At 57.8% G+C, this 57,671-nt stretch carries 51 protein-coding genes (2 of these 51 cut by a window edge); 29 read left to right on the top strand and 22 right to left on the bottom strand.

Annotation, left to right across the window (positions count from 1 at the left end; translation table 11 throughout):
- Both HU718_RS15180 and HU718_RS15185 read left to right on the top strand, forming a co-directional pair.
- Positions 1-772 carry the 3' portion of an efflux RND transporter periplasmic adaptor subunit gene (locus tag HU718_RS15180; RefSeq protein ID WP_186615183.1) on the top strand. 338 nt of this gene lie to the left of the window's left edge, so 772 of the gene's 1,110 nt are visible here — the last part of the coding sequence; the start codon falls outside the window, past its left edge; it ends in the stop codon at positions 770-772.
- Positions 769-3,858, top strand: coding sequence for an efflux RND transporter permease subunit (locus HU718_RS15185; protein WP_186615181.1), 3,090 nt, complete (start codon positions 769-771; stop codon positions 3,856-3,858). The genes HU718_RS15180 and HU718_RS15185 overlap by 4 nt, the downstream gene beginning before the upstream one ends.
- A 51-nt stretch (positions 3,859-3,909) precedes the next feature.
- Here the strand turns inward: HU718_RS15185 and HU718_RS15190 are convergent, their stop codons facing one another.
- Complete coding sequence (locus HU718_RS15190) at positions 3,910-4,824, bottom strand: LysR family transcriptional regulator (protein ID WP_186615179.1); 915 nt, start codon at positions 4,822-4,824, stop codon at positions 3,910-3,912.
- A gap of 214 nt (positions 4,825-5,038) precedes the next feature.
- Here HU718_RS15190 and HU718_RS15195 point away from each other — a divergent pair, with 214 nt between their 5' ends.
- The 3 genes from HU718_RS15195 (at position 5,039) to HU718_RS29830 (ending at position 7,190) form a co-directional block, all read left to right on the top strand.
- A complete protein-coding gene (locus HU718_RS15195; RefSeq protein WP_186615177.1) occupies positions 5,039-6,370 on the top strand; it encodes a nucleobase:cation symporter-2 family protein in 1,332 nt (443 codons plus the stop codon).
- A 31-nt stretch (positions 6,371-6,401) separates the two neighbouring features.
- The gene (locus tag HU718_RS15200; RefSeq protein ID WP_186615175.1) at positions 6,402-6,911 is read left to right on the top strand and encodes a nucleoside deaminase; all 510 of its coding nucleotides are present in this window, start codon (positions 6,402-6,404) and stop codon (positions 6,909-6,911) included.
- 147 nt (positions 6,912-7,058) lie between these two features.
- Positions 7,059-7,190 carry a hypothetical protein gene (locus HU718_RS29830; protein ID WP_086936038.1) on the top strand — a complete coding sequence of 44 codons (132 nt, stop codon included), beginning with the start codon at positions 7,059-7,061 and terminating at the stop codon, positions 7,188-7,190.
- 97 nt (positions 7,191-7,287) lie between these two features.
- On the opposite strand, the gene HU718_RS15205 is transcribed toward HU718_RS29830, so the two are convergent.
- From HU718_RS15205 to HU718_RS15220, 4 genes are all read right to left on the bottom strand, one after another.
- Positions 7,288-7,683 carry a hypothetical protein gene (locus tag HU718_RS15205; RefSeq protein WP_108224599.1) on the bottom strand — a complete coding sequence of 132 codons (396 nt, stop codon included), beginning with the start codon at positions 7,681-7,683 and terminating at the stop codon, positions 7,288-7,290.
- A gap of 223 nt (positions 7,684-7,906) precedes the next feature.
- Complete coding sequence (locus HU718_RS15210) at positions 7,907-10,375, bottom strand: fimbria/pilus outer membrane usher protein (protein ID WP_437180864.1); 2,469 nt, start codon at positions 10,373-10,375, stop codon at positions 7,907-7,909.
- Positions 10,376-10,572: 197 nt separating this feature from the next.
- Positions 10,573-11,322: a fimbrial biogenesis chaperone gene (locus tag HU718_RS15215; protein WP_186615259.1), complete on the bottom strand. Its 750-nt coding sequence runs from the start codon at positions 11,320-11,322 to the stop codon at positions 10,573-10,575.
- Positions 11,323-11,390: 68 nt separating this feature from the next.
- A complete protein-coding gene (locus HU718_RS15220) occupies positions 11,391-11,993 on the bottom strand; it encodes a fimbrial protein (RefSeq protein WP_150706678.1) in 603 nt (200 codons plus the stop codon).
- A gap of 319 nt (positions 11,994-12,312) precedes the next feature.
- Between HU718_RS15220 and HU718_RS15225 the strand changes: the two genes are divergently transcribed.
- The 6 genes from HU718_RS15225 (at position 12,313) to HU718_RS15250 (ending at position 21,051) form a co-directional block, all read left to right on the top strand.
- On the top strand, positions 12,313-13,533 hold the full coding sequence (locus HU718_RS15225) for an EAL domain-containing response regulator (RefSeq protein ID WP_169841572.1): 1,221 nt from the start codon (positions 12,313-12,315) through the stop codon (positions 13,531-13,533).
- 174 nt (positions 13,534-13,707) lie between these two features.
- Positions 13,708-14,415, top strand: a complete 708-nt coding sequence (locus tag HU718_RS15230) for a response regulator transcription factor (RefSeq protein ID WP_077572904.1) — start codon at positions 13,708-13,710, stop codon at positions 14,413-14,415.
- Between the two features lie 7 nt (positions 14,416-14,422).
- Entirely contained in the window at positions 14,423-18,055 is a 3,633-nt protein-coding gene (locus tag HU718_RS15235; protein WP_186615171.1) for a transporter substrate-binding domain-containing protein, read from the top strand.
- A 104-nt stretch (positions 18,056-18,159) separates the two neighbouring features.
- Positions 18,160-18,537 carry a type 1 fimbrial protein gene (locus tag HU718_RS15240; protein ID WP_099494433.1) on the top strand — a complete coding sequence of 126 codons (378 nt, stop codon included), beginning with the start codon at positions 18,160-18,162 and terminating at the stop codon, positions 18,535-18,537.
- Between the two features lie 309 nt (positions 18,538-18,846).
- Entirely contained in the window at positions 18,847-19,308 is a 462-nt protein-coding gene (locus HU718_RS15245) for a hypothetical protein (RefSeq protein WP_150706680.1), read from the top strand.
- Between the two features lie 114 nt (positions 19,309-19,422).
- The gene (locus HU718_RS15250) at positions 19,423-21,051 is read left to right on the top strand and encodes a methyl-accepting chemotaxis protein (RefSeq protein WP_186615169.1); all 1,629 of its coding nucleotides are present in this window, start codon (positions 19,423-19,425) and stop codon (positions 21,049-21,051) included.
- Positions 21,052-21,125: 74 nt separating this feature from the next.
- Here HU718_RS15250 and HU718_RS15255 read toward each other — a convergent pair whose 3' ends face one another.
- The gene (locus HU718_RS15255; protein ID WP_108224603.1) at positions 21,126-21,665 is read right to left on the bottom strand and encodes a hypothetical protein; all 540 of its coding nucleotides are present in this window, start codon (positions 21,663-21,665) and stop codon (positions 21,126-21,128) included.
- 323 nt (positions 21,666-21,988) lie between these two features.
- On the opposite strand from HU718_RS15255, the gene HU718_RS15260 reads away from it, so the two are divergent.
- Positions 21,989-22,945, top strand: a complete 957-nt coding sequence (locus HU718_RS15260) for a fimbrial protein (RefSeq protein WP_077572898.1) — start codon at positions 21,989-21,991, stop codon at positions 22,943-22,945.
- A 212-nt stretch (positions 22,946-23,157) separates the two neighbouring features.
- Here the strand turns inward: HU718_RS15260 and HU718_RS15265 are convergent, their stop codons facing one another.
- The 3 genes from HU718_RS15265 to HU718_RS15275 are packed head-to-tail and all read right to left on the bottom strand — an operon-like array spanning position 23,158 to position 25,940.
- A complete protein-coding gene (locus HU718_RS15265) occupies positions 23,158-24,159 on the bottom strand; it encodes an NAD(P)H-quinone oxidoreductase (RefSeq protein ID WP_186615167.1) in 1,002 nt (333 codons plus the stop codon).
- On the bottom strand, positions 24,160-24,492 hold the full coding sequence (locus tag HU718_RS15270; protein WP_034154073.1) for a carboxymuconolactone decarboxylase family protein: 333 nt from the start codon (positions 24,490-24,492) through the stop codon (positions 24,160-24,162).
- Positions 24,493-24,503: 11 nt separating this feature from the next.
- Positions 24,504-25,940: an NAD-dependent succinate-semialdehyde dehydrogenase gene (locus HU718_RS15275; protein ID WP_186615165.1), complete on the bottom strand. Its 1,437-nt coding sequence runs from the start codon at positions 25,938-25,940 to the stop codon at positions 24,504-24,506.
- 221 nt (positions 25,941-26,161) lie between these two features.
- Between HU718_RS15275 and HU718_RS15280 the strand changes: the two genes are divergently transcribed.
- Positions 26,162-27,088, top strand: coding sequence for a LysR family transcriptional regulator (locus tag HU718_RS15280; RefSeq protein WP_186615163.1), 927 nt, complete (start codon positions 26,162-26,164; stop codon positions 27,086-27,088).
- A 77-nt stretch (positions 27,089-27,165) separates the two neighbouring features.
- Here HU718_RS15280 and HU718_RS15285 read toward each other — a convergent pair whose 3' ends face one another.
- The 6 genes from HU718_RS15285 to HU718_RS15310 form a co-directional block, all read right to left on the bottom strand.
- A complete protein-coding gene (locus HU718_RS15285) occupies positions 27,166-27,417 on the bottom strand; it encodes a DUF2790 domain-containing protein (RefSeq protein ID WP_186615161.1) in 252 nt (83 codons plus the stop codon).
- A 255-nt stretch (positions 27,418-27,672) separates the two neighbouring features.
- Positions 27,673-28,794 carry an SMP-30/gluconolactonase/LRE family protein gene (locus tag HU718_RS15290; RefSeq protein WP_186615159.1) on the bottom strand — a complete coding sequence of 374 codons (1,122 nt, stop codon included), beginning with the start codon at positions 28,792-28,794 and terminating at the stop codon, positions 27,673-27,675.
- Positions 28,795-28,917: 123 nt separating this feature from the next.
- A complete protein-coding gene (locus HU718_RS15295; protein ID WP_186615157.1) occupies positions 28,918-29,946 on the bottom strand; it encodes a transketolase family protein in 1,029 nt (342 codons plus the stop codon).
- A complete protein-coding gene (locus tag HU718_RS15300; protein ID WP_186615155.1) occupies positions 29,943-30,791 on the bottom strand; it encodes a transketolase in 849 nt (282 codons plus the stop codon). The genes HU718_RS15295 and HU718_RS15300 overlap by 4 nt, the downstream gene beginning before the upstream one ends.
- A 17-nt stretch (positions 30,792-30,808) precedes the next feature.
- The gene (locus tag HU718_RS15305) at positions 30,809-32,107 is read right to left on the bottom strand and encodes an MFS transporter (RefSeq protein ID WP_016984522.1); all 1,299 of its coding nucleotides are present in this window, start codon (positions 32,105-32,107) and stop codon (positions 30,809-30,811) included.
- A 100-nt stretch (positions 32,108-32,207) separates the two neighbouring features.
- Positions 32,208-32,957 (bottom strand): SDR family NAD(P)-dependent oxidoreductase, encoded by a 750-nt coding sequence (locus HU718_RS15310; RefSeq protein WP_122843954.1) that lies wholly within the window; start codon positions 32,955-32,957, stop codon positions 32,208-32,210.
- Between the two features lie 198 nt (positions 32,958-33,155).
- Between HU718_RS15310 and HU718_RS15315 the strand changes: the two genes are divergently transcribed.
- Positions 33,156-34,070, top strand: coding sequence for a LysR substrate-binding domain-containing protein (locus tag HU718_RS15315; protein ID WP_016984524.1), 915 nt, complete (start codon positions 33,156-33,158; stop codon positions 34,068-34,070).
- 38 nt (positions 34,071-34,108) lie between these two features.
- On the opposite strand, the gene HU718_RS15320 is transcribed toward HU718_RS15315, so the two are convergent.
- On the bottom strand, positions 34,109-34,711 hold the full coding sequence (locus tag HU718_RS15320; protein WP_180697804.1) for an XRE family transcriptional regulator: 603 nt from the start codon (positions 34,709-34,711) through the stop codon (positions 34,109-34,111).
- A 158-nt stretch (positions 34,712-34,869) separates the two neighbouring features.
- Between HU718_RS15320 and HU718_RS15325 the strand changes: the two genes are divergently transcribed.
- Positions 34,870-35,565: a B3/B4 domain-containing protein gene (locus HU718_RS15325; RefSeq protein ID WP_186615153.1), complete on the top strand. Its 696-nt coding sequence runs from the start codon at positions 34,870-34,872 to the stop codon at positions 35,563-35,565.
- 101 nt (positions 35,566-35,666) lie between these two features.
- Here the strand turns inward: HU718_RS15325 and HU718_RS15330 are convergent, their stop codons facing one another.
- Complete coding sequence (locus HU718_RS15330; protein ID WP_186615151.1) at positions 35,667-36,800, bottom strand: pyridoxal-phosphate-dependent aminotransferase family protein; 1,134 nt, start codon at positions 36,798-36,800, stop codon at positions 35,667-35,669.
- Between the two features lie 127 nt (positions 36,801-36,927).
- Between HU718_RS15330 and HU718_RS15335 the strand changes: the two genes are divergently transcribed.
- On the top strand, positions 36,928-37,539 hold the full coding sequence (locus HU718_RS15335; RefSeq protein WP_186615149.1) for a dTMP kinase: 612 nt from the start codon (positions 36,928-36,930) through the stop codon (positions 37,537-37,539).
- Between the two features lie 85 nt (positions 37,540-37,624).
- Positions 37,625-38,740 (top strand): aromatic ring-hydroxylating dioxygenase subunit alpha, encoded by a 1,116-nt coding sequence (locus HU718_RS15340; RefSeq protein ID WP_186615147.1) that lies wholly within the window; start codon positions 37,625-37,627, stop codon positions 38,738-38,740.
- A 42-nt stretch (positions 38,741-38,782) separates the two neighbouring features.
- On the opposite strand, the gene HU718_RS15345 is transcribed toward HU718_RS15340, so the two are convergent.
- Positions 38,783-40,126, bottom strand: a complete 1,344-nt coding sequence (locus HU718_RS15345; protein ID WP_186615145.1) for an MFS transporter — start codon at positions 40,124-40,126, stop codon at positions 38,783-38,785.
- Between the two features lie 279 nt (positions 40,127-40,405).
- On the opposite strand from HU718_RS15345, the gene yddG reads away from it, so the two are divergent.
- The 3 genes from yddG (at position 40,406) to HU718_RS15360 (ending at position 42,950) form a co-directional block, all read left to right on the top strand.
- Positions 40,406-41,344, top strand: a complete 939-nt coding sequence (gene yddG / locus HU718_RS15350) for an aromatic amino acid DMT transporter YddG (RefSeq protein WP_186615143.1) — start codon at positions 40,406-40,408, stop codon at positions 41,342-41,344.
- A 91-nt stretch (positions 41,345-41,435) separates the two neighbouring features.
- Positions 41,436-42,368, top strand: coding sequence for a phospholipase C/P1 nuclease family protein (locus tag HU718_RS15355; protein WP_186615141.1), 933 nt, complete (start codon positions 41,436-41,438; stop codon positions 42,366-42,368).
- A gap of 18 nt (positions 42,369-42,386) precedes the next feature.
- Entirely contained in the window at positions 42,387-42,950 is a 564-nt protein-coding gene (locus HU718_RS15360; protein ID WP_186615139.1) for a hypothetical protein, read from the top strand.
- An 8-nt stretch (positions 42,951-42,958) separates the two neighbouring features.
- Here the strand turns inward: HU718_RS15360 and HU718_RS15365 are convergent, their stop codons facing one another.
- From HU718_RS15365 to HU718_RS15380, 4 genes are all read right to left on the bottom strand, one after another.
- Entirely contained in the window at positions 42,959-44,110 is a 1,152-nt protein-coding gene (locus tag HU718_RS15365) for an MFS transporter (protein WP_186615137.1), read from the bottom strand.
- A gap of 141 nt (positions 44,111-44,251) precedes the next feature.
- Positions 44,252-45,487 (bottom strand): aromatic ring-hydroxylating oxygenase subunit alpha, encoded by a 1,236-nt coding sequence (locus HU718_RS15370; RefSeq protein ID WP_150729206.1) that lies wholly within the window; start codon positions 45,485-45,487, stop codon positions 44,252-44,254.
- A 94-nt stretch (positions 45,488-45,581) separates the two neighbouring features.
- Positions 45,582-46,943 carry an MmgE/PrpD family protein gene (locus HU718_RS15375; RefSeq protein ID WP_186615135.1) on the bottom strand — a complete coding sequence of 454 codons (1,362 nt, stop codon included), beginning with the start codon at positions 46,941-46,943 and terminating at the stop codon, positions 45,582-45,584.
- A gap of 141 nt (positions 46,944-47,084) precedes the next feature.
- Positions 47,085-48,044, bottom strand: a complete 960-nt coding sequence (locus HU718_RS15380) for a LysR family transcriptional regulator (RefSeq protein WP_007913217.1) — start codon at positions 48,042-48,044, stop codon at positions 47,085-47,087.
- A 367-nt stretch (positions 48,045-48,411) separates the two neighbouring features.
- Between HU718_RS15380 and HU718_RS15385 the strand changes: the two genes are divergently transcribed.
- The 9 genes from HU718_RS15385 to HU718_RS15425 all read left to right on the top strand — a co-directional run.
- Positions 48,412-49,446 (top strand): quaternary amine ABC transporter ATP-binding protein, encoded by a 1,035-nt coding sequence (locus HU718_RS15385; RefSeq protein ID WP_186615133.1) that lies wholly within the window; start codon positions 48,412-48,414, stop codon positions 49,444-49,446.
- A 50-nt stretch (positions 49,447-49,496) separates the two neighbouring features.
- Positions 49,497-50,450 (top strand): glycine betaine/L-proline ABC transporter permease ProW, encoded by a 954-nt coding sequence (gene proW, locus HU718_RS15390; RefSeq protein ID WP_186615131.1) that lies wholly within the window; start codon positions 49,497-49,499, stop codon positions 50,448-50,450.
- A 43-nt stretch (positions 50,451-50,493) separates the two neighbouring features.
- Positions 50,494-51,516, top strand: coding sequence for a glycine betaine/L-proline ABC transporter substrate-binding protein ProX (proX, locus tag HU718_RS15395; RefSeq protein WP_186615129.1), 1,023 nt, complete (start codon positions 50,494-50,496; stop codon positions 51,514-51,516).
- 87 nt (positions 51,517-51,603) lie between these two features.
- Complete coding sequence (locus tag HU718_RS15400; RefSeq protein ID WP_186615127.1) at positions 51,604-52,662, top strand: GlxA family transcriptional regulator; 1,059 nt, start codon at positions 51,604-51,606, stop codon at positions 52,660-52,662.
- Between the two features lie 126 nt (positions 52,663-52,788).
- Positions 52,789-54,105, top strand: a complete 1,317-nt coding sequence (locus HU718_RS15405) for an NAD(P)/FAD-dependent oxidoreductase (RefSeq protein ID WP_186615125.1) — start codon at positions 52,789-52,791, stop codon at positions 54,103-54,105.
- A gap of 132 nt (positions 54,106-54,237) precedes the next feature.
- Positions 54,238-55,140, top strand: a complete 903-nt coding sequence (locus tag HU718_RS15410; protein WP_186615123.1) for a dihydrodipicolinate synthase family protein — start codon at positions 54,238-54,240, stop codon at positions 55,138-55,140.
- A gap of 1 nt (position 55,141) precedes the next feature.
- Positions 55,142-56,632, top strand: coding sequence for an aldehyde dehydrogenase (locus tag HU718_RS15415; protein WP_186615121.1), 1,491 nt, complete (start codon positions 55,142-55,144; stop codon positions 56,630-56,632).
- Positions 56,633-56,836: 204 nt separating this feature from the next.
- Positions 56,837-57,085, top strand: a complete 249-nt coding sequence (locus HU718_RS15420; RefSeq protein WP_186615119.1) for a hypothetical protein — start codon at positions 56,837-56,839, stop codon at positions 57,083-57,085.
- A 63-nt stretch (positions 57,086-57,148) separates the two neighbouring features.
- Positions 57,149-57,671: the 5' portion of a ZIP family metal transporter gene (locus tag HU718_RS15425; protein WP_186615117.1), read on the top strand. Its footprint extends 407 nt past the window's final position; only the first 523 of its 930 coding nucleotides appear in the window; it begins with the start codon at positions 57,149-57,151; the stop codon falls past the right edge of the window.

Below are 57,671 nucleotides of genomic sequence, written 5' to 3' on the forward strand. Positions count from 1 at the left end.
CAGCGCCAAACAGACAGCCGACGACGAGGCTCGCTATCGCAAACTGGTCGGCGTTGGCGCCATTTCGGCATCAGCTTACGACCAGTACAGAGCCGCTGCGGAGACTGCAAAGGCGCAGCTCAACGCCGCGCAAGCGCAAGCGGACGTAGCGCGCAATGCTTCAGGTTATGCGTTGCTGGTTGCTGATGCGGACGGCGTGGTGGTGGAAACCCTTGCCGAACCTGGACAAGTCGTCAGCCCGGGACAACAGGTGGTGCGCTTGGCGCGCGCAGGTCAACGTGAAGCCATCGTGCATCTGCCCGAAACGTTGCGTCCGGCAGCAGGATCCACCGCGCGAGCCAGCCTCTATGGGGTGAATTCTGCGGCGGTGACGGCAAAACTGCGGCTGCTTTCGGACTCGGCAGACCGCACCACGCGCACGTTCGAGGCGCGCTATGTGCTCGAAGGTGCGCTGGCCAATGCGCCAATCGGTGCGACCGTAACCCTCAGCATTGCCGAAGGCGCCACCCAGACACAGGCGTTACAAGTCCCCATCGGCGCCGTTTACGACCCGGGCAAAGGCCCCGGTGTTTGGGTGATCGCCGGAACACCGGCAACAGTGACCTGGCGAGCGGTTCAGGTGCTGGGGTTGAGCGATGATTCGGCGCGTATCGCTGGTGACCTCACTGCCGGTGAGCAGGTTGTAGCGTTGGGCGCCCATCTGCTGCGCGATGGCGAAGCGGTGCGATTACCGCAACAGAGCGAAGCCAGCGTTGCCGGGAGTCGTCCATGAGCCACGGGCGATTCAACCTTTCGGCCATCGCCGTGCGCGAGCGGGCGATCACGGTGTTTCTGATTTTTCTGATTGCCGTTGCAGGGACGTTGTCGTTCTTTCAGTTGGGACGTGCGGAGGATCCACCGTTCACGGTCAAGCAGTTGACCGTGATTACCGCGTGGCCGGGCGCGACGGCGCAAGAGATGCAGGATCAGGTCGCCGAACCCCTTGAAAAGCGCCTGCAAGAACTCAAGTGGTACGACCGCTCGGAAACCTACACACGCCCTGGACTGGCGTTCACGATGGTGTCGTTGCTCGATAGCACGCCGCCGTCGCAAGTGCAGGAAGAGTTCTATCAAGCGCGCAAGAAACTCGACGATGAAGCCATCAGGTTGCCGGCCGGTGTGATCGGGCCGATGGTCAACGATGAGTTTTCCGACGTAACTTTCGCGCTGTTCGCCTTGAAAGCCAAAGGCGAGCCACAGCGCTTGCTGGTGCGTGATGCGGAAGCCATGCGCCAGCGTCTGCTGCATGTGCCTGGGGTGAAGAAGGTCAACATCATTGGTGAGCAAGCCGAGCGCATCTACGTTTCGTTCTCCCATGACCGCTTGGCGACCCTCGGCTTGTCGCCGCAAGACATTTTCGCTGCGCTGAACAGTCAGAACGTGCTGACGCCCGCCGGCTCCATCGAAACCAATGGGCCGCAGGTGTTTCTGCGTCTCGACGGTGCCTTCGACAAGGTGCAGAAAATTCGCGACACGCCGGTCTTCGTGCAGGGGCGCACACTCAAGCTCTCTGATGTGGCGACGGTCGAACGCGGTTATGAAGATCCGGCGACTTTTTTTGTGCGTAATAACGGTGAAGACGCGCTGCTGCTGGGTGTGGTGATGCGCGAGGGCTGGAACGGTCTGGATCTGGGCAAGGCGCTGGATGCCGAGACCGCGCGGATTAATGCGGAAATACCACTGGGCATGACCCTCGCCAAAGTCACCGACCAGGCAGTCAATATCGACTCGGCGGTCGGCGAGTTCATGGTCAAGTTTTTTGTCGCGCTGCTGGTGGTCATGCTCGTTTGCTTTCTGAGTATGGGCTGGCGGGTCGGGGTGGTGGTCGCCGCGGCTGTGCCGTTGACCCTGGCGATCGTGTTTGTCGTGATGGCGGCCACCGGCAAAAACTTCGATCGCATTACCCTCGGCTCATTGATCCTCGCGCTCGGGCTGTTGGTCGATGACGCGATCATCGCCATTGAAATGATGGTGGTGAAAATGGAGGAGGGCTACGACCGCATCAAAGCGTCCGCGTATGCCTGGAGCCATACGGCGGCGCCGATGCTGTCCGGTACGCTGGTGACCGCAATCGGTTTCTTGCCGAACGGTTTTGCCCAGTCCACTGCCGGCGAGTACACCAGCAACATGTTCTGGATTGTCGGCATCGCGCTGATCGCGTCCTGGGTCGTCGCGGTGGCGTTCACCCCGTATCTGGGCGTGAAATTGTTGCCGGACATCAAGAAGGTCGAAGGTGGCCACGCAGCGATCTACAACACGCCGAATTACAACCGCTTTCGCCGGCTGCTGACTGCCGTGATTGCGCGTAAATGGTTGGTGGCGGGCACGGTGGTCGCGCTGTTTTTCGTCGCCGTGCCAGGCATGGGGCTGGTGAAGAAACAGTTCTTTCCGACCTCCGACCGTCCCGAGGTGATGATCGAGGTGCAAATGCCCTATGGGACTTCGATCGAGCAGACCAGCGCCACGGCCGCCAAGGTTGAGGCCTGGTTGCACAAGCAGGACGAGGCAAAAATCGTCACGGCCTATATCGGCCAAGGTGCGCCGCGTTTCTTCCTGGCGATGGCGCCGGAATTACCCGATCCCTCGTTTGCGAAAATTGTCGTGCTCACGGACAGTCAGGAAGCGCGCGAAACCCTCAAGTTGCACTTGCGCGAAGCGGTGGCTGAAGGCCTCGCGCCGGAAGCCCGTGTGCGGGCCACGCAAATTGTCTTTGGTCCTTATTCGCCGTTTCCGGTTGCCTACCGGGTGATGGGGCCTGAGCCGGCGAAGTTGCGCGATATCGCCGAGCAAGTCCGCGGCGTGATGCAAGACAGCCCGATGATGAGAACGGTGAACACCGATTGGGGGCCGCTGACCCCGACCTTGCATTTCAGTCTCGATCAGGACCGTCTGCAGGCAGTGGGGCTGACCTCCAATGCGGTCGCCCAGCAATTGCAGTTTCTGCTCAGCGGCGTGCCGATCACGGCGGTGCGCGAGGATATTCGTTCTGTGCAGGTCGTCGGACGTGCAGCGGGCAATATCAGGCTCGACCCGGCGCAAATCAAAGGCTTCACCCTGGTCGGCGCAGCGGGGCAACGCATTCCGCTGTCGCAGATCGGCGAGGTCGATGTGCGCATGGAAGATCCGATTCTGCGACGCCGTGATCGCTCGCCAACCATCACCGTGCGTGGCGACATTGCCGAAGGCTTGCAGCCACCGGATGTTTCGAGCGTGATCCTCAAACAGTTGCAGCCGATCATTGAAAAACTGCCTTCCGGTTACCGGATCGAGCAGGCGGGTGCCATCGAGGAGTCCGGCAAAGCGGGCAAGGCGATCTTGCCCTTGCTGCCGATCATGATCGCCATGACGTTGCTGATCATCATGGTGCAGGTGCGTTCGATCGCGGCGATGATCATGGTCTTCCTCACCTCGCCACTAGGCTTGATTGGCGTGGTGCCGACACTGCTGATCTTCAATCAGCCGTTTGGCATCAATGCACTGGTCGGGTTGATTGCACTGTCAGGAATCCTGATGCGCAACACGCTGATTCTGATCGGGCAAATTCATCACAACACGCTGGAGGGTCTGGACCCGTTCCACGCCGTGGTCGAGGCCACGGTGCAACGTGCGCGGCCGGTACTGCTGACGGCGCTGGCGGCCATCCTGGCCTTTATCCCCCTGACACACTCGGTGTTCTGGGGCACGCTGGCCTACACCCTGATCGGCGGCACATTCGTCGGCACTATCATAACGCTGGTGTTCCTGCCGGCGATGTATTCGATCTGGTTCAAGATCCGCCCTGAGCACAAGGTTCAGACCGAAACAGTCAAACTGGCGTAGTGACAACGCCTGCAATCGAGGCCCGCTTTCGCGGGCCTCTTTGTCCCCGCGTCAAAGCGTGGTGATCTGCCCGTTGCGATCCAGCTCATACACCTTGTTGCCCTGCAATTTCTCCTTCAGCCACCGCTCCGCCTTGCCCAGCGGCCGTCGCCGCGCCCACAACAAATCCACACCAATCTGCCAGTCCGTATGCGGATACGCCGAGAGCTGAAGTTCCACCAATTCACCCTTGGCCAATTCGCGCTGAACAAGCTGACGGGGCAGGGTGGCCCAACCGAGCCCGGCGCGGACCATTTCCAATAACGCCAGATAGCTTTCCGCTTGCCACAACTGGGTAGAGCGCAGGTATTCGCTGCTCGGCAGTTTGCTTGCGTGGGCGCTGAAGGCCAGGCGGCGATGGACGTGCAGGTCGTCGAAGGTGACGTTGTCGAGTTGCGCCAATGGATGGTCGGGGTGGCAGACGTGCAGCATGATCAGTTTGCCCAGTTGCTGGAACGCCAGTTCCTTGGGATAGCCAGGCTGCGAAAACGCCACGCCGAGTACCGCTTCACCGCTGCTGACCAGTTCGCTGACGTCGCCATACACCGGATGGCGGATGATCAGATCGACAAAGGGGAACGCGGCTTCGAAGGCTTTTAGCACCGGCATGATCGGGCCATACGGCGTTTCAATGGCGAGCGTCAGGCTGGTTTCGACGTTGTCCGAAAGGCAATCGGCGTGGGCTTCGAAGGTCATGCAGCGTTCGAGCACGGCTTCGGCCTGCACCAGCAATTTGTGGCCGCTGGCGGTGAGGGCGGGGCTGCGGTTGCTGCGGTCGAACAGGTCGACACCGAGGTCAGTTTCGAGGTTGGCAATCGCCGCGCTGATGGTCGATTGGGTCTTGCCCAGTTGGCGCCCGGCGGCGGAAAACGATCCGCTTTTGACCACTTGGACGAACATCAGCAGTTGATCGAGTGAGAAGCGCAAGCGGTGAACTCCCGGGTCGAAAATAAAGGTTTGGAGCGGCTAACGAATGCCTGATTGTGCCATCGAAAAAAACGATGGTTGCTAATTTGTTTCATCGTAATAAACGTTCAACTATGGCCCCGCGTCAAACGATCTCCGGGGCGGATCTACCCTTCAAGCGCCCCTGAGCATGCCTGCGATCTCAACAGATGCCGCACCTTCAGGAGCGTGTGAAATGACCACACAACGCATTCATCCGGTGGACGAGGTTTTGCCACTGCGACAGTTGTTCACGTTTGGCTTGCAGCATGTGCTGGTGATGTACGCGGGAGCGGTGGCAGTGCCGCTGATTCTCGGCAGTGCGATGGGGCTGACCTCGGCGCAGATCGTTTTACTGATTAACGCCAACCTGTTGACCTCGGGGGTGGCGACGTTGATTCAAACCCTTGGCTTCTGGAAGTTCGGCGCGCGGCTGCCGCTGATTCAGGGCTGCTCGTTCATTGCCCTGGCGCCGATGATCATGATCGGCAAGGAATTCGGCCTCAGTCAGATTTTCGGTGCGGTGATCGCGGCGGGCTTTATCACCATTGCGTTGGCACCGGTGTTCAGCCGCTTGCTGCGGTTTTTTCCGCCGGTGGTGATTGGCAGTCTGATCACCATTATCGGCATCTCGCTAATGCCGGCGGCGGCGATCTGGCTGGGCGGCGGCAATCCCGACTCGGCGGATTTTGGTAATCCCGCGAACCTGTTGCTCGGTTTGGCGACGGTCAGCGTGACGCTAGTGATCTACGCCAAATGCAAGGGCTTTCTCGGCAACCTCAGCGTGCTGATTGGTCTGTTCGTCGGCAGCCTGATCGCAGCAGCCTGCGGTATGACTCACTTCAATCGTGTCAGCGAAGCGGCGTGGTTTGAGCTGAGTGCGCCGATCGCCTTCGGCGCGCCGGAATTCGCACCGGTGCCGATTCTGATCATGACCCTGGCGATGCTGGTGATCATGGCCGAGACCACCGGCAACTGCTTGGCGATCGGCAAACTGACCGGCAAACCGACCACGCAACAGACTCTCGGCAACGCGTTCCGCGCCGACGGCTTGTCGACCATGCTCGGCGGTTTGTTCAACAGCTTTCCCTACAACGCCTTCACTCAGAACACCGGTTTGATCGCGCTTTCCAACGTGAAAAGCCGCTTCGTCGTGGCCGCCGCCGGGGCAATCATGGTGCTGATGGGCCTGTTCCCCAAACTCGGCGCGTTGATCGCCGCCGTGCCGACGCCAGTGCTCGGTGGCTGCGCGATCGTGATGTTCGGCATGACCACGGTGGCGGGCATTCAAGAACTGTCACGGGTGCAATTCGAGGGGACGCGCAACGGCATCATCGTTGCGGTTTCGGTGAGTGTCGGGGTGCTGCCGATGTCCTTTCCGGCGCTGTTCGAACACGTCGGTCCGACGTTGAAACTGGTGCTCGACAGCGGGATTTTCCTCGGAGCGATCACCGCCATCGCCCTCAACATCCTGCTCAACAACGAAAAAAAATCGACCGAAACCCTCGGCGCTGAACTGGCCGACTGACCTTTTGTTTTCCACTGCCCAGGAGTTACCCATGAATCAATTCACTCAGCTCATCCCGGCTGGCGTCAGCGATCTGGATCTGGCGTTGTTGCGCCAGACCATCGCCTTGTCCGAGGCATCGAAACAACGCGGTCGCCATCCGTTCGCGGCATTGGTGGCCGACCGCAACGGCAAGGTGATTGTCGACGCGGGGAATAACTCGATGCCGCCGCAAGGTGATCCGACTCAGCACGCCGAGTTGGTGGCGGCCGCAGCGGCGGCAAAACTGTTGTCACCGCAAGAGCTGGAACTGTGCACGCTGTACACCAGCGCCGAACCTTGCTGCATGTGCGCTGGCGCGGTGTATTGGACCGGGATCGGGCGGGTGATTTATGCGTTGTCGGAGCATGCGTTGCTGGGGTTGACGGGGGATCATCCGGAGAATCCAACGTTCTCGCTGCCGTGCCGCGAGGTGTTCGCCAAGGGGCAGCGCAAGGTCAGTGTGCTGGGGCCGATGCTGGAGGGGGAGGCGGCTGAACCGCACAAGGGCTTCTGGTTGTAACCGCTTTGAAACGAAGCGCGCGTGGTGTGAGGTTGCGCTATCCAGAGACTTAAGAGTACTTGCTCGCCGAGAGGGAGAAGGTGCGAAGTTTTGGAACTGCCAGCCCTCGGCCGATGCCGAATGAGTAACCAGAACGAGGGCAAAGCAATGACTGAAGAAACAGCACAATTTCCAGAGGAAGAAGTACCTGATCAATCGACGCCGGCGCATTCCACAGAGGAAGAGCAAAAGCGCCTCAAAGATTTTAACAAGGAAGGCATCCCGCCCGGCAGCTGCTGATGGGTAGGCACTGGCTCGGGCCACGTACCTTCGGCGCGTCGCTTTGCGACGCGCCATGAGGCGTTGGCCTGCGCCAGTGCGGCCATCGGCGGGGATTTCAAGCGTGTGTGTCAACGCTGAGTGTCATTTGGATCAATGTTGCCTGCAGCGCGTGGAGGTTGCCAGCACATACAGAAATCTGATTTTGAATCTCGATTGTTCTTTGAGACTTCTCTTCTTCTGGCATATTCATTCTTTCGATTTTAGCCAGCTCTGCTCTGCGAGTGGCAAGTTGTTGCTGCATCTCGGCAATTTGTTTTTTTATGAGCTCGACTGCACTAATAGGCTGTTTGACCGTATTAACACCTTCTTCTCTGGAATCAATTCTAATCTTGTCGTCGCTAGTGGTTTTCTTCGTAAGTGATAGATGATTTTGCGAATCTGATTTTATGTGTTGGTTGTTCTCTGGTTTTTTCTTATAGATGGTTACGCTCATTGCACTGATTTTTGGCATGGCTAATTCTCTTGGCTTTCTCGGCTATAGGGCATTGGGGCTATTGATCTCACACGGTTGCGCGTGAGTGCTCACTACGCCTTTTATGGTAATGAGTCTTCTGCATGTGGATATAGGAATTGTCTTGTTTTTATGCGCCATGGCTAGACGCGCAGAAACGACAAGGCTCTGAATAAATCAGAGCCTTGATATTGAAGATTGAAGAATTGAAGAATTGAACGTGTTATTTCGATGTGTCTACGCTGGTTGAGCAAGAAAGCCGGTAATGCTCATAGTTCAAATCCTTCAGTCGTTCTGGAAGCTTGTAAGGGGCGGGGCAACTTTTACCCTGCCACTTGATTGTAATAATCCCTTGATCTTTGGTAACAAGCGCTAACGCCTTGCCGGTGGGGTCGGAAAGTGCCAGTTGTTTACCATCGGCATCCATCAATACCGCTCCGAATGGGAGGGGGTTGCCCTCGGCATCGTAGAGTTCGAACTGGATCCGTCGACCTTTGCTGCCCTCAAAGCGCGCGAGCACTACTGAACCTCGTCTCGGTACGAGTTGTTGAGTGGCGTTGTCCAGCTCTATGTCACCGCCGAGATTTCGTGTGTCCAGTGTCACCCAATTCACGCGATAGGGCTGTGCGTTTGGAAGGACGGCATAGCCGTTGAGGCCGGTTTTCACGCCGGAGTAGCTGCTGACTTCTACCCCTGACATGCCAGGCACTTCCACCATTGCGAATGTTTCGCCGACGGTCTGGCCCATGTTGATTCCCCCCGCGTGAGCCACGATCGATCCGGCCGCGCTCAGGTTCTGTGATTCATAACCGCTGCCTCGGCTGTAGCCCAATCCCAGATCGCCCATCGCTGTACGGGTACTCAGGCTGAGTGAGCCGGAGCGATCACCTTGCACACTGCGCCCGGTCTGTACGGAATAGTAGGTGTCACTGTCTTCAGTCAGATAACCATTGATCCCGGCTTGTGTACTGGTGCCGGTATTCTGATGATTGCTGGAAATGTAGGCGCGAGGTGCGCGAGGTGTCGATCCGAGCGGGAATGAGATCGAAACGCTCAATTGGGTGTCGTGAGTGGTGTCGCCGCGTGTGCCGAATTCCTCGGTTTTACTCAAGCTGATGTTGTAGTTCAGGTCGCGCCAATTGTTGTTGTAACCGGCGGAGAAGCTGCGCGAGCCGCCGCGATCCCAATAGCGCTGATCACTGGCATTCAAGTACAGCGAGCCGTACTGGCGCGCTTCGCCCAGGGTCTGGTTGACCGTGAGGTCGGTACGGGTTTTGGCGTTACCTGCGCGCCGTGTAGCGCCGGTGCTGGTGTCTTGAACGTGGTCGGTCAGCGTGCGGTAACCCTCGGTCGAATAACGATAGGCGGCGAGGGTGAAGCTGGTATCGGTGCCGGTGAAGGTCTTTGCATAGAGCGCGCGTACGCTGCTGCCCTGGGTCGTTTTGCCGAATGCCTTGCTGGACGATTGCGTGACGTCCAGTGACATCGCGCCAATCGAAGTGTTCTTCGCCGCACCGACGGAAAGCGCCTTGAAACCGTTGCTGGCCTGAATGCCGGCAATGCCTGTCAGGTTGCTGGTCAAGCCGTAGGCGAAAGTGCCGCCCAGGAAGGCCGGCTTGTCGTAGCCCTCGCTGTTATTGTTGAACTTGCCGCTCGACAGGCTGTACTTCAATTGACCCTCACGCACCATCGTCGGCAAGGCGGAGAACGCCTGTCGGGTGACCTTGCGCCGACCATCCGCCTCGACAATGGTGATCTCCAGATCGCCATTGGAACCCGATGGATAGATATCACTGATCTCGAACGGCCCCGGCGGCACGTTGGTGGTGTAAAGAATGTAGTTATCCTGGCGGACCTCGATCTTCGCATTGGTTTCAGCCACGCCACGAATGATCGGCGCGTAGCCGCGCTCGCTGTCTGCACGCATGCCCTCATCAGAGGCCACCTTGACGCCTTGATAGCGCACGCTGTCGAACAGGTCTGAGTCGGAAAAGATTTCACCCGCGCTCAGTTGCCCCTTGATCGCCGTGAGGTCGCGCTGGATGAACGTGCGATTGCTGACAAACCGATTGGGCCGGCCGGTGGCACTGCTGAGGTTGGACTCGTTGCGCAAACGCCAGGCACCGAAGTTGATGCCGTTGCGCAGCCCCAGATTATTGGAGATTTGCGTCGAGTAATCGGTTTTGCTGCGGGTGCTGCTCAACTGATAGTTGATGAACCCGGCGGCCACGCCATCGTCCCAAAGTTCTGGGTCAACATAGCCGCGCATGCCACGTGCCATCGCAACCTGCGGCACGCTGATATTGAGGCGCAGGCGGTTGGCGTCAAAACTGATACTGGCTTGCTCGATCATCGACGCAAGATCGTAGTGATCGGCAGGCCGTTGCTCATCAACCAGACCTTGCTCACGCAGTTTGCGCATGTCCACACCCAGCTGCTGTAACAATTCCAGGGTGATACGTGGCTCGACTTTGCCGTTGAGCGGGTTGGCCGCGAAATCAACGTCGCGACGACCGACCAGCGTGCCGTTGCTGAACACGTCAACGCGATATCGGCCCGGCAGAACGCTGTTGGCATTCAACAAGGGTTGCAGATCGACCGCCGATGAACCTTCCAGAAACAAGGTATTGAACGCTTCACCCGCTACCGCGGCGGGGGCTTCGGCACCCATGGCGAATCCACAAATGGCCATATTGATGGCAAAGCACAATGGATGCAGGCAGCCCAACGCCGTTTTGTTTTTATGGCGCGCAACGTGATGCTTTACACAACTTGAAGATGTGTGGTGTTGGGAGGAAAACATGCAATTTGCCTTATCAGTCCGTGTTGCTTCAACCGGAGTCCGGAACTCGTAAATAGCTTGTAAATTGGCGGGGTGGGGCGGGGAAGTTATTGGGCGGATGCATCTTTCAAGCGCTCGGCATGCCTTTCGGTAGCGCTGAGTGGTGCATCGAATCGTTGTTGTGCGCCGTAATCGTTAATGGCTGAAAACGTCAGATGCGGAGATCCAGGTGGCAACTCTTTCAAGTTGAATGAACGAACTTCGCCCGGAACGATCATTGTCGAATCAATCACCAACTCTGCTTTTTTTCCTGCAGCGACTTTCAGGTCGGCCAGCGACACGTGGTAATTGCTTTGATTTTTAACTTTCAGTACCGACTTGCCAGCTTGAGTGACCAGTTGCCATACAAGTTGCTCCGGCGCTTGCGCAGCGTCACCGGTGAGTCCGTTCGGGCGGAAAAAAACCTTGATGCGCTGACGCACCGCCAGTTGCAGGGTGTTGACATCGGCAGCGCTGGCCTGAGGGATTTCCTGCACGTTCAGCCACACCACTGACTCTTTGTCCGCAGGCATGCCGCGGCCTTCATACAGAATCCTCAACAGTTGCTGTTGATTGGGTTCGAGTCGGGCCAGCGGTGGAGTCACCGCAAATGGCGGCGCGCTGCCAGCCGTGTCGCCGGCATCCAGCCACGATTGCGCGAGGATGGTTTGCCCGCCGTTGCGCACGGTGACGTTTGCCTCTTTGTGCGCGCCATCGAAGATGATCCGGGTGGAACTCAAGGAGATGCTGGCGAATGCCGAGTGCGTCATCAACAACCCGGCAAGCCCCAGGCAGAGCGGAAAATAGCGACTTAACATAGTTTTCACCGATTGATCTGGTGGGGAAGGACGAGGCACAGCGGCCCCGTCCAGGTATTACGCGCTGCTTATTCGTATTCGAGAACGAACGGCAGAGTGGCGTTACCGGTACCTGCAGTAGCGGTGGTCTTGTCGCCGGTGGTGACGTAAGCGGCTGCGAAGGACAGGGTGCCGTCGCCGCCAGTGGTGCCGTCGCCAGTCAGGCTGGTCTGTACTTTGGCTGTGGCTTCGGAGCTCAGGTCGATCAACTGGCCGTTGCTGTCCAGCAGCGCGATACCTACGCCTTTGGCCGCATCAGTACCTTGCAGCTTGAGAACTTTCTTGCCATCAACCAGGCCCGAACCGCCGTTGACGGTTGGTTTGAACAGCATCGACACCTTGGTGCCGGCGTTGCAGTTCACTTTCAGGTTGAAATCGTTGGCAGCCACGCGACCAGCACCCGGGGCAGAATCGGTGCCCATGTCTTTGATCGATACGCTGCCCATGTCCACGGCAATCATCTTGTCGCTACCCGAAGCGCCATCTACCGAGCACGCATCGTTGTTGATGACGCCGGTGAAGCTGATTTGACCGCTGCCGCCCTTGACGGCTTTAGCGGCTTCTTCAGCCAGTGCACCAGTGGAGGCAGCCAGTACGGAAAGAGTGAGTACTGCGAAAGCGAACTTTTTCATGTTTATATCCGAAGTTATTGTGAAGTGCTGCATTGAAATGCCAGGCCATGTTAGGTCGGTGATGGCGATGGGTCTTTGAGATTTGTCTTAAAGCGTGGCAAGTGCGAACAAGGCGGCAATATCGGAAGTGCGTATTTATATTCTCAGTAAAGTACAGCGGACTAAATGAGACAATTCTCAAAGTCGCGCGAGCTCTATCTGATTAGTATTCGCGGACGCAGAAATTCTCAGTCAATGCAAAGTTTGTGAGCAATCTTTCTGTTGGAAGATGATTCAGGCTTTTCGCTATTAATGGCTGATAGAAAGAGGTTCCCGGTTTGTGAACACGCTTCGTATATTGGTATTGGAAGATCACGCCTTCCAGCGCACGGCTGCGGTCAGCGCGCTTAACAGTCTGGGTTACAAAAATATCTTTCAGGCGGCTGACGGAAAGGATGCGCTGGCTGTGATCTCCCAGGCAGGAGGTGTGGACGTTGCGTTGTGTGACTTGAGCATGGCCGGGATGGATGGTTTGACCTTTCTGCGCCTGGCGAGAGAGGCCGGATTGATTCGCGCAGTGATCATCTGCAGTTCACTGCCTGAAGACTTGTTACGCACGGTTGATCGAATTGTCACGCTGCAGGGCCTGGAATTGCTTGGCAGTGTCGGCAAGCCCTTGATGGTCGATGTACTGGCGCCATTGCTGGCTCGCTATCGGCCGCACAGCCAGGTCGAGGCCAAAGTGGCGGAAAGTCATCTCGATCAGCCTACGGAGAACGAAGTACTGGAAGCGATACGCCGGCAGGAATTTCGCGCTTACTTCCAGCCCAAGTTTCATCTGCGCAGTGGTGAGGTGGATGGCGCCGAGGTGCTGGTGCGCTGGCAAAGCCCCAGTCGCGGATTACTTTCGCCGGGTATGTTCTTGCCAACGATCGAGCGTTGCGGGCTGCTCGACGAAATGTTTTTCAGCCTGCTCACGCAAGGACTGAGTCTGCAGCGTTTTGTGCAGTCCCACGGCAAGCCGTTCAAGCTCGCCTTCAATCTCGACGTCACGCAGATGGCCAACCCGAATCTTGTCGACCGGATCAAGGCGCTGTTGCGCATTCACGGCGCCTCGCCAGCCGGGCTCATATTCGAGCTGACGGAAACCGGTCTGCTGCAGATGCCCGAGATCAGCATGGAAAACATGGTGCGTCTGCGCATGCTCGGCTTTAGCTTGGCGATTGATGATTTCGGTGTCGGCTATTCTTCGCTGGAGCGACTGTGTCAGATGCCGTTCAACGAAATCAAACTCGACGCCGGCTTCGTGCAGAATTTCCAGCAGGCTCGCTACAGTGCGGTTATCCACGGTGCACTGGCCTTGGCGCGCGAGCTGGACATGCGAGTGGTCGCAGAAGGCATTGAAACCGCAGATCAGGTCCATCACCTGGCTCGACTCGGTTGCCAGTGGGGGCAGGGTTTCTTCTATGCCCGACCCATGAATTGGGCGCACCTGGTCGATTGGCGTTTCGAGGGTCAAAAGTCGTCCTGGCGCCGCGCAATAGGCACGTCCGACCTTTGATGAGTGCGCGCGGTCTGACTTTTGGGACAAAGCCCTATTTCTTCACGTCCTCAAAACAATCATCATGTGCCGAGAAATCAATCAGATGCACCTGAATGCTTCGGTGATGCCCGGGATCTGCTGCGGTTGCCAAGTGCTGATGATCCTTCAACCCTCCTCATCATGGAGTTGCTCATGCATTGGTCAGTCGTGAATCCGTTACGCGTTGCCATCCTTGATGATCACTCGCTCATACGTCTGGCGATGAAATCGCGGCTGACGCGCGAAGCCGAATTCAGTGTCGTGGGCGTGTACGCGAGCAGTGCGCAGTTGCTCGCTGGATTGCGCGAGACCGAAATCGACCTGCTGATACTCGACTACAAGCTGCACGATGGCGAGCTGGACGGGCTTAATCTGATTCGCCTGCTGCGCAAGCAATATCCGGGCATGCGCATCCTCGTCTCATCCTCCGAAGAGCGCCCGGCGGTAGTGAACATGGCGATCGGAGCGGGTGTCAGCGGATTCTTCGGCAAGTCCCAGCCAGTCGATGACCTGATCACTGGCATCCGCTGCGCAGCGTCCGGCCAGTTGTACCTGTCGCCGGCAATGGCCTTCGAACTTGATGTGCTGCCTGTGTCAGTCGATGAGCCTGCTGGTACCAATGATGACGGCGCGGCGCACAGCGACGATTTTCTGAGCAATCCTCTGCTGTCGCCGAAAGAGAAAGAAGTCTTGCGCTGCTGCCTCGAGGGTATGGGGGTGACGCAGATCGCTTTGAAGTTCTCGCGCAGTCGCAAAACCATCAGTGGGCAAAAACAGGCCGCTTTCAAAAAGCTTGGCATTCGTGGTGATGCAGAGCTGTTCAAGTTGCAGCACAGCCTGACAGCCGACAACCAGGGATAACTCGCTTATGTTTCATCTGTTGCGCGGTGTTTTGCTCGTCAGTGTGCTTTTCGTATTCGGTAGCGGGTCGTTGTGGGCAGCAGAGCCGCGCACTCTGCAGGTGTTCGGTCGATCGGACTGCAAGGAGGTGCAAGTCGATCTGGGCAATGAAGACTGGAGTTGGCTACGGCAGAAACGCAGCCTCGTATTGGGATCGGCGCTTCCGGATTTTCCGCCCTATGTGATGACCGCAAGCGGTACGCGTTATGAGGGGATTGCCGCCGACATTGCCTGCATTATCGGCCAGGCCTTGCATGTCGAAGTTACCGTCAAGGCTTATCCTGACCGTCGCGACGCCATGGCGGCGCTTGAACGCGGCGACATCGATATGTTGGGCAGCTCCAACAGTTTCGAGTTGATCGACGGCCTCGTCACGCTCAGTAAACCTTATGTCGAAGACGTGCCGGCAATGTTCATGCGCGGCGATGATCGTCGACCGATGCCGGCCAATCTGGCCGGTTTGCGTATTGCGGTTGCCGACGATTACCTGCCATCCAGTCAGTTGCATGGGTTGTATCCCAACGCCGAGTTCGTACTTTTCCCATCGAACGAGTTGGCACTGGCTGCGCTGGCCTTTGGCAAAGTCGATCTGTTTATGGGCGACACGGTGTCCAGCAATTATCTGATCAACCTCAACTACTTCAACTATGTGCGCCTGCACTCTTTCGTGAAGACGCAAACCAGCGGTTTCAGCTTTGCCCTGCGCCGAGGTAATGATCAATTGTTGCGTCTGATCGACTCGGTCATCGAATCGATGGGTGAGGGCAAGATAGCCGAAATCTCCAAGCGCTGGTCCGGTGGTGGCGGGGCACTGACACCCAAACGTATCGATCTGACACCTGGTGAAGCACGCTGGCTTGAGCTGCACCCGGTCGCGCGGTTCGTGATCAATGATGATCAGGCGCCATTTGCGTTCTTTGATGGCGATGGCAATTTTGGCGGGATCGGCGCCGATCTGCTGGAGCTGATTCAGCGGCGCACTGGTTTGCAGATCGATGTAGAGCGCACCGACAGTTTTTCCAGCTTGAGCACGCGCCTGCTGGATGGCAGCGCCGATATCTCGTTGCTGACGCCAACCGTCTCCCGTGAAGTCGGTATGCGTTTCACCCACCCGTTCCTTGCCAGTCCCTTTGTGATCGTCACCGCCAAGGACGCAGGCGCGCCTTCAAGCCTGCAGGAGCTGCGCGGCAAGCGCGTCGCCGTCCCCGAGAGCTCCGCAGAGCGTGAGCTGCTCAAGGATTATCCCGACATTGAAATTGTCGACAACGAGACAGTGCTCGGCGCTCTGGCTGACGTGAAGGATGGGCGAGCAGACGCGATGATTACCACGCTGCACAGTGCGCGCTATTACATCGCTCACATCTACAGTGACAGTTTGCGCATCTCCAACATCGTCGGCATGAACAAGGGTTTTCTCGCCTTCGCCGCCCGACGTGCCGATACCGAACTGGTCAGCATTCTGAACAAGGCTCTGCTGAGCATTCCACCCGATGAGCTGGACGTAATCCTCAACCGTTGGCGCCCCATTGCTGCGTTCTCGGGCTTGTCATGGCGCGATTACAAGACGTTGATCTACCAGATCAGCGCTGGCGCTTTCTTGATTATCCTCGGATCGCTGGCGTGGAATTTCTATATTCGCCGGCAGATCCGCGAGCGCAGTCGGGCAGAGCGCTTGCTCGGCGATCAACTGAAGTTCATGGGGGCGCTGATCAACGGCACGCCGCATCCCATTTACGTTCGCGATCGGGAAGGTCGGCTTGTCACCTGCAATAACAATTATCTGCAGACGTTTGGCCTGTTGGAAAAGGACGTGATTGGCAAGACCGTGCTCGAAAGCGGCAAGCGCAATCGCCAGGAGGCGTTGCAATTTCACGATGACTATCTGCGCGTCATCGAGCGGGACGAACCTTACGAGGTGGATCGCACGCTGCATGTCGGTGATACGCGGCTGATCATTTATCACTGGATTCAGCCTTATCACGACACAACGGGCGAAGTCAGAGGCGTGATCTGCGGCTGGATCGACATCAGCGAGCGCCGCGAACTGATCGAAGAGTTGCGTTCGGCGAAAGAGCTGGCCGATGAGTCGAGCCGCGCCAAAACCACATTCCTGGCGACGATGAGCCACGAAATCCGTACGCCGATGAGCGCCGTGATCGGCATGCTTGAACTCACACTCAAGCGCGCCGAGCAGGGCCACTTCGATCGACCGGCGATTGAAGTGGCCTACGACTCGGCCAAAGGCCTGCTGGAGCTGATCGGCGACATTCTCGATGTGGTTCGCATCGAGTCTGGGCATGTCAGTCTTTCGCCGAAACGTGCCAACCTGCGCGAACTGGTCGAATCCGTAGCGCGGGTCTTCGACGGCCTGGCCAGGCAGAAGAGTCTGGTGTTGAAGCTCGATATCGACGCCACCGTCGGCTGTGACGTACTGGTTGATCCGATGCGCTTCCAGCAGGTGCTCTCGAACCTGGTCGGCAATGCCATCAAGTTTACCGATACCGGGCATGTCAGCGTCTCGATTCGTGGCCAACGCCTTGCTGACGAACGTTTGCAGGTCGACTTGAAAGTCGAGGACACCGGCATCGGCATTTCCAGCGCTGATTTGCAGAACCTGTTCCAGCCGTTTTCGCAAGCCAATCACGGCCCCTCGAACCGGGGCGGCACCGGTCTGGGGTTGGCGATTTCACGCTCGTTGTGCGAGTTGATGGGCGGGCGACTGAATATAACCAGCACCTTGGGCAAGGGCACCTGCCTGGAAGTGTCGCTGTTCTTCAATATCCTAAGCCCGCTCGGCGGCAAGGTGCTGCCTGTTTCGGTTGTCCAGGACAAGCCAGTGCCGACGCTGCGGATTCTGGTAGTGGATGACCAGAGCGCCAACCGCCTGTTACTGACGCAGCAGCTCAGCTTTCTTGGGCAGGCGGTGCGTGATGCCGCCGATGGTGCGCAGGCATTGGCATTGTGGCGCTCTGAGCCGTTCGACATTGTGATCACGGACTGCAACATGCCGGTCATGAACGGCTATGAACTGGCCCGCACCATCCGCCAGGACGAACGCGACAGTGGTGGCGCGCCGTGTATCGTCTTGGGCTTCACAGCCAACGCGCAGCCGGAAGAAAAAGTGAAATGCCGAGAGGCGGGGATGGATGACTGTCTGTTCAAACCGATCAGCCTCAGCACCTTGTCGACCCTGCTTGCCGGCTGGGAAAAAGATGTCGAAACCGAGCCAGTTGAGAGCCCGCCTGCGACGGGTACCAAGGAGCTGGGATCGATTCGCGAGCGTCTGAACGAGCTCACCGGAGGCGATCTCGACATGATGAAAGAACTGCTGCGCGAGGCGCTGTCGAGTTGTGAGAAGGATCTGGAGGAACTGCATTCGCTGATACCCGAAAGCGATCCCGGGTTGTTGGCTGACCTGGCACATCGGATCAAGGGCGCGGCGCGCATTGTCGCCGAGCATCAGGTCATCGAGGCGTGTAACGAGCTTGAGGCCGAGTGCGAAGCGCCGGTCATCGATCCACTGGATATCAATCGCAGCGCGTTGAAGCTGGAGCATGCACAGGCTGATCTGATCAAGAAAATCAAACGGGTCGAGCTGTAACCGTATTGGCGCAGGGCTCTGCTGACTGGCCTTGCATTGAAGGGGGATGCTAAAGATCATTTTGCAACGGGCGATACCTTGGTTAATAACCATGGAGTTTCGCGATGATCATTCGACGTCCTTTATTGATTGCCTGTCTTTGCCTGCTGGGTTTTGACACCGTCAGCGCGGCCCAGTCTGCGCCCGTCAGCGGAGTGATTCGCTTCAGTGGACGGATTGTTGAGGCAAGTTGCACGGCGAGTGGCGCCAGCCATGCTTCTGTCGAGCTGCTTGATTGTCCGCAGGCGAGCACCGGTCAGATATTCTCGGTGACTAACGTCAGTGCAGCAGGGCGGGGTGAGCCGCGCCAGCAAGTGTTCGTGAAGATGATTGCCGATTCCCACGAGCAGGAAAAATATTACGACCAGCGTTTGCTGCTCACGGACAACAAGGGCCATCAGATAACGACTGGCAATTACGTCGTGACGCTGACGCTACCTTGATGGACTGAGAAAGAATGAGTTTGCGCCCCTTGTTTCAAGGTTACTGACAACAAGGGGCGTTAATAATGAGAATTGTCTGGTTCGTACACAACCGTCCCGCGCTTCTGGCATTGCGCCGCTCGCCACCGCTGCAAAACCCCTCCCTCCAAAGACTTTGAACCATGCCGTGCCCCGCTAGCGCGGGCTTGTCAGCAAAGTGTGGTTTTCGTTCAGCGATCCCCGTGCTCATTTTGAGACAAGTCTCATATCGGGCTGGTTGGCCCTTGGTTATTTTCTTGAAAGGAAGAATGGAGCTGCCAAAGGTGTCCGATGTTTCTTGAAAATAACCGAAGTCGATCCTTGCGGATCCTGATCGCCGATAACGACGTGCGTAGAGGTCTGTCGATTGAACAACAGTTCAACAAGCTGGGCTGTCTCAGCGTAGTGAACGTCTGTACTTATCGTGACCTGAGAGTACTGACGTATTACTGCCCCCAACGGCTCAGCCTGGTCGTGGTCAATGCTGAGTTGCTCAACGAGATGGCGATGGATCCGCTCGATTTTTTTGGGGAAAACCCGCTGATTCGTCACCTGCTGATTTTCAACCCCAGTGATGATCATCAGTGGTCGAAGACTTTTTTCAACCCGCATCCGCAACGCTGGATGCGTCTGGTCTCGAAAATCGATCTGCCGCGATTGGCGGATTTTCTGATGTTGGCCGACCCGACGCTCAAGGAGCTGGCGGAGCCGGCCTCATCCGATTCCACGCTTCCTTCAGGTGCAAACCGCTAGCTGTTGCGCCTTCCCGCGTTAATCCGCTTGTGCTTTGAGGTGCTATTGCACAGCGCCTGCTTTGCTGCCAACCCGTTTGCCCCATTGTCTTGAATACACTCTAAGGTAAGCATCATGCTGCTTCGTAAACTCAATCTCGCGCCGCGTTCGGCGCTGTGTTTTGGCTTGTTCTGTCTCATGATTATCGCGATCGGATTGATCGCCTTGCAGCAAGTCGACTTGCTCAACAAGGCAGAAACCTATGTCGAGACGACCATCGTGCCAAGCATCAAGCTGCTCGGCCAACTGGATCGCGAGTTCATCGAAATCAAGGGCAATAACGCCCGTTTGCGTAACCCTATCGAAACCCCTGAGCGCAAGGCTCAGGCCCTGATGGACATTCAGCAATCGCGTCAGCTCATCAAAAATCATCAACGAGCGCTCATTGATCTGCTGACAACTGACGCTGGGCGTGAGGCCTTCGAGGCGTTCGCCAAAGCACAACAAGTCAATGATCGGGCGCAGGACCAATACCTTGAAACCGTGGCGAAAGGGCAGCTTGAAGCGGCCATTGCGCTGTCAAAGAATCAGATGCGTGCCGCCTCGGACGGCGTGCAGGTCGCGCTCAAAAAGCTGATTGCTCTCAACGAGATCGAAGCATATGAAGCGGGCAAGCAGGCCGACAATGTCTACGAACACACGCTGTTGATCGTCAGTGTGTTCATTGTCATTGCCATCGGTGCTTCCTTGGCCCTGGCGGTGTTGTACACGCGCAGCCTGACGGTGCCGATTGCAGGCTCGCTAAGGGTTGCGGAATGCATCGCCGCCAACGATTTGAGCGAAACCATCGCGCTGGATGGTTCCGATGAGGCGGCGCAGATGCTGTCTTCGTTGGCCGCGATGCAGGCCAGTTTGCGTGATGCGCTGATCATGATCCGTGACTCGTCCACGCAGTTGGCCGAAACCTCGGAAGTCATGCACGGCGTCACCGAAGATATTTCGCGTATCACTCAGCGTCAGAGTCATGAAATCGAAATGGCCGCCACCGCCGTGACTGAAATGAGTGCGGCGGTGGAGCAGGTCGCGGACAACGCCGCATCGACCTCGCAACTGACGTCGGAATCAAGCGCAGCAGCTGTTGCCGGTAAAGCCCAGGTCAGCGAAACGGTCGCGGCAATCAATCTGATGGTTTCCAGCGTGCACAGCACCTCGGCTGAAGTGCAGGCGCTTTCTACGATGGCGAGCGATATCAGCAGCGTGCTGGACGTGATCCGAGAAGTCGCCGAACAAACCAATCTGCTCGCTTTGAACGCGGCCATCGAAGCGGCGCGGGCGGGGGAGGCGGGCCGTGGCTTTGCCGTGGTTGCAGATGAGGTGAGAGGGCTGGCGCAGCGTACTCAGAAATCTACCGAGGACATCGAGTCCATGGTCAGCTCCATTCAGTCGGGCACCAGCAGGGCGGTTTCTTCCATGAGCCACACCCGCTCTCAGGCGGAAAGAACACTTGAGATGGCCAATATCGCCGGCGAAGTGCTGACCGACATCACTGGCTCTCTGAATCTTATCAATGAACGAAACCTGCTGATGGCGACCGCTGCCGAAGAGCAAGCTCAGGTTGCACGCGAGGTGGATCGAAGCCTTATCAGCATTCGCGACCTGTCTTGCGAAACCGCAGAAGGTTCGAAACAGACGGCAGTTGCATCGGCGGAGCTTTCGCAATTGGCGGCCTCGCTGAATAAGTTGACCAAGGAATTCAAGCTTTAAAAAGTTAACGGGAAGCCCTGATTGCCAGGGCTTTTTCGGTCCGCGATCAATCGTATTGCGCAACGAGTGCAGGCTCATTTCTGTGTTGGCAATGCGGTTTGTGCCGTCAGCTGTTCAATGCAGTGGGCGAGTTGTTTTTCATAGCTTTCCAGCACGGCTTCAGCATCAGCTTCGCGCTCATCACGCAAGCGGAAGAAATCGTCGCGATTGAGCTGGTCCGCGACGAGCCGGATATTTTGCTCAATGATCGCGCACAGTGAGTCTTCGTCCTCTAACGCGGTGCTGGTTTGCGCCGCGCGTTGATTGTTTTCCAGTTCGGTCTTTGCCGCCTCGGCGGCCTTCGCTTGTTCCTTCGCAGTCACAAGGTCGGTTTCCAGGGCCTGCTTTTGTTCTGCCAGACGCTTGAGTTCTGCGCTCATTGACTGGATAGCATCGGCGCGCTGCGTGAGCTGGACCTCCTGTTGTTGCACCACGGCCTTGAGTGGAAACAGATTGTTGAGCTCATGACCGGCGACGACAGTCATGGCGATCAGCGCCAGTGCCAGAATCGTCAGGCAGTAGATGGCGGCGTTGCTCTGGGGTTTTGCGCTATTGAGGGTATCGAGGGCTCTCACGGAATCGTTTCTCCTATCAAGAGAAGTCAGTGTAATGCCAGAGTTTCGTTGTGCCTTTAAGACGAGTCTTAAATTGGTTGTTGGTTATTTGCGCTGGCAAAGGAAGGTGTTCAACTTGGTCTTTTATAGATAATCCGAATTTAGCTAGCTGGCTATAAGTCCATGAGAATTGTCTGGTTGTTGAATAAATAAACCTTTTGCTCAAGTGTTATTTATTCATTATCTTTTCGCTCCGCTTATGGTGATTTTGCTGCCGGTTAAATATTCGCACCATCGTCAATTATTCAGTTGTTTGCATGCAATGCAGAGTCAGGGGGAGTGTTATGAAGTTATGCCATATATCAATTGTCGGGCTCTTGTACATGCTGTCGTCAAACGCAACGGCGGCGGTATGCGAATTCTATCCCGACAATTCCATGGGCAACCTCCGAGTTGTCCTTCCGGCCACGATCTCGGTACCGCGGGACACGCCGAACGGCACGGTTATCTATGAAAGCCCAATCGTGACGCTGGGAGCCATTCCCAGTTCGTTCAGGTGCTCTGCGGTACACAATGAAGGGGTGCGAAATTCTGTGGGCACCACCCAGGCGGGCGCGCAGACTTTTCCCATTGGAAATACCGGCATCGGCTGGCAATGGGTTCGACCGCCATCGGGCAAAGTATGGAAAGGCTTTCCGGGTGACTCCGACGTCGCTGGCGGTTGGGGGTGGAATGGCACTGAGCACATCTTGCGGCTTGTAAAGACGGGGGAGATTTCCGGTAGTGCGACGATACCCTCAGGCCAATTAGGGAAATTTGTCGCTGCTGAAATCGAGCCTCTTGCATTGAATACAAGTGGCACGCGGGTGGTCTCACAGTCTTGCGAAACACCCGATGTAAAAGTTGATATGGGTAGCTATAACTTGAGCGATTTCCCGAAGAACGGTGCCTATGCCAAGGAGCAATACTTTTTTCTCAGTATGAAAAACTGTCCTGCCGGAATAAACAACTTCCGCTACTCCTTTTCGCCCACTGCGGGCAGCCCTGCGTGGGACGCTAATACTGGCATGGTAAATCTGAACAGTAGCTCCACTGCCAAAGGTTTGGCATTGCAGATGCGCTTCAGAGACGGGAAGCCACTCAAGCTGAATCAGAACTACATAACGAAAGCGCCTACATCGGAAGGCGGGAATGCAGCTGTAGACTTGCAAGCGCGTTTCGTGCGCATTGAACCTTCCAATGCGCAAATGAAGGCAGGCGATGCCAACGCCGAAATTGCCTTTGTCGTTGAGTATCTATGAGGAGGCCAACAGCTTCTTCACCTCAGCCACAATCACCGCAATGTCGAAAGGCTTGGGCAGCACCACGTCGAACTTTCAAAGAAAGGCATGAGAAGCAGGTTGTCGACAGTACGGGACAGGTCGACAAAGCCGGAACACTTATGCATGTCCATGCATAGGTAGAAAACGGTGCCCATCAACGGCACCGTTTTTAATAGACTATTCGACCCGTTTTAAACCAAGTCTTCTGGCTGCATCGTCAAAATGATTTTCCCGACGTTTTCGGAAGACTCCATCCGGCGATGCGCATCAGCAACCCGTGCTAGCGCAAACGTGCTATCGACCACCGGCTCAAGGCTTCCGGCCCCCTCGAAGCGATCAAGCCAGTGCTCGCGAAAGCGTTTGATCATGGCGTGCTTCTCCGGTTGCGTGCGCGACTTCATCACCGTGCCAATGATTTGCAAGTGGCGGTAAAGAATGTCCTCCAGCGCCACCGTGACGTTGCCGCCACCGCCGAGAATTCCCACCTGAACCAAGCGACCGCCGCGTGCAAGGGACGCGATGTTGCGGGCGAAGTAGGGCTCACCGATAAAATCGATGATCACATCGACGCCGCGACCCTGGGTTTTGTCGGCGATCACCTCAGCGAAGTCCTGCGTCTTGTAGTCGATCGCCACGTCTGCGCCCAAATGCTCGACACGCGCCAACTTGCTGCCTTCGGTGGTCGCATACACCGTGGCGCCGGTGGCGTAAGCCAACTGCACCGCAGCAGACCCGACGCCGCCAGCGGCCGCATGAATCAACACCGAATCGCCAGCCTTGAGCCGAGCCAGGTGCATCATCGCTTCATGTGCCGTGACGAAGACCTCGGGAATGGCCGCCGCGTGTACATAATCAAGCTGCGCAGGGATGTGCATGGCCATGCGGTAATCGATGCGTGCCCGCTCGGCGTAGGCGCCGCCGCCGACCACACCCATGACGCGATCTCCGACCTCGAACCCTGTCACCGCGCTACCTTTGCCGATCACTTCGCCGGCGATTTCCAGGCCGATGATCAGCGAGTCACCGAAATTCGGATGGCCGTACCCGCCGGTCCGGTGAGTCAGATCCGCACGGTTCACCCCGGCTGCATAGACACGTACCAGCAGGTCGTCAGGACGGACTTCAGGATCGGCGACCTCGACGAGTTCAAGGACGTCTGGCGCACCAAACTCTCTGATGTTGATGGCTTTCATTCAGTTGTTCTCCGTTTCGCTGAACGTGGCGTTGGCGATAGCCGATGCGGTGATGGCGCCAGGGAAGCCCACGTAGAAAGCCAGGTGCGTGATCGCTGCCGCCAGTTCGTCTTGGGTCACACCGTTGCCAGCCGCCCGGCGCAAGTGAGCAGGCAACTCTTCCGAGTGACCAGCGGCTATCAATGCCGCCACGGTGATCAGGCTACGGTCGCGCGGGGACAGCGCCGGGTCACTCCAGATTTGCGGATAAAGCGTCGAGTCGACGAATTGCGACAGCTTTGGCGTGAACGCGCGCGCGGCTTCGCGAGGACTGCTGAAATTGAGCTTGGACATGGGCGAGTTCCTTAAACCTGGCTGATGAATTTGTGGGTCAGATAGTGCTCGATGCCTTCAATGCCACCTTCGGAGCCGTGACCGCTTTCTTTCATGCCGCCGAACGGGAGCTCGGTCGCGACGATGCGATATTGGTTGATCCCGATCATCCCGGCCTCTAACCCGTCAGCGACATCAATGGCCGTGCGCGCGTTGGAGGTGAACGCGTAGGCCGAGAGTCCGTAGGGCAGGCGGTTGGCTTCTTGCAGTCCATCGGCCAGTTCATCGAACGGCATCAGCACGGCGATGGGGCCGAAGGGTTCTTCGTGCATGACGCGGGCGTTCATCGGCACATCTGCCAGAACCGTGGGTTGGAAGAAGTAGCCTTCGCCAGACAAGGCTTCACCACCGGCCAATACCCGAGCGCCTTTTTCAACGGCATCGGCGACCAGTTCTTCCATTTTTGCCAGCTGCCTTGGGTTGGCCAAAGGTCCGACCTGAGTATCCGGATGCAGGCCGTCACCGATTCTCAGGGTTTGGGTCGCCGCGACAAAGTGATCGACAAAGGCTTGATAGGCGCCACGCTGGATCAGAAACCGAGTGGATGAAATGCACACCTGCCCGGTGCCGCGAAAGCGGTTGGCGACGCCTTCGACTGCGGCTTTTTCAATGTCGGCATCCTCGAACACCAGCACCGGTCCGTGTCCACCGAGTTCAAGGGTGATGGGCTTCACGCCTTCGGCAGCGCGTGCAGACAGCAGGCGACCGATAGGCACCGAACCGGTGAAGGTCACTTTGCGAATGATCGGCGAGGCGATCAGATGGCTGGACACTTGATCCGGTACGCCAAACACCACTTGCAGCACACCCTTGGGCAATCCTGCATCGTCGAGTGCACGCGCCAGGGCCAGCGCTGTGGAAGGGCTTTCTTCACCGGGTTTGAGAATGACGCTGCAACCGGCGGCCAGCGCTGCCGAGAGCTTGCGTGCCGGGGTGATGGCCGGGAAATTCCACGGTGTGAATGCGGCCACTGGGCCGATGGCCTGGCGTTTGACCAGTTGCACCACGCCTGGCCGGTTAGCCGGGACCACACGGCCATCGATACGCCGGGCGCTTTCGGCGAACCATTCGAAATACTCCGCCGCACGGGTCACTTCATCCAGGCTTTCACCCAGCGGTTTGCCTTCCTCCAGGGTCATCTGCGCGGCGATCTGCGGCGCACGTTCGAGGATCAGGTCGGCGGCACACTTGAGGATCTTGGCGCGTTTGTCAGGCACGGTCTGGCGCCATTGCTCGAAGCTCAGGCGAGTCACTTCCAAGGCGTGATCAAGATCGCCTGCGGTGGCGAGCGGGACGCGGCCGATTTCCCGGCCGGTCGCCGGGTTGACGACGGCGGCAGTATCGCGCCCTTCGGCACTGATCCATTCGCCACCGATGAAAAGATAAAGCGGGTCGTAGGAGGTTTTCATGATCTGCCCTTCAGTTGGTTGTCAGAGATTCGGATGAAACCCGGCGCCTGTTCAGGCGGCCTGTGCAACCAAGTCTATGGAAGGAGGGGCCATTGATTTAGACGGGCCAGAGGGAATCATTGTTGTCGCCAGAGGTAATATCGAGCCGCGGGCCGAACGTGTAGCATCCGGAAAAAATGCGCGTTATCACGGGTCAGCGTCAGATCTACAGGAAGGTCGCGATGGACAAGCTTTCGAACATGTCGGTGTATATAAAGGTTGTCGAGATGGGCAGTTTCACGGCCGTGGCCAATCATCTGGACTCAACGGTCGGTAACGTATCGCGTGCTGTCTCTGCGCTGGAAAACGTGCTCGATGCGCGCCTGTTGCAACGCTCGACCCGACGCCTGTCGGTCACCGATGCCGGGCGACGGTTCTATGAGCGCTGCACGAAGATTCTGGCTGATCTGGAGAGTGCCGAAGCCGAAGCCAGCAATGCCGCGCTGGAGCCTCGGGGAACACTGCGGGTGCATTGCGTCCCAGGACTGGCTCGACACCTGGTTACCGGGGCGGTGCTGGGATACCGCCAGCAATTCCCGGAGGTGACGGTGGATTTATTGCTCTCGCAACGCATGCCTAACCTTTTGGAAGACCAACTGGATGTCTCGATCCTGATCGCCCGAGCGTTACCCGATTCGGCGTATGTCAGCCAGAAGATCGGCGTCAGCCATTGTGTGCTGGTGGCGTCGCCGGATTACCTGGCTAGGCATGCGGCCCCGGAGACACCTGAAGACCTGCGGGATCACCAGTGTCTGTTGTTGGGTACCGTGGACTATGTCCGGGATGAGTGGCAACTCAAAAGCAAGGCAGGGGACGCGATATTTGTCCCGACAGGGCCAAGTTTCAGCGTTAACGATATGGATGCGATGGCACATGCCATTCGAGAGGGCGCGGGGATTGGCTTGCTGGCCGGGTTCACGGCCATTGATGATCTGCGTTCCGGCAGGCTCGTGCGGGTTTTGCCTGACTACCATACCTATGAGCGTAACGTGTACGCCGTCTATACCTCTCGGCAGTTTGTCGATGCAAAAATCACCCGGTTTATTGAAACGCTGAAAGATCGGGTTGGCAGTCAACTGGCCGCCACGGCCAAAGAACTTATCGATTGAAATACTGCGGAGCAAAAAAGCTATTTGCGCCTCGATGAGACCACTCTCCGAGGCGCAATGATCGGCAAACAGCTGACTTAGCCCTGGCTGCAACGGCCCATGACGTTATAGGCCAGTACGTGGCGTTTGCCTTGCGAATCCTGGTAGGTCATGTGCGTCGTTACCACTGCGCAAACATCCGGCACCGGGTCTTCAGAGATGACCTTGGCGACATCGAGGTGGCTGTCGTAGGCATATTGTTCGACCTGTTGAGTTTTTGCAGTCCCGTCCTGTGCCGCTACCACAGAGCTGAAGCCCAAAAGTGCGACGATGATCATTGCAGTTTTCATGATGAGATTTCCTAAAGTAAGTTTGATGTTGCTGGCAGGACGAACTTTAGGCTTGAGGGTTTTGCGCAAACAGACGCGAATCCGGGAAAGACTTTTATCAATTCCGAACACAATCTTGGGGTGTCTGACATTAGGGACGCTTCACAAGGTCCGGCGAGGCGGGACAGTAACCGGGCTTGAATGCCGCGCACCCTTGGATGCGCGGCAGACTATCGTTTGGATACTCACGAAACTGTCGCGAGACGAACCGCGCTTTTACAACGCAAACGTAGTCCCACGGGTATTCACAAACAGTGAATAGATCGAGTGACTGCTGGCCATGAACAACCGATTACCTTCGCGTCCCCCGAAGCACAAATTCGGGCAGCGCTCTGGCAGCGAAATGTGCCCGATGGCCTTGCCCTGCGGATTGAAAACGCGCACGCCGTCGAGTTTTTCCAGGTCGGCCTTGGGGTCACCATTACCGCCCCAGCCACACCACAGGTTGCCCGCTTCGTCGCACTTGATGCCGTCGATCGCGGCATAGTCCAGCCCTTCGATGTGCTTGCGGCGTTCGCCGAGTGTGCCGTCGTCCTTCACCGCAATCGCCCAGATCAGGCGATTGGGTTTGGCGCGACCTTCAACGACGTACAGTATTTTCTCATCGGGAGAAAAGCACAGACCGTTGGGGCCGTTCAGATCGTCGATGACCCGCGTGACCTTTTTGCTCTCGCCGTCGATGCGGTACACGGCGTGGGGTTGGCTCGGGGTGATTTTGTGGCCCTCGTAGTTATTGCTGGTCTGGAAGGGCGGGTCGGTGAACCAGATCGATCCGTCACTTTTGCAGACGATGTCGTTGGGCGAGTTGAAGGGTTTGCCGTCGAAGCTGTCGGCCAGCACGGTGATCGTGCCATTGGCTTCGGTGCGCGTGACGCGCCGGCCTTCGCTGGTGGTGGTGGAGCCTTCGCAGACGATCAGCCGCCCTTGGCGATCCCGGCACATGCCGTTGGAAAAGTTCGAGTGTTCGCGGTACACGCTGAAGGTATCGGTGATTTCGTCCCAGCGCATGATGCGATTGTTGGGGATGTCGCTGACCAGCAAATAGCGGCCATCACCGACCCAGACCGGTCCTTCGGCCCAGCGCATGCCGGTGGCAAGTTTTTCAACACTGGCGTTGAAAACACGTAGTTCGAGGAAGCTGTCGTCGAGGATATGAATCAGCGGATCTGGGTAGCGCTGACTCAAGGGTTCGGCGGCCTCGGCGATCCGCGTCAGTGCGGTGCTGCCGACGGTGGCGAGCGTGGCGGAAACAGCGAGGGATTTTTTCAGGAAGCTGCGGCGGGTATTGCCTTGCGCTCGGTCAGGGCTTTCAGGTCGAGCGGACAGGGATGAGTCCATGTAGCGATCTCCGTGGTTTTATTTTTTTTCGGGGAGATGTAGTAATACCTTGTGATAGGACATCGTACAAGTTGTTCGTTGTCCGCGAGTTGTAGGGCGCTTGTCCATAAGCGCCCTGATCGGTCAGCGGTCCAGCCAGAGCTTGATCTGCGCGCAGACGGCCTGGGTAGAAATGCCGTAACGATCATGCAGTGTCGGCAAAGCACCCGCGTCCAGAAACGCGTCCGGCAAGGCGATCTGCCTGAACGCTGGCGTGACCCCGTTACGCAGCAGCACACCAGCGACGGCCTCACCGAGACCACCAATAATCGAGCTGTTTTCTGCGGTGACCACCAAACGACCTGATTTGCGTGCTTCGGCAAGAATGGCTTGCTCATCCAGCGGCTTTATCGTCGGTACGTGCAGTACGGCGACATCCACGCCATCGGCTTGCAGTTCCTTGGCGGCTTCCAGTGCACGCATGGTCATCAGGCCGGTGGAGATGATCAGCACATCGTTACCGGTGCGCAGGGTTTTGGCTTTGCCGATCTCGAACTGATAGCCGTACTCGTCGAGCACCAGCGGTACGTTGCCGCGCAGCAAACGCATGTACACAGGCCCTTGATGCGCGGCGATCGCTGGTACGGCCTGTTCGATTTCCAGGGCATCGCAGGGGTCGACAATCATCAGGTTGGGCATGGCACGGAAGATGGCCAGGTCATCGGTGGCCTGGTGGCTGGGGCCGTATCCGGTGGTGAGACCGGGCAGGCCGCAGACGATTTTGACGTTGAGGTTTTCCTCGGCGATGGCCATGCAGATGAAGTCATAGGCACGCCGCGAAGCAAACACCGCATAGGTCGTGGCAAAGGGGACGAAGCCTTCACGGGCCATGCCCGCGGCTGCACTCATCAGCAGTTGTTCGGCCATGCCCATTTGATAGAACCGGTCCGGGTGGGCCTTGGCGAAGATGTGCAGGTCGGTGTATTTGGACAGGTCGGCGGACAGGCCGACGATGTCCTGGCGTTGATCAGCCAGCGCCGCCAGCGCATGACCGAAAGGCGCGGCTTTGGTGGCTTGGCCCTCAGAAGCGATGGACGCGATCATCGCCGACGTGGTCAGGCGTTTCTTGCTCGGCTCGGCAGTCGGCATGGGTGTTTTGACGGCGTTGTTCATTGGTTTTTTCCTTCTTCAAGATTGCGCAGCGCCAGGTCCCATTCGTGCTCTTCCACACGGATGAAGTGGGTTTTCTCGCGGGTTTCCAGGAAGGGCACGCCTTTGCCCATTTTGGTGTCGCAGATGATCACTCTTGGTTGGCTGCCAGAATGATTGCGCGCGGCATCGAATGCGCTGACCAGCGCCTCCAGATCATTGCCGTCGACGCGCTGGGTGAACCAGCCAAACGCCTGCCAGCGATCGACGATGGGTTCGAACGAAAGGATTTCACTGGAGTGACCGTCAGCTTGCTGGTTGTTGACGTCGACGATGGCGATCAGGTTGTCGAGCTTCCAGTGCGAAGCCGACATCACCGCTTCCCAGGTCGAGCCTTCGTTCAACTCGCCATCGGACAGCAGGTTGTAGACGAAGGAGGGCGAATCTTTGCGCTTGAGGCCCAGGCAGGCACCGACAGCGATGCCCAGCCCCTGACCCAACGAGCCGCCGGTGATTTCCATGCCCGGGGTGTAGGCGGCCATGCCCGACATCGGCAGGCGACTGTCGTCCGAGCCGTAGGTTTCCAGCTCTTCGAGCGGGATGATCTCGGCTTCGATCAGCGCTGCGTACAGCGCAATGGCGTAGTGACCGATGGAGAGGTAGAAGCGATCGCGCTGCTCCCATTCAGGGTCTGCGGGGCGATGATTCATCGCATGAAAGTAAGACACCGCCAGCAGATCGGCAGCGCCGAGAGCCTGGCCGACGTAGCCCTGACCCTGGACCTGGCCCATGCGCAACGCATGGCGGCGAATGTTGTGCGCGCGCTCTGTCAGGCTCAGGGATGCAGCGTGTGAAAGATTAGTCGTCATGATGAAACTCCATTAACTCAACGATTGACCAGGGCGGCGGGAATGCGCAGGACCAGACTGGCGCCGAGGAACAGCACCCCCGTAATCAGGTACATGCCGATGGCGCTGGAGCCGGTCAGGGTGGTGATCCAGCCGATCAGATAAGGCGAGCAAAACCCGGCGAGATTGGCGAAGCTGTTGACCGCAGCGATGCCGGCGGCGGCAGACACCCCACCGAGCAGCGTGGTGGGCAGCATCCAGAACAGCGACGTTGCGGACAAAATGCCGGAAGCGGCCAGGCACAGACTGAGGATCGACAGCGTTGAGTTGCCGCCCATCATCGCCGCTAGGCTTAAACCGATCGCACCGGCAATCATCGGCACGATGAGGTGCCAGCGGCGCTCGCGATGTTTGTCACCACTGCGGCCCACCAACAACATCGCGACGATGGCGCACAGGTAGGGCAGGCTGGTCATAAAACCGATGTGCAGCGGGTCGGAAACCCCCGCATTGCGCACCAGTGTGGGCAGCCAGAAGGTGATAGCGTACTGGCCCATCACCACGCAGAAGTAGATGGCCGCCAGCAGCCACAGACGGCGATCGCGAATGAATTCGCCAACCGAGGCGTGGGTGACTTTTTGCTGGTCGTCTTCGGCCAGTTCGCGAGTGATCAGGGCTTTTTCTTCGTCATTCAGCCAAGTGGCCTGATGCACGCCGTCTTTCAGATAGCTCAGCACCAGCAGCCCGACGATGACGGTCGGTACCGCCTCCAGAACGAACATCCACTGCCAGCCGGCCCAACCGTGCACGCCGGCGAAGTGGTTCATGATCCAGCCGGAAAGCGGACCACCGACCATGCCTGACAGCGGAATGGCGATGAACCACAGCACCGTCATGCGTGCCCGACGGTAGGACGGAAACCAGTAGGTGAGGTAGAGCAACAGGCCCGGCGCCAGACCGGCTTCGGCAATCCCCAGCAGAAAGCGCAACGCATAGAATTGCCACGCGGTTTCGACGAAGGCGAACAGCGCCGAAACGATGCCCCAAGTGATCATGATCCGCGCGATCCACACGCGCGCACCGACCTTGTGCAGAATGATGTTGCTGGGCACTTCGCAGAGGAAATAGCCGATGAAGAACACGCCGGCGCCCAGTCCGTAGACCGTTTCGCTGAGGGCCAGATCGTTCATCATTTGCAGCTTGGCGAAGCCGACGTTGACCCGATCCAGATAGGCGCACAAATAGCACAGCATCAAGAAAGGCATCAGGCGCCAGGCCGTTTTGCGATAGGCAGAGGAGCGCACGGTCGAAACCGCTTCGAGCGACAGGGTAGTCATGATGGTCTGATCTCTTGTTTTTATTGACCGCCAGGCCATCAGGCCCGGCTGCATCATCGATCCAGAACCGCACGGGCCGCACAGGCCCGCCCAGAAGTACTCAGTGAATCAGCATGCCGCCGTTCACATCCAAGGTGATGCCAGTCAGATAAGAGGATAAGTCGCTGGCGAGAAACAGCGCAGCGTTGGCGACGTCCTGCGCCTCACCCAGGCGACCCAGCGGAATGCCGTCGATGATTGCGTGACGGCGCTCGTCCTGCATCAGGCCGCCGGTGATGTCGGTGTGGATCAGGCCCGGCGCGATGGAGTTGACGCGAATGTTGTCGGGGCCCAGCTCCCGTGCCATGGCTTTGCCCAGACCCAGCACACCGGCCTTGGCCGCGCTGTAATGCGGGCCGCCGAAAATGCCGCCACCGCGTTGCGCAGACACCGACGACATGCAGACGATGCTGCCGCTGGCCTGCTGACGCATAAGCGGAATCACCGCTTGGGACATGAGCAGGGTGCCACGCAGGCTGACGTCCAGCACCTTGTCGTAGTCCGAGGGACGAATGTCGAGGGTTTTGAGTGGCTGGGTGATGCCAGCGTTGTTGACGAGGATATCAATGCGCCCGAAGTGCTCGATGATGGTGGCGACGGCTTGCTGAACCTGCGCCTCGTCCGCGACGTTAGCCGCCAGTCCCAGGTGACCTTCGCCCAACGACGCGGCGGCGTCGCGTGCTGCGGAGGCATCCAGATCGAGAATGACGACACGAGCGCCTTGTTGTGCGAACGTCGTCGCTGTAGCGCGGCCGATGCCACGGGCAGATGCGGCACCGGTGATGATTGCGACTTTGCCTTGGAGAAGCATGGAGGTGTTCCTCTAATTGTTTTTATGGGTTCGGTCCGCAAAGAACCGATGACTCAGCTTGTCCTCCAGACCGGCCCTGAGCAATAACGCAAACCTCACTGGGTGCTGAAAAAAATTCAGCACTCGCCAGCGCTGTCTGCCAATGCTTGAATAGCCATAAGCCCGGCCCAAGCCACTTGCAGCGGAAAAACAATCATCATGAGTTCATCTGGCGATGCACCTGCGACCCTGCCACCCCTGAAAGCCATTCAGGCCTTTGAGCAAACGGCACGCTTCGGCAACGTTGCCCGCGCGGCCGAATTGCTGGACTTGACCCCGTCAGCGGTCAGTCACCAGTTGGCCAAGCTGGAGGCGATGATCGGGCGTCAGCTATTTCTCAGAACAGCCAGAGGCGTGACATTGACGCCGGTGGGCGAGCAATACCTGACTGAAGTGTCCGGCATCCTGCACAGCCTGGCGGTGGCGACAGAGCGTGCCGCCAGCGATGTCAGCCTCGATTGTCTGCGGTTGCACTCGTCGCCCAGCTTCGGACTGCTGTGGCTGATGCCGCGGCTGGAACAGTTTCGCCAGAGTCATCCCGACATCCAGCTCAATCTGTCGTGTTCTTACGAATCACTGCATTTCAGTCGCGACAAGATCGATGTCGACATCCGTCACGGCATGCCCAATTGGCCAAGTTTCGAAGTCCGTACGGTGCGCAATGAAAAAATTGCCGTGCTGGCGTCGCCGAAACTGCTGCAGCAACGCCCGATCCGCACAGTCGCGGATCTGCTCGACTGCAATCTGATCCTGTCGGAAGCGACGCTGATCAAGTGGCCGCAGCTGTTTGCTCAACATGGCCTGTCGCGTCCTGAAAAACCCTATTCACTCAGCTTTGACCGCTCCTACATGACATTGGAGGCGGCCAGCCACGGTCTTGGGTTCGCCTTGGAAAGCACGCTGCTTGCGCAGGATTATCTGGCGCGCGGCGCGTTAGTCGAAGTGACGCCAGGCTTGAGTGCCCCGATCACCGCACACCACCTGGTGTTCCCGAGAGCGCACGCCGGTTTTCCGCGGGTCAGGCGATTTCTGGAGTGGATGCAGAATGAGCTGGGGCACGACTTCAACTACTGACGGTTATGTCATGAAGCCTGTGCCCGAATGTCGGGTATCTACTGATGTATCTCGGTCACGGACATGGTGAACACCAATTTGGATCTGCCCGCGTTGGAATAGGAGTGAGGCACATCGGTTTTCGCCACTGCCGAACTCCCGGCAGGAATGATCAGCTCTGTTTCCCCGATCATGCATTTCAACGTGCCTTTCTCTACATGGAACAGTTCAAGCGTGCCTTGAGGGTGCCCCGGTGAAGCGAACGATTCACCTGGATGCATTTCCCAGCGCCATAACTCGATCATGTTCGGGCCGGACGTTCCTGCAAGAAGTCGCGCGGTGCCTCCAAGGTCACCGGTCCAGAGCGTAGGGATATCCTGGCTTTCGATGATATGGGCAGAGGGTGCCTCGGTCACATTGACGATGTCGGCAACCGACAGGCCCAGCGCGGCTGCGATTTTGCAAAGAATGCCGATACTGGGATTCGCGGTGCATTTTTCTATTTCGACGACCATTCCTTTGCTCACGCCTGAGCGCCGAGAAAGCTCGTCCAGCGTGATTTTCTGTGCCTTGCGGGCTTGTTTGAGTGTCCGCGCAACGGCCAGGCTGACGGCTTGAGCATCAGCACCCGGGGTAGTCGACAAGCTGGCATTCATGGTCATTGATCAGGTTCATGAAAAAAAGTGCCGGAATTTTCGGCCCTTAACGATCGTGGCGTCAATCGACTCAGCCACTGAAGTGGATCATGGCGGTCATTATATTGACTAAATCGGTCATCGATAGATAGCATGAAACACCATTTGAATCCTCGAGGTTTTTTATGCAGTCCGTACTGCCGTTGATTGATCAAGCCGTTGCAGAACTGGCTCCGGAGTTCCGGGCCCTGAGCATTGTGGTGGAAGCTGCACTACTCACCCGTCCTGAAGTTGCTCGGGCCGCCCTGGATCATGCTTGCAAGGCTGTGCAGGCGGGTGGTCCAAGCTGGGGAGACGCTCACCTTGCCGCCTGGGCCGACGCCTTCAGAAAGTTCGGGGCCAAGCCGCAGCGCACGCCTTGTTCAGCCGAAGCGTTGCGTAAAAGGGTCTTACGTGACGGGACCTTGCCGAGCCTCGATCCCATCGTCGATCTCTACAACGCCATCAGTATCGAGTACGCCATTCCGGTGGGCGGGGAAAACATAGACGCCTATGCAGGCTCACCGCAGCTTGTTGTCGCCGATGGCAGCGAGCCGTTTGACACGATGAAAGAGGGCGTTCCTGCTGTCGAGTATCCGGATGCCGGCGAAGTGGTCTGGCGTGATGACAAAGGCGTGACCTGCCGCCGCTGGAATTGGCGGCAAGGTGTCAGAACCCGCCTCGGTGTCGATGCGCAGAACATGTGGTTCATTCTGGAGAGTTTGCCAGCGATGCCGCTTGATGCCTTGACTGAAGCCGGGGACAAGCTGATCGCAGGTTTGCAGCAAATGATGCCCGGCGTGCAGATTGAAAGCTCGCTGATTGGCCCTGGGGCCAACTAGCCGACAGACCACTGAAAAGAGCCTCGATGAAAGAAGGGCGCTCGCCGTGATGCCCTTCTCGAGTTCAAACGTTCGGAATCTGCTGCGGGCACCATTGGGTATCAGTCAACCATCACCTCATTTAGTGCCTGCTCAAGCAGGCTGACCGTACGCTCGATATTCTGCAGCTTCTCCAGTCCGAACAGACCGAGGCGGAAGGTCTGGAAGTCGGCCGGCTCGTCGCACTGCAACGGCACGCCGGCAGCGATCTGCAGGCCGTGATTGGCAAATTTCCTGCCGCTCTTGATATCGGCATCATCGGTGTAGCTCACTACAACACCAGGGGCCTGAAAGCCCGCAGCGGCCACACTTTTGATGCCTTTGCCGGTCAACAGCGCACGCACCCGATCGCCCAGCGCCTGTTGTTCATCGCGAACCTTGTCGAAACCGTAGGCTTGCGTCTCTTTCATCACCTCGTTGAACCGCGCCAGGGAATCGCTGGGCATGGTCGCGTGATAGGCATGTCCGCCCTGTTCGTAGGCCTGCATGATCTGCAGCCACTTTTTCAGGTCGCAGGCGAAGCTGCTGCTTTGCGTCTGTTCGATACGCTCGAGCGCCGCAGCACTGAACATCACCAGCGCGCAGCAAGGGGAGGCGCTCCAGCCTTTCTGGGGTGCACTGATCAGCAGGTCGACGGCGCATTTGTGCATATCCACCCAAATCGTGCCGGAGGCGATGCAGTCCAGTACGAACAGACCACCCACCGCATGCACGGCGTCGCCGACGGCCCTCAGGTACTCGTCGGGCAGGAGGATTCCGGATGAAGTTTCAACGTGGGGCGCGAAGACGACTTTCGGTTTCTGCGCCGCGATGGCGGCAAGCACCTCGTCCAGCGGCGGCGGGGCGTAGGCTGCCTGGCGACCCGTCTCGACCGGCCCGGCCTTGAGCACCGTAGTGGCCGCCGGGATGTTGCCCATCTCCAGAATCTGGCTCCAGCGATAACTGAACCAGCCGTTGCGTAGCACCAGACATTGCTGGTCGGTAGCAAACTGCCGCGCCACCGCTTCCATGCCGAACGTGCCGCTGCCCGGAACCACCGCCACCGCCTCGGCGTGGTAGACCTGTTTCAGGGTCGTGGAAATGTTCTTCATCACGCCTTGAAAGGACTGCGACATGTGGTTCAGCGAGCGGTCGGTGTAGACCACGGAATACTCGACCAATCCCTCGGGATCGATGCTCGGATAGAGCTTGGACATGGTGACTCCTTTGGCAGAGGGCTAAACATCATTGGCAAGCAAGTGTAGGCAAAGGGCAGGGATCAGCTCATCGAAATGCGCAAATGAGGTTAGAGTGCTCGGCAATGTCTCAATCGTTGCGTGAACCATGAAGCTGCCGCTGTTTATTTCTCTGGATGGGCCCAAGGGCACCGGCAAAACCACACTGCTGGAGGCCGTTACCGCCGCACTGCGGGCAAACAACCAGAAAGTCATTCGGCTGTGCGAGAGAAAAAGCGATCCATACCGCGGCGAAACCATGGCCCTGGTCAACCAGCTCGCCAGACATCCCTCGCGGGAACTGGAGTGGGCGGTGTGTCAGCGCCTTGCGGATAGCCGACGCTGGATTTCTGAGCGGGTGCTGCCCAAACAGCCGCTGGACAGCATCATCCTGATCGATCGCTGGTATCCGTCGGATGCCGCATTTCGCCACAGCGTGCCGTTTGCCGAGATTCTGCAGTTGAACATGCAGCGAGGCGTGCGCGTGCCGGATCTGCATGTCGGCGTTGTCACTGCGCCGGATATTTCATGGGCGAGGGCGACGGCACGATCGCGTGGACTAGGCGGCACAGTAATCCAGAGACACGCCGAGCACGTCGTGTGTAGCGAGATGTTCGAGCAGGCGGTTGCCGATCACGGCTGGGTGTTGTGCCGTAACGAAGGAACCATCGAAGCCGCAACGACTCAGGTAGTTGCAGAGATCTATAAAGTGCTTGGCTGATTGTCGAATCAGCGCCGCCTGATCTAGTTTGAATGTCAGGTTTCTCTGACATGAGCTTACCGTACTGACGGATCACACGCCCCCCATGCTCACAAACCTCTGGTATGTCGTTCTCCCATCGTCACAGCTGACTGATGGATTGATGCCGGTTCAATTGCTCGGACAACCCTTCGTTGCGTTCCGCGATGACGCGGGTGTCGCTCATGTGCTCTCGGATATTTGCGTGCATCGCGGCGGTTCGCTGTCCGCCGGCACCAAGGTCGACAACAGCGTGCAGTGTCCCTATCACGGCTGGCGGTTTGGCGCTGATGGTGTTTGCACGCTGATACCGGCGCAGCCGGACCTGCGGATTCCCGCCAAGGCCCGCGTCGATGCGTACCCGACACTGGAGCGATATGGCTGGATCTGGGCGTTTTTAGGTGATCTGCCGGAGTCTGAGCGCCCACCGTTGCCCATGCTCGACTGGATCGACGATCCCGCCATCCGCGTGGTCTCGGGCCACTTTGACTGGCAGGCCAGTTGGGACCGTATTATCGAAAACGGCCTGGACTTCGCGCACGCACCGTTTGTCCATGGTTCAACCTTCGGCGATCCGGATCACCCCGAGATTGAATCATTCGAGGTCGACAGCGATGCGTGGAGCGGCAGCGCCCAAATGCTCATGCGCAGGCCGGCGCGCAAAGGTCTGTTGAGGCGTAAATCCTCCACTGAGTTTGTCAGCGTCGCCACTGTTCCGGGGTTTCACCTCTCGGGTCCGTGCACCACGCTTGAGCTTGAGTTGCCGAATGGCTGGCGAATCTACATCGTCTCGGCGCATGTCCCGATTGACGCTAACCGCACGCGCACTTGGTGGATGATGGGCAGAACGTTCCTGCGCACCCGACTGCTGGATCGCAGGTTTATTGCGAGCAATATTCGCATCTTCGAACAAGATCACGCTGTGCTGAAAAACGTCCGGCCCGAACGTGTGCCGGACTCTTTCCAGCAGGAGGTTTCGTTGAAATCCGATGCGCTGCAGATTGCTTTTCGCAAAGGCGTGCAGGCACTGGAGTTGCGCGGCTGGCGCATCGATGAAGAGCGTCTTGCGCGAACCTTCACCGGACGCCAGGCCTGTGCAGTACCCAGCCCCGAACGTCGTCAGATTCGCGCTTGGGCGATCGAGCCGATTCCGCTCGTGGATATCACCCACGAATCTGAATAGTGCTGCGAGCCAGCCTGCGCTTGGCGCAGACTGGCGCAACCCTCAGCGCGTCTCACATTGCGGCGAAGGCTCGCCGCTCAGTGCATCAACCATCGGCGGATGCTCTTGCACCGCTTGACGCAAATCTTCGGTCACTCGCAATTCCGCACCTGTCGGCGAGAACGTGGCTGCCGCTGCAAACGGCGCGGGATTGGCCGGAACCGGGCGTTTGCCACGGCGCCACAGGAAGAAGGTGACCATGCACAGATTGACCAGTGCAAACACCCAGAACAAACCATTGGCACCGAACGAATTCATCACCGGCGAGATCATCATCGGACTGATCGCCGAGCCCAGTGAGTTGATCAGCAACAGGCCCTGAATCATCGGCACCAAGGCTTCGGCCGGGGCGCGGTCGGCGGCGTGGCTGACCGCGACCGGGTAAAGCGCGAACACACCACCGCCAAGCAGAAACAACATCACCGCGAGCATCGTCGAGGACAGCGGTAGCAGCACGATCAGCAGCGACAGCAGTGTGCACGCCACCGTCAAAAGAGTAAGAACCTGCAAACGATCCTTGCGGTCGGACCAACGCCCGACCGGGTATTGCAGGAGCATCGCGCCGAGGATCGTCCAGGCCATCATGCTGCCGACTTCACCGACATTCAGACCGCTGCGTTGCAGGTACAGCGGCAGCAAGGTGTAAATCGCCGCGATGGTCACCCCCGAGCCGAAACAGCCGACCAGTCCGGTCGGCGTCACGCCCAGCAGTTGCCGTGGCTTGAGCGGTTCAACCTGATCGAGCAATGGCGACACGCGCGGCAGGATCACGATCGGCAGCACCGACAAAGAAGCGAGCATGCCGGCGACCATGAACGGTGCGCTGTCGCTCAAACCGGTGATTTTGCCCAACGTTGCCTGCCCCAACACACCGGCGCCGTACAAGACGATCATGTACAACGCGAGCAAGCGCCCGCGAATCTTCGCGTCGCCCGCCAGCAGCAGCCAGCTTTCGATCACCAGAAATACGCCGACCGTGGCCCAGCCGTTGATCAGGCGCAGGGCGAACCAGCCCCAAGTGTCATAGAACAAGCCCTGCAGCAGGATGGTCACGGCGATCAGCGAGGCAAAGCTGCCGTAGGCGCGGATATGACCGATGCGCAGAATCAAGCGGTCATTGAAAACGGCGCCCAAAGTCAGACCGATGAAGTAGGCCGATGAAACGATACCGATCATCGTGGTCGACGCACCGGCAGCGTCCAGGCGAAGGGTGGTCAGCGATGACATGAAACCGTTGCCCAGCGCAACAATGAACAGCCCGAGCAGGGGCGCCAGCGCCATGGCCAGCAAACGCGGAGACATAAAAACCTCTAGAGATCGAACAGCGCAACGTGCGGCTCTGCGCATGCGATTGCCAAGCCGGGGTGTGTGGTGCGGGCGCCTGCCAGACGGGCAGGGCGGTTGGATACGTTTCGGTCGCCAGATCCGGCGACTGCAAGAGCGCGCGGATTCTAAGGCTTGTACGGAATTTTCCAATGGCTGTTTGCTGCGACAGTTGGACGCAGGTCAATCAAGGTCGTGACATAACGACAGCTCATCGTTTGCACAGCAAAAATGTTCCTTTATTGATCCTCTTGCGCTGGTTAGCCTGTGCGGTCGGTTTGCCATTTTGTGCCAGGAGTCATGATGCTGATCAAAGGTGAGCGGGCAGCCACAGCGTGTGGTTTGGTGGCGATCGTTTTGTGGAGTACCGCCGCCGGATTGATCAGGGGCGTCAGCGAGCACTTCGGTCCGCTAGGGGGCGCTGCGTTGATCTATTCGCTGGGCGCCATGCTGTTGCTGGTGTTCCTTGGCCGCCCGCGGATTCGCTCGACTTCCAGGCTCTATCTGCTGCTCGGCAGCGCATTGTTCGTCGCTTATGAGGTGTGCCTGTCGTTGGCGCTGGGTTTCGCCAGTGATCGTCATCAAGCCATCGAACTGGGCGTGGTCAATTATCTGTGGCCGTGCCTGACCGTGGTGCTGGCGATCGTCATGAACGGGCAGAAAACCCGCTGGTTCATCATTCCAGGCTCTGCGTTGGCGATTTTCGGCATCTTGTGGGTGGTCAGTGGCGAGGGTTTATCGCTGCCGGGGATTGTGCGCAATGTTCAGTCCAACCCGCTGAGCTACAGCCTGGCATTGACCTGTGCGATCACCTTTGCGCTGTATTGCAATGTCACGCGTCGCTATGCAGGTGGGCAGAATCTGGTGGTGCTGTTTTTCGTATTGACGTCCGTGGTGCTGTGGGCGAAGTGGTACGTCAGCCAGGAACAGATTCCGCCATTCACTTGGGAAAACTCCCTGGAGCTGCTGGCAGCCGGAATCGCCATGGCTGGCGGTTACGCGCTGTGGAACATCGGCATTCTGCGCGGAAACCTGACCTTGCTGGCGACCGCGTCCTACTCCGCGCCCGTGCTGTCGTCGGCGTTCGCCGCGGTGTGGCTGGGCGTGAGTTTGCAGATGCAATTCTGGCAGGGCGCCGTGCTGGTGACGGTGGGCTCGTTACTGTGTTGGCAGGCGACCCGGCAGCACAAGATTTCCCAAGCAACTCCGATCAAGGTCAGCGTGGGCGAAAACCCTCACTGAAAGAGGCCTTAGCGGCCTGCCTTAACGGATGCTAAATTAGCGTCGCAACGCAAGTCTCCCGCAATCACGCGGGTTTATGGAGAGCAACAGCATGGAAGCCACCCCTGTAGACCGTTCAGCCCCGATTCGTTACTGGGCAGTACTGGGCTTGTCACTGCTGTTCAACCCCTCAACCCCGGCCATGGCCTTTACCCCCGAGCTGCATTCGGCCTACGCGCTAAAAGCAGCGCAGGCGTTTCAGCGCTGCCCCGGAGTAAAGCTACCTGTGCAGTTGGGCGAGGCGTTGGCTAAAGGAACGGATGCAGAAGACTCAAGCCCGCTGACGATCCTTCAGCGCGCCACCCACTGGCATTTCTACAACCGCAACGAAAAGCTTGAGCCATTCTGGTTCGTCGAGCGCAATCTGGACGCGATTTTCAGCAAACGCATAGAGAAACTGAACGAGCTGCTGGATAAACCTGATGCCGACCCGGTTGAGGTCTACGAGCAAGCAGGAAGGGTTTTGCATTACATACAGGACATGAGCGTCCCCGGCCATGTGGTGCCGGCTTACCACGCAAAGTTACCGGGCAATCCTGCCGATCCGTTTGATGAGTTCGAGAGCATTGAAGCCCTGCCGGTGTTCGACTTGTCTGACTTGCAGTGTCAGGCACTTCGTGATGAGGCGGATAAAGCCGATGCCAACCCTCGACGTTTTCTGGACGCCGCTGCCACAGCAACCTTGCAAGCGATAGAGCAGATAGACGCGGCCGGTAAACCTGTCGTCGACGGCGCATGGAAATCGTATTGGGTGTATCCCGCCCGAGATACCGATGAGGCCCGCAAAGGCTGGGGCCAATACGGTACCTGCGAATTTGCAAAGGGCAATGTCAATGCTGGGTGCAAGCGTGAAGAAGAGCTTGTGGCGTTGTTCGAACAACAGTCTCGGCAGGCTCAGAGAAACTCGGTGCTGATGCTTTTTTATGTGCAAAAGAAGCTGGCCGAAGCAGGCCAGAAAAACGCCAGTGCAATGGCTGATCAATAGTGGGGACTGAAATTTAGAATGCGCCGCTTAATAGCTCATGGATGTGTTGTTGTCAGTGTTGCGATGCTGTGTTCAGGATGTACCTCCTATGCGACCGTGCCGACAATCAACGAACACGCTGGAACCGCAACCCAGGAAATCATCTCCAGCTTCAGCTACGAAATAGACTCTCCCTGGAAAAACAGTCGCCTTGGCAAAGACGCCTATGCGCTGACAAAGAACATGATTCCAAATGCACAGGATCTCAGCTCCAGACCTACCGCCTCAAGCCCCCCTGCACTGGAAATAAAAATCTCGGAATTTTCATTGGGTGGCGCTTGCACACAAGAGTATTTGACGGGGTTGAGTTTCGGTTTGATTCCGAGTTGGTGTACGAGGCCAGACCTGTTCAAGTTTGATTTCATTCTGAATAAAGATAACGGCTTTTGCAGGCAAAGAACTTACTCAGTAAGCGCCACAACCGTTTCACACCTCGTGATGATTCCGTTTGCGCTGTTTGAGCCAGAGAAACGACCACTGGCCATTTATCAGGCTTCGCTAAAAGATTTCCTTCAAGCCGATCAATGTTCCAAAGGCTTGTGACCGGCGCATCAGGCCTTCAAAAATCTCGCGGCGTAACTGACAAACAACAACAGGAAAACCAAGCCACCCAATGCGACCACCAGCGTACTGAGATGCGCAACCATGCCGATGAACGCTGGGCCCATGAGAATGCCGGCGTAGCCCATCGAGATGATCGCCGGAATCGCGGTGCGCTGGGGCATGCGCTGTTGCCGGCCCGCCGCCGTAAACAGCACCGGGACTATGTTCGAGCATCCGATACCGACCAAGGCATAGCCCAGCAATGCCGCCTGCCAACTATCGAATACTAGCGAAACCAGCATGCCCGCCGCCGCGCAGACCCCGCCCAGCGCTACCACGCGAACGCCACCCAGTCGGCTGACGATGGCGTCTCCGGTCAGGCGCCCGAGCGTCATCGCCGCCGCGAAGCTGGCATAACCCAAACCGGCGTAGCTGGGTTCCATTGCGCGTTGCGAGGCGAGAAAAACCGCGCTCCAGTCGAGCATGGCGCCTTCCGTCAGGAAAACAATGAAACACAGGCTGCCCAACAGCAGCACGATCCCCCGTGGTATCGCCAACAACGGGCCGTCTCTTTCCGTGCCATAGGTCAGTAAGCCTGGCGCAGCCTTGTACAGTGCGGCGAGGATGATCGCCACCAGACAAAGTATCGACAGTAGCGGATCCAGACCCAGGCTGAGCATCGCCGTCATGGCCCCGGCACCGGCGATACCGCCGACACTGTAGAGCCCGTGGAACCCAGATTGCAGGGTTTCGCCGCTGTTCTTTTCAACAATGATCGACTGGATATTGATCGCGCAATCGAGCATGCCCATGCTGGCGCCGAACCCCAGCACCGCAAGCGTCAGCCCCGGCAGCCATGTCAGATGGCTCAGCATCGGCAGCACCGAACACAACGCGATAGTTGAGCAGATGATCACTGGCCGGCAGCCAAAACGTGCAGTCAGGTAACCGGCAAACGGCATGGCGACGATCGAGCCGATACCAAACCCCAGCAACAACAGGCCCAGTCCACCGTCGTCCAGTCCGGTACGCGCTTTGACTAACGGCACGAGTGGCGCCCAGGCCGACATCACAATGCCGGTGATCAAAAATACAATGCGCGTCGACACGCGTTCGCCGTGGTTTGTATAAGCTGCCAGGGATGACGTCGAGGAGTTCATTAATGCGGACATCCTTATCGGTGTCTCCCGGCTTTTTTCGGTTACCAGCCGGAACAACAGCTTATCGAGACGAAAGAGTCCCTCCAGCATCCGTCGGGATGCTGAAAGGAGGAGGGGTGGAACTGGTGAGGAGAACGCAGATCAGCCAACAGACTTCAACGGGATGGGGCCTTTGAGCCGATCCATCATGGTCGCGCAATACCAGTCATCGAACTGACAAACGCCAGTCTCGGCGGTTTCCGAATAAGGCCCCGGCTCGTACGACGGCGAGGTCACGCCACGCTGGGTGCCCTCGACCAACGTGCGGTCCTGATCGTTGGTGGCAATCCAGACCTTGGTCAGGCGCTCGAGATCGTAATCAACGCCTTCCACTGCGCTTTCGGGTACCAGCCATTTGGTGGTGACCAATGTTTCCGTGGCGCTGATTGGCAGAACGCGGAAGCTCAGCGCATGGTCACCGAGGAAGTGATTCCAGGTGGAGGGGTAGTGGAAGTACAGCAGCGCACCGATGTCCGTTTCAGCCGTCTTGTCCAGGCGACCGGCAACGGCCGGTTTGCCGTCCATGGTGTAGCTGACGGCACCGGATGACAGCGGAATACGGGTCATGCGGAACTGACCATTGATATCCATCACCAGACGGCTTGGTAACCCGGCGCTTTCGCACTTGGACCAGTAAGCCGATAGCTCTGGATCATCTTCGCCACTGACGCCGCCCACCGAAAGGTTATCGACGAACGAGTGCAGCAGCTCCGGGTGTGAGCCGTCGCAGTGATAGCACTCGCGATTGTTTTCGAAGACCAGTTTCCAGTTGCCTTTCTCGATGATGTTCGATTCGAACGCCACTTTGCAGTTTTCAAGGTAATGCGGCGCGATGAAAGGGCTGACGGCTTTGCGGAAACCTTCGAAATCAGGAGCCTTGGCGGCCACGCAGACATAAATGTAGGTATCGACGATCTCGCAGTGAACGCTTTTCAGACTGTATTGGGATTTGTCGAAATCCTGGCCCATGTTGCCGGCGAACAACAGGTTGCCATCCAGCTCGTACGTCCACTTGTGATACGGGCAAACCATCTTCGCCACTTTGCCGTGATCGGCCTCGCAGATTTTTGCGCCACGGTGACGGCAGGCGTTATGGAATGCCCGGACCTCGCCGTCTTTGCCGCGTACCACTGCGACGGGATAGTCACCGATCTGTAGAGTGAAATACTGCCCCGGCTTGGTGATTTCAAAGGTGTGGCCGGCGAAGATCCAGTCCTTGTGCCAGATCTGCTCAAGGTCCTGACGGTAAACGCTTTCATTGCTGTAAAGAGCGCCTGGCAGCGAGTGCCAGGCTTTACGCTGTGCAATCAGGTCAAAAACGCTTTCTTTATAGTTCATTGTTATCCTCCCATAGGCGACATGGGTCTCAGCCTATATGGCCGAAGACAGACGTCACAAACGACATTTGCTGTGGGCAATTCATGTGTTGGCGTTATCGATGCAGGCCTGACTGGAGTGGTGGGACTTCGTGAAAAATCAGTTCCAAAGCAGTAATGGCGCAACTGGATTGAGCGATGTGTTTGATCGCTGTTTTCACCTCGGCACTGCGCTCTACACCGAGACCGCTGGCGAACAGATCAAATTTCTGGCTCAGCTCTTCAGCACTCAAAGCCGTTTCGGGATCGCCCCGCGCGGCGGTGACCGGACTCACCAGCACGGCACCGTTCTTCAGCGTAATGGTTAATCTGGAGAGAATTTCGGCGGGAAAGCGGGCCGAGATATCGGCGGCTTCGACGACTTCGATACGGCGGCTCAATGCCAGAATGTCTTCGGCAAAAATCGCCGCCCCGGTGACTTCCTCCGGACCGACCTTGCCCCGCACAATCAGTGCTGCCAGCGGGAAGGCCAAGGCGTACTGCGCCTGGTCGGCATCACTCGGCACGTGGCCCTGTAAACACATCGACTCGTAGAACGTTTCCACGCGAACGGTTTCAATCGAATCCGTATCAAGCTCAGGGGTTTCCCGCAGCAAATCGAGCATGGCGGTCAGCGCCGGTTGTGCCCAGCGGCAAACTGGCCAGGGTTTGAAGTACTGACTGTCGATCTCCCAGCGTGCACCGATGTCGTTCCAGTATTCGGCGACGGTGACGTCTTCAACCGTTTCTGCCGGTGCACCGGTGATGCCTTCCCGGGCCATGAGCAGCGCATTCAATCCGGCAAATGCCCCTGCACCGTGGGCATCGCGCAGCATGGTCGGCGCTTGCACCACGCGCATCATTGGACAGCGTGCGCTGAAGTACTCGGCGATGCCCAAGGCATGGCGAAAGGACGGTTCATCAAAGCCCAGCAAGCGTGCCCCGGCGCAGACAACGCCCAGCGCGGAAAAACCACCCGATGCGTGATAAGTCGGCGAGGTCGCCATCAAGGCCGAACCTGCCCGCAGTGCCGTTTCATAACCGATGCACAGGGCGGTGAGCAGTTCATGGCCGCTGATCGACTGGCTTTGATGATGCAGCGCATCGGCGAGGGCAAGTACGGCGGGAACAACGGTCGCTCCGGCGTGCCCCTTGGATTTGAAGTGGCCTTCATGGGCGTCGAGGCTGTCAGCGCTGAAACCTCCGGCCCAAGCCGCACCAAGCACATTGACACGCTGCCCGGCAAAGATCAGGCGACTGCTGTAAGCGCCCGCCGGGTAATGCTGTTCGGCAAAACGCCGCATCGCGATACTGGTGTCATTGCTGGCCGCGCCGGCCATGACGCCGACGATATCCAGCAGACTGTCTTGCACGATTGCACGGGTCTTGAACGGGGCATCGAGGAAATCAAAGTCGCGACAGAATTCGAAGAGTGACATTCAACAATCCCTTCCTGTGAGTTGAGCCGAACCGATCATGGCCGGCGCGGCTCAACAATGAGCCAGGGGGAGGGTGCCGCTCTAGCAACATTTTCGTCGGGCTATTGATAACCAAATCGCCCGACGCTTGTGCAGGCTGGATTAACGGCGGGGAAACTTCGCCAGAATCCATTCGCGAAAACGCCGCAGTTCATCTTCGTTTTCGGAGCTTTCGCGACAGCTCAGGTAGTGCCAACTGTTGCGCAATTGCACCTGCTGCTCGATCGGTCGCACCAACAGGCCTTGCTGCACCAATCCCGTGACCAAGTGATTCCAGCCCAACGCAATGCCCTGATGGGTCAGGACCATGCTGATCAGCAGGTTGTAGTCGTTGGCATTGAAGATCTGCGGACTGTTCGGCGGACGGTCATCGATATCGATGGCCTGAAACGCTAGCCACACGCCCCAGTCGACATGCTCGGCGACTTGCGAGCGGCCATAGGGACTCAGATTGAGCAGGGCCGAATCGCGCACGCCTTCGATCGTCGAAATTTCCGGGTGTTTCTCCAGATACTGCGGGGTGCACACCGGGTAAATCACGTCGTGGCACAACGGGTAGCTTCTATAACCGTCACGGATGCGCGAAATCTTGGTGATGAAGATGTCCGGCTGCACACCGGGTTCCATGGTCAGAAAGTTCTGCGTGGTGATCAGGTTGAGTTCGATGTCCGGGCACTGGGCGAAGAACTCCTGCAGATGATTCGACAGCCACAGCGCGGAAAAGGCCGGCGAGCAACAAACGGTGAGGACCTTCTTGGTCGACTGACTGCTGCGGATGCGTTCGGCAGCCTGGGCGATGTTGACGAACGACAGCTGCGCGGCATCGAAGAACACCGCGCCGGCGGCCGTCAGTTCCACCGCACGACCGACCCGGGTAAACAGCTGCGCGCCCAGATAGCTTTCCAGCTCACGGATCTGCCGGCTGATGGCGGCTTGGGAAACGCACAACGCCTCGGCCGCACGGGTAAAGCTTTCGTATTTGGCCGCGGCGACAAATGCCTTCACAGCCCTCAAGGACGGCATTTTCAGCAGGATGGTGTCAGGGTCGACATGCTTGCTCATTCGTACACTCTCCTAACGATACAGCTCCCCAACGAAGCGCGAGGAGGGTAACGGAACCGTGCGGGGAGGGCTACGCGAGCGTCGCTGTGGGGATAGACCCGGTCGCTCATGGTGCTGACGCGGCACTCGGCAGTGGCAGCCGTCGCAACCGATAACCCGACGTTATCGAATTGCCCCTGTAAATGTAGTTGGATTAAGCGGGGTGATGCTAATAGATTTGAAACATCCCTTTTTCCTGGGACCTCAAAAATAATAAAAGGAAGCCCGTCGTGAAGACATCTATTCATTACCGCTGCCGCTTACAATTATTTTTGCTCGTTTGCCTGTCGCTTAATGCGAAAGATGCACGATGCGAAGGAGGCAAGGTATGACAAGTTCCGACGAGATCATCTGCGTAAAGAATGTTTTCAAAGTCTTCGGTACGCAGCCAGCACTTGCCATGAAAATGGTTAAAGAAGGCGCATCAAAAGCAGAAGTATTCAAAAAGACCGGTCAGGCGATTGGTGTTTTTGATGCCAACTTCTCTGTTCGCCGCGGTGAGATTTTCGTGATCATGGGTATGTCCGGTTCGGGCAAATCGACCATGGTCCGATTGTTCAACCGGCTGATCGAACCGACCTCCGGCCAGATCTTTCTCAATGGCAAGGAAATCACCGGTCTGGGCGACAAGGACTTGTTGCAGGTTCGCCGCAAAGACATGGGCATGGTCTTCCAGTCGTTTGCTTTGATGCCGCACATGAGTGTCATCGACAACGTTAGCTTCGGTCTGGAAATCAGCGGTGTCAGCGAGAAAGAACGCTACTGCCGCGCGATGGGCGCACTGGAGCAGGTCGGACTTTCGGGGCAGGAACTGAGCTTTCCTCACCAACTCTCCGGCGGCATGCAGCAACGTGTCGGCCTGGCCCGCGCGCTGGCCAATGATCCCGCCATTCTGCTGATGGACGAAGCGTTCTCGGCACTCGATCCGATGATTCGCAGCGAGATGCAGGGCGAACTGATCAAGCTCCAGGCCGAGCAGGATCGCACGATCATTTTTATCTCCCACGATATTGAAGAAGCGGTTCGCATCGGTCACCGCATTGCGATCATGGAAGGCGGGCGCGTGGTGCAAATCGGCACGCCGCGTGAACTTCTGTGCAACCCGGTGAATAAATATGTGCGTGATTTCTTTAATGGTTTCGACACCAGTCGCATTCTGAAAGCGGGTGATATCGCGCAACAGGATTGCAATGTCGCTTATATACCGGGCGGGCAAATACCGATTAAAGCGGAAGCGTCTCTTCGCGACATCTTTCATCTGGTTGCCGCCTCGGCAACTCCCATGCCGGTGGTGGATGAAGTTGGCCTTTATAAAGGTTCGATTTCGCAAGGCCATCTTCTGAGCTGTCTGTGTAATAGCTGAACTGCGAATAATCAGAATTGATTTACCGCTTCTGAGGGCGAGGTAGCACCATGTCAGACTTCAACTTTCTAGATCCTTTCCAAAGTTTAAATATTCCTTTGGGATCCTGGGTGGAAACCGCCCTTAAATATCTGGTGCATAACTTCAGGGAAGTGTTTCGCTCGATCCGTTGGCCGGTCGATCAAGTGCTGGACGGTGTGCAGTGGGGACTGCTGTCGGTTCCGCCGACGGTGTTCATCATCATTGCCGGACTGATCAGTTGGCAGATTGGCGGCAAGCGCATCGCCATTTTCAGCGTCGCAACCCTCACCGGGCTTGGACTGATCGGTGTGTGGAGCGATGCGATGGTCACGCTGGCCCTGGTACTGACATCGCTGTTGTTCTGCGCAGTGATCGGCATACCGCTGGGCATCCTGTGTGCGCGCAGTGATCGCACGGAAATGATCATCCGTCCGGTACTGGATACCATGCAAACACTGCCGGCGTTCGTCTACCTGGTGCCGGTGGTGATGCTCTTTGGTATCGGCAACGTCCCCGGTGTGATCGTCACCATCATCTTTTCCGTCGCGCCACTGGTGCGGCTGACCAACCTTGGTATTCGTCAGGTCCCGGCGGACAAGGTCGAAGCCGCTCGAGCGTTTGGCTGCACGGCTACGCAAATGCTGATGAAGGTGCAGTTGCCGTTGGCGGCGCCGACGATGATGGCCGGCCTCAACCAGACACTGATGCTGTCGCTGTCGATGGTGGTCGTCGCCTCGATGATTTCGGTGGGCGGTCTGGGCTTGATGGTGTTGAGCGGCATCGGCCGCCTCGACATGGGCCTGGCCAGCGTCGGCGGCGCCGGCCTGGTGCTGCTCGCGGTATTCCTTGACCGACTGACCCAGGCAATGGGTGAGCGCAGCAGCGATCTGGCCTCCGGTCAGCGCTGGTATGAAAGCGGCCCGGTGGGGCTGGTCATGAAACTGAAGAAAAAGAAGAACGTTGCACGTCCAGTTACGAATTGAGTTGGCCTGCTCACCCCATTAAAAATTCCAAGCGTGGTGAAACATGAAACTGACAAATCTCAAGAAAAGCGTGGTTGCGAGCCTGGTAGCTTCAGTGTTTGGCACCTTGTTGTGCTCGGCGGCCGACGCGGCCGACGCCAACAAACCCGGTGCCGGTGTTTCGATTACGCCGATCTTCCCGACCATCGCCGAAGAGCGCTTCCGTGGTGAAGTGGTGATCGCCGGTCTGAAAGAGCTGGGCTACGACGTCAAACAGCCGAAAGAAGTCGACTACCCGGCGATGTTCCTCGCGCTGTCTTACGGCGATGCGGACTTCACCGTGCATGAATGGGAACACCTGCACCAAGCGTTTTATGAGAAGGCCGGCGGCGATGACGTGATGGTCAAGGTCGGGCAAATCATGAAGGGCGTGCTGCAGGGCTACATGATCGACAAGAAGACGGCCGAGGCTTATCAGATCAAGGATCTGTCGGACTTGAAGAAACCCGAAATCGCCAAACTCTTTGACAGCAACGGTGACGGCAAGGCTGACCTGACAGGCTGCAACCCGGGTTGGGGCTGCGAGATCATGGTCGAACACCACATGAAAGCCTATGGCTTGGGCCCAACCGTGGTCGACAACCGCGGTTCGTACTTCGCGTTGATGGCAGACACCATTGCGCGTTTCCAGCAAGGCAAACCCGTGCTGTTCTTCACCTGGGTTCCGCAGTGGATCGCCAGTGTTCTGGTAGAAGGGCGTGACGTGGTCTGGTTGCCGGTGCCTTTCACTTCGCTGCCGGATGGCAAGGAAAGCAAGGACACCTTCCATGACGGCAAGAACCTCGGTTTCCCGGTGGACACGATCAATGCCGTCATGAGCAAAGAGTTCGCCGAGAAGAACCCGGTGGCGCGCAAATTCCTCTCTGAAGTCAGCATCCCGACAGCCGCTGAAAGTGCGCAAAACCTGCGCATGCAGAACGGTGAAAAGTCGCTCGCTGACATCAAGCGTCATGCCGCGGAATGGATCAAGGCCAACCAGCAAGCCTATGACGGTTGGTTGAGTGACGCCCGGGCGGCAGCGAAGTAATCGGTTCGACCACGGTTTGGCGGCGGGCGGTGCCAGTCGCCACACCCCAAAGTTGTCGTTTCAGTGAAGGTGAGCGGGTGACGCAAGATGGAAACGTTCCAGAGTCCGTTGAAACAACAGAACATCGGCTTTCGCCCATCCACCGTGATGTCGGGCCATGAACGTGTGGTGCGGGTGGCGTTTATCCTGCTCGATCATTTTTCGTTGACGACCCTTTCAACGGCGATGGATGCCCTGGCCACTGGAAACCTGATCAATGGCGAAACGATTTACCAGGTGTCGACCTACTCACTGCAGGGCGGGCTGGTTGAAAGTGATATCGGCGTGTCGCTGGCCTCGCAAAGACTGGTGGCGGAAGGCTTCAGTCATGATGCAGTGATTGTCGTCGGAGGCCAGCGCGTGCGGCTTGCCGCGCAGCCAGTGCTGCGCCGAGTGCTGAAGAAGTCCTCGGGCAAAGGGATCGTTGCCGGTTGCTGGAATGCCGCGTTTTATCTCGCCGATGCCGGTTTGCTCGAGACTGGAGACTTTGCTTGTCACAGCGACAGCTGCGGACTGCTCTATGAATATTTCCCGCAGTTGAAGGTATCGACTCGCGAGTTTATTTGCACACAGCGCCGGGCCACTTGCGCCAACGCTCATTCAGCGCTGGATATGACCTTGGCGATCATGCAGGAACTGGGTGCGCACAACGATGCGCCATTGGTTGATGAAATAAAAAGGGTTCACCAGTCTGGACATCTTCAACCGAAGACTGCCGACAGTCTGCGCTGTTCAGCGATTCCCAAGCCTTTGAACATCGCGCTCGACTTGATGGAAAAAAACATTGAGGAACCGTTGGAAATTGACGCAATCGCCAGCCAGGTTGGCGTGTCTCGCCGGCAACTGGAAAGACGGTTTGCCCGCTATCTCAATGCTGCACCGAATCGCTACTACCTGGAACTGCGTTTGACTCGGGCCCGGCAATTGATTGTGCAAAGTGATCGTTCGTTGACGGATGTGGCACTGGCCACCGGGTTTGTCAGCTATCCGCACTTCTATAAACGCTTCAAGGATCTGTTTGGCTTACCGCCCATGACCTTCAGGGATTACTACTACGCCAACGACTATGCCAGTAGCGGACGTTATGCCGTGGCGGCCAGTTTTTAAAACAAACAGTCAGTCGTCACTGTTTGCGCAAGTGCCAGTTTTGCAAGTTTCCGGATCAACGCCACTGCGTGCGTTTGCTTTGTGCCGCGTGCGTTTTGCAACTTCAACGATTAACGGTTCAACACTATGAAAGTCAGTTCATTACCCGCCGATGATGATAGTTGTGGCTGGTTTCATTTGAGCAAGCCACGCAGTCCCGAGCCGGCTCACCGCGGGCACCGTTCAGCCCGCTGGGTGATCATCGGTGCCGGCTTCACGGGGCTGGCGTGTGCGCGGCAACTGGCGTTGAATTTTCCCGACGACGAAGTGGTGCTTATCGAAGCGCAGGAAGTCGGACTGGGGCCATCGGGACGTAACGCCGGTTTTGCTATAGATCTTCCCCATGACATTGGTGCTGAGGATTACATCGGTGACATCGCACTGGCACGCACCAGTTTGAAACTCAATCTGGCCGGCCAATCGATCCTTCGCGAGCTGGTCAATCAATACCGCATCGAATGCCAGATGAAAGCCTGCGGCAAATATCAGGCAGCGGTAGAGAACCGCGGTATCGCCGTACTCGATGCCTATCGCCGGGGCCTGGAAAAACTCGATCAGCCCTTTCAAATGATTGATGCCGACGAATTGCCCGAACACTTGGGCACACGGTTTTACCGCCAGGCATTGTTCACCCCGGGTGCGGTGCTACTGCAGCCGTCCGGACTGGTGAAGGGCCTCGCCGACCATCTGCCATCGAACGTCACGCTGTATGAGCGCACACCGATTCTGGAAGTGGAATACGGCGCCAAAACGCTGCTCAAACACGCCCACGGCAGCATCACTGCCGACAAGCTGATTCTGGCGAACAACTCGTTCGGTATGCGCTTCGGTTTCCTGCAAGGGCGCATGTTGCCGATCTACACCTACGCGAGCATCACCCGGCCGCTGACCGAAGAAGAACAGGCACGGCTGGGCGGCAAACCGTTCTGGGGCGCCATTCCGGCGGATCCGTTCGGCACCACGGTGCGCCGAACCCCGGATAACCGCCTGCTGATCCGCAACAGTTTCACCTTCAACCCGGATGGCCGCAGCAACAGCAAATACAACGAGCGTTTCGTGCGTCGGCACAAGGCTTCATTCGATCAGCGGTTCCCGATGTTGCCGGGCGTGACGTTCGACTACACGTGGGGCGGCGCCTTGGCCATGTCGCGCAACCACAACGGTTTCTTCGGTGAACTGGCGCCCAATGTTTATGGCGCGCTGGGATGCAACGGTCTGGGTGTCACGCGCGGAACCGTCACCGGCAAGTTGCTCGCTGACTGGCTGGCGGGGCAGCGTGACCCACTGATTGACTTCCTGTTGCAGGCGCCAGGCCCCAACAGCAACCCGCCAGAACCGTTCCTTTCGCTTGGGGTGAACATGAACCTCAAGTGGGGGCAGTACCGCGCCGGGAGAGAAAGTTGAGTCTCCTTTGACTAGTCGCTGAAGCCTCGTCGTTCTGCTGCCGTCCTGAAGGCTTGCGCCGCCAATAACCACGATCAGCCCGACATGTCGTCGGGCGCACGGATTGAACATTGAACCACTGGAGAAAACGCTATGAACTTTGACGGAATTTTTACCCCTGCCATTACCCCGTTGTCCGCTGATGGCCAGATCGACTATTCGGCGTTCTCCGACGTGCTCGAATACCTGATCGAGTCCAAGGTTCACGGCATCGTTATTGGCGGCTCCACCGGCGAGTATTACGCGCACACCGCCGAGGAACGCGTGGCCGTCGCCGAGCGCGCCAAAGACGTGATCCGCGGACGTTTGCCTCTGGTCATCGGCACTGGCGGCATTCTTACCGAAGACTCGGTGTACTTCGCCGAAAAAGCCAAGTCACTCGAAGCGGACGCCATTTTGGTCGGTTCGCCACCGTATGCCTTGCCGACGCAAAAGGAAATTGCCGCCCATGTGCTCGCCGTGGACAAGGCGGCCGGGCTGCCGATCATGCTTTACAACTATCCGTCGCGGATGGGCGTGGCGATGGGCGACGAGTTTTTCGAAGCGATTGCCGGCTGCAAGAACATCGCAGCCATCAAGGAAAGCTCGGGGGAGATGAGCCGCCTGCACCGTCTGGCACATGCCCATCCGTCGATCCAGTTGTCCTGTGGCTGGGATGATCAGGCGCTGGAGTTTTTCGCCTGGGGCGCGCGCAGCTGGGTTTGCGCCGGCTCGAACTTCATCCCGCGCGAACACATCGCGCTCTACGAAGCCTGTGTCCTCGAGAAAAATTTCGATAAGGGCCGGCGGATCATGTCGGCGATGTTGCCGTTGATGGATTTCCTCGAGAGCGGCAAGTTCGTGCAGTCGATCAAACATGGCAGCGAACTCAGTGGGCTGCGTGCCGGCGGGGTCCGTGCGCCACTGCAAGCGCTGGAGCCTGCCGAGAAGCAAGCGCTGGAAAGCGTGATCAAAACCCTGCAGAAAAACGTCGCGCGTATCGTCGAGGAGGCTTGAAATGGCAGATCTGCTGAGTAAAGAGCAATACCTCGAACTGGCTGCGAAACTCGAATTTCGCAATCAAGCCTTCATCAACGGCCAGTTTTGCGCCTCGCGTTCAGGCAAGACATTCACCACGACCAACCCGGCCACTGAACAGGTACTGACCGAGATTGCCGCGTGCAATGCCGATGATGTCGACGCGGCCGTAGCGGCGGCCAAGGAAGCCTTTGACGACGCACGCTGGCATTCACTGGCGCCGTCCGCTCGCAAGTCCGTGTTGCTGCGCTTTGCCCAATTGCTGGAAGACAACGCCCATGAACTGGCGGTGCTGGAAAGCCTGGACAGTGGCAAGCCGATTCGTGAATGCCAGAACATCGACGTGCCGGAAACGATTCATACGTTGCGCTGGCACGCCGAGCTGATCGACAAGATCTACGACGCTACGGCCCCCGTCGGCTCGGGTGCGGTCACCATGGTGGTGCGCGAACCTATCGGCGTTGTCGGCCTAGTGTTGCCGTGGAACTTCCCGCTGCTGATGCTCGCCTGGAAAATCGGTCCGTCGCTGGCCGCAGGCTGTTCGATCGTGGTCAAACCGGCCAAGGAAACCACCTTGAGCACCTTGCGCGTCGCCGAACTGGCGTATCAGGCGGGGATTCCTGCCGGCGTGTTCAACGTCGTGCCCGGGGGAGGGAAAGAAGCGGGCGAGCCGCTGGGCCGTCACCCGGATGTGGCGATGGTCAGCTTCACCGGATCAACCGATACCGGGCGGCTGTTTCTCAAATATTCCAGCGAGTCGAACCTGAAACGCATCGTGCTGGAATGTGGCGGCAAGAACCCCGCCGTGGTGATGAATGATGTCGAAGACATCGACCTCGTCGCTCAGCACGTGGTGAACGGCGCGTTCTGGAATATGGGTGAAAACTGCTCGGCCTCTTCGCGCCTGATCGTCCACGCCGACGTCAAGGATGAACTGCTGCAGCGTGTGCAGGTTCATTTGGGTGACTGGAAAATGGGTGATCCACTGGATCCTGAAAACCGCCTGGGTTCGATGATCAGCAAAGCGCATTTCGACAAGGTGCGCTCCTACCTTGACGTGGCCCGCGACGAAAACCTGCATGTGCTGGTGGGCGGCAAAACCCGCCAGGATATTTTCGTCGAACCGACTATCGTTGACGGCGTAAGTCGCGATAGCCGTTTGTTCCAGGAAGAGATTTTTGGCCCGGTACTGAGCGTCACCACGTTCCAGACCGTTGACGAAGCCATTGAGCTGGCCAACGACACAGCCTACGGCCTGGCGGCATCGGCTTACACCGGCAACCTGCGCCATGCCCTGAAACTCTCGCGCGGCATCCGTGCCGGGATTGTCACGGTGAATTGCTTCGGTGAAGGCGACGCTTCTACGCCATTCGGCGGCTACAAGGAATCGGGGTTTGGCGGGCGCGACAAGTCGATCTGGGCGCACGATCAATACACTGAAATCAAAACCATCTGGATTGATGCTTCCTGATAGCGCCTTGACGCAAGAAACCGCATCGCCCCGACCACTGAATTGAGTGGCGGGGCGATTGCCACGTACCGTAACCCCCATCCATGAGCTGGACTGGTTAGTGGCCACGTCAGCAGAAAGCTTTCAGTCATCCGCTTTTCGTCAGACATTTTGAACCTAACCCGAAATCAGTCGCTCAACCGGGAAATGTTCGGGGTGGGCGAAATGAACGCGTTCAAGAATCAACTGACATTCGCACAAGAAACCAGATTACTCGCGTTGGCTGCCTGGCAACGTGCACTGGAAAACCTTGAACTGCGAAGGGACTGTCCAGACGCCTATCACGACGAACTGCTGCGCCAGTCGGATGAAATGGACCGCTTGGGCATGCTCAGCTGGGACGAGTGGCGCGACCTGCGCAGAGAAGCAGACGTTGCGTACCTGCGCGCAGTCGCTGGAGACGATTACCACTGAGGTCATGTACGTTGGTTATCCGCATCCGCTGAAAATATCGAATCAACAAAACAGGAGATTTCCATGCCCGAGCCGTTGACCTCATCAGCCGCACCCGCTCGCTCCTGGTTCGCCCGATTCTCAGGATCCGGGTGGGGCGGGCGCGTCTTCTGGTCAATCCTGATCGGGGTGACAATCTTCCTGCTGATTAGCGGGTATGGCGCCTTCGTCGGGGCCAACAAACAGAATCTGTACTTCGCCTTTATCGGTGGCATGACCGGCTTCGCTGCCACCGCAATGGGCGCTGTCGTAGCGATTGCGTTGCGAGACATCGCCGCCCGAACCCAAGACATCATGCTCGGCTTTGCCGCCGGGATGATGCTGGCCGCCAGTTCGTTTTCGCTGATTCTGCCGGGCATAGAAGCGGCTCAGGCGCTTTGCGGTAACCCGTTGCTCGCAGCTTGCGTCGTCGTTGCAGGATTGGGATTGGGCGTTGCGCTGATGGTCGGCCTTGATCGTTTCGTCCCTCACGAACACGAGAAAAGCGGCCGCCGGGGGCCGGACGCGCAGCGCATCAATCGTGTCTGGTTGTTCGTGCTGGCAATCA

Source organism: Pseudomonas tensinigenes, assembly GCF_014268445.2.
Classification (GTDB): domain Bacteria; phylum Pseudomonadota; class Gammaproteobacteria; order Pseudomonadales; family Pseudomonadaceae; genus Aquipseudomonas; species Aquipseudomonas tensinigenes.

Excerpts from the sequence above, each read along its gene's own strand:
- HU718_RS15345 (WP_186615145.1), bottom strand. The coding sequence starts at position 40,126 with ATGCGCAGAGCCGCACGTTGCGCTGTTCGATCTCTAGAGGTTTTTATG.
- HU718_RS15340 (WP_186615147.1), top strand. The coding sequence starts at position 37,625 with ATGCTCACAAACCTCTGGTATGTCGTTCTCCCATCGTCACAGCTGACT.
- HU718_RS15370 (WP_150729206.1), bottom strand. The coding sequence starts at position 45,487 with ATGAACTATAAAGAAAGCGTTTTTGACCTGATTGCACAGCGTAAAGCC.
- HU718_RS15230 (WP_077572904.1), top strand. The coding sequence starts at position 13,708 with ATGCATTGGTCAGTCGTGAATCCGTTACGCGTTGCCATCCTTGATGAT.
- HU718_RS15250 (WP_186615169.1), top strand. The coding sequence starts at position 19,423 with ATGCTGCTTCGTAAACTCAATCTCGCGCCGCGTTCGGCGCTGTGTTTT.
- HU718_RS15290 (WP_186615159.1), bottom strand. The coding sequence starts at position 28,794 with ATGGACTCATCCCTGTCCGCTCGACCTGAAAGCCCTGACCGAGCGCAA.
- HU718_RS15295 (WP_186615157.1), bottom strand. The coding sequence starts at position 29,946 with ATGAACAACGCCGTCAAAACACCCATGCCGACTGCCGAGCCGAGCAAG.
- HU718_RS15375 (WP_186615135.1), bottom strand. The coding sequence starts at position 46,943 with ATGTCACTCTTCGAATTCTGTCGCGACTTTGATTTCCTCGATGCCCCG.
- HU718_RS15245 (WP_150706680.1), top strand. The coding sequence starts at position 18,847 with ATGTTTCTTGAAAATAACCGAAGTCGATCCTTGCGGATCCTGATCGCC.
- HU718_RS15300 (WP_186615155.1), bottom strand. The coding sequence starts at position 30,791 with ATGACGACTAATCTTTCACACGCTGCATCCCTGAGCCTGACAGAGCGC.
- HU718_RS15185 (WP_186615181.1), top strand. The coding sequence starts at position 769 with ATGAGCCACGGGCGATTCAACCTTTCGGCCATCGCCGTGCGCGAGCGG.
- HU718_RS15385 (WP_186615133.1), top strand. The coding sequence starts at position 48,412 with ATGACAAGTTCCGACGAGATCATCTGCGTAAAGAATGTTTTCAAAGTC.
- HU718_RS15305 (WP_016984522.1), bottom strand. The coding sequence starts at position 32,107 with ATGACTACCCTGTCGCTCGAAGCGGTTTCGACCGTGCGCTCCTCTGCC.
- HU718_RS15280 (WP_186615163.1), top strand. The coding sequence starts at position 26,162 with ATGGACAAGCTTTCGAACATGTCGGTGTATATAAAGGTTGTCGAGATG.
- proW (WP_186615131.1), top strand. The coding sequence starts at position 49,497 with ATGTCAGACTTCAACTTTCTAGATCCTTTCCAAAGTTTAAATATTCCT.
- yddG (WP_186615143.1), top strand. The coding sequence starts at position 40,406 with ATGCTGATCAAAGGTGAGCGGGCAGCCACAGCGTGTGGTTTGGTGGCG.
- HU718_RS15285 (WP_186615161.1), bottom strand. The coding sequence starts at position 27,417 with ATGAAAACTGCAATGATCATCGTCGCACTTTTGGGCTTCAGCTCTGTG.
- HU718_RS15215 (WP_186615259.1), bottom strand. The coding sequence starts at position 11,322 with ATGTTAAGTCGCTATTTTCCGCTCTGCCTGGGGCTTGCCGGGTTGTTG.
- HU718_RS15360 (WP_186615139.1), top strand. The coding sequence starts at position 42,387 with ATGCGCCGCTTAATAGCTCATGGATGTGTTGTTGTCAGTGTTGCGATG.
- HU718_RS15365 (WP_186615137.1), bottom strand. The coding sequence starts at position 44,110 with ATGAACTCCTCGACGTCATCCCTGGCAGCTTATACAAACCACGGCGAA.
- HU718_RS15405 (WP_186615125.1), top strand. The coding sequence starts at position 52,789 with ATGAAAGTCAGTTCATTACCCGCCGATGATGATAGTTGTGGCTGGTTT.
- HU718_RS15240 (WP_099494433.1), top strand. The coding sequence starts at position 18,160 with ATGATCATTCGACGTCCTTTATTGATTGCCTGTCTTTGCCTGCTGGGT.
- HU718_RS15320 (WP_180697804.1), bottom strand. The coding sequence starts at position 34,711 with ATGACCATGAATGCCAGCTTGTCGACTACCCCGGGTGCTGATGCTCAA.
- HU718_RS15410 (WP_186615123.1), top strand. The coding sequence starts at position 54,238 with ATGAACTTTGACGGAATTTTTACCCCTGCCATTACCCCGTTGTCCGCT.
- HU718_RS15210 (WP_437180864.1), bottom strand. The coding sequence starts at position 10,375 with ATGGCCATTTGTGGATTCGCCATGGGTGCCGAAGCCCCCGCCGCGGTA.
- HU718_RS15400 (WP_186615127.1), top strand. The coding sequence starts at position 51,604 with ATGGAAACGTTCCAGAGTCCGTTGAAACAACAGAACATCGGCTTTCGC.
- HU718_RS15310 (WP_122843954.1), bottom strand. The coding sequence starts at position 32,957 with ATGCTTCTCCAAGGCAAAGTCGCAATCATCACCGGTGCCGCATCTGCC.
- proX (WP_186615129.1), top strand. The coding sequence starts at position 50,494 with ATGAAACTGACAAATCTCAAGAAAAGCGTGGTTGCGAGCCTGGTAGCT.
- HU718_RS15195 (WP_186615177.1), top strand. The coding sequence starts at position 5,039 with ATGACCACACAACGCATTCATCCGGTGGACGAGGTTTTGCCACTGCGA.
- HU718_RS15415 (WP_186615121.1), top strand. The coding sequence starts at position 55,142 with ATGGCAGATCTGCTGAGTAAAGAGCAATACCTCGAACTGGCTGCGAAA.
- HU718_RS15205 (WP_108224599.1), bottom strand. The coding sequence starts at position 7,683 with ATGCCAAAAATCAGTGCAATGAGCGTAACCATCTATAAGAAAAAACCA.
- HU718_RS15200 (WP_186615175.1), top strand. The coding sequence starts at position 6,402 with ATGAATCAATTCACTCAGCTCATCCCGGCTGGCGTCAGCGATCTGGAT.
- HU718_RS15315 (WP_016984524.1), top strand. The coding sequence starts at position 33,156 with ATGAGTTCATCTGGCGATGCACCTGCGACCCTGCCACCCCTGAAAGCC.
- HU718_RS15265 (WP_186615167.1), bottom strand. The coding sequence starts at position 24,159 with ATGAAAGCCATCAACATCAGAGAGTTTGGTGCGCCAGACGTCCTTGAA.
- HU718_RS15235 (WP_186615171.1), top strand. The coding sequence starts at position 14,423 with ATGTTTCATCTGTTGCGCGGTGTTTTGCTCGTCAGTGTGCTTTTCGTA.
- HU718_RS15355 (WP_186615141.1), top strand. The coding sequence starts at position 41,436 with ATGGAAGCCACCCCTGTAGACCGTTCAGCCCCGATTCGTTACTGGGCA.
- HU718_RS15380 (WP_007913217.1), bottom strand. The coding sequence starts at position 48,044 with ATGAGCAAGCATGTCGACCCTGACACCATCCTGCTGAAAATGCCGTCC.
- HU718_RS15260 (WP_077572898.1), top strand. The coding sequence starts at position 21,989 with ATGAAGTTATGCCATATATCAATTGTCGGGCTCTTGTACATGCTGTCG.
- HU718_RS15325 (WP_186615153.1), top strand. The coding sequence starts at position 34,870 with ATGCAGTCCGTACTGCCGTTGATTGATCAAGCCGTTGCAGAACTGGCT.
- HU718_RS15270 (WP_034154073.1), bottom strand. The coding sequence starts at position 24,492 with ATGTCCAAGCTCAATTTCAGCAGTCCTCGCGAAGCCGCGCGCGCGTTC.
- HU718_RS15420 (WP_186615119.1), top strand. The coding sequence starts at position 56,837 with ATGAACGCGTTCAAGAATCAACTGACATTCGCACAAGAAACCAGATTA.
- HU718_RS15330 (WP_186615151.1), bottom strand. The coding sequence starts at position 36,800 with ATGTCCAAGCTCTATCCGAGCATCGATCCCGAGGGATTGGTCGAGTAT.
- HU718_RS29830 (WP_086936038.1), top strand. The coding sequence starts at position 7,059 with ATGACTGAAGAAACAGCACAATTTCCAGAGGAAGAAGTACCTGATCAA.
- HU718_RS15275 (WP_186615165.1), bottom strand. The coding sequence starts at position 25,940 with ATGAAAACCTCCTACGACCCGCTTTATCTTTTCATCGGTGGCGAATGG.
- HU718_RS15220 (WP_150706678.1), bottom strand. The coding sequence starts at position 11,993 with ATGAAAAAGTTCGCTTTCGCAGTACTCACTCTTTCCGTACTGGCTGCC.
- HU718_RS15335 (WP_186615149.1), top strand. The coding sequence starts at position 36,928 with ATGAAGCTGCCGCTGTTTATTTCTCTGGATGGGCCCAAGGGCACCGGC.